General features: G+C 59.1%; 45 protein-coding genes and 2 pseudogenes (1 of these 47 cut by a window edge). 33 read left to right on the forward strand and 14 right to left on the reverse strand.

The genetic code is table 11. The features are described from left to right. The 4 genes from CE491_RS21525 to CE491_RS21540 all read left to right on the forward strand — a co-directional run. On the forward strand, positions 1–488 hold the 3' portion of the coding sequence (locus CE491_RS21525) for a VOC family protein (protein WP_110950363.1). Its footprint begins 454 nt before the window's first position; 488 of the gene's 942 nt are visible here — the last part of the coding sequence; its start codon lies beyond the left edge, outside the window; it ends in the stop codon at positions 486–488. Between the two features lies 1 nt (position 489). Continuing rightward, positions 490–1,371, forward strand: a complete 882-nt coding sequence (locus CE491_RS21530) for a fumarylacetoacetate hydrolase family protein (RefSeq protein WP_110950364.1) — start codon at positions 490–492, stop codon at positions 1,369–1,371. Beyond that, positions 1,368–3,008, forward strand: a complete 1,641-nt coding sequence (locus CE491_RS21535) for an MFS transporter (protein ID WP_267894491.1) — start codon at positions 1,368–1,370, stop codon at positions 3,006–3,008. Before CE491_RS21530 ends, CE491_RS21535 begins: the two co-directional genes overlap by 4 nt. A gap of 78 nt (positions 3,009–3,086) precedes the next feature. After that, positions 3,087–3,905, forward strand: coding sequence for an IclR family transcriptional regulator (locus CE491_RS21540; protein ID WP_110950365.1), 819 nt, complete (start codon positions 3,087–3,089; stop codon positions 3,903–3,905). Positions 3,906–3,939: 34 nt separating this feature from the next. On the opposite strand, the gene CE491_RS21545 is transcribed toward CE491_RS21540, so the two are convergent. Beyond that, positions 3,940–5,130 carry a thiolase family protein gene (locus tag CE491_RS21545; protein WP_110950366.1) on the reverse strand — a complete coding sequence of 397 codons (1,191 nt, stop codon included), beginning with the start codon at positions 5,128–5,130 and terminating at the stop codon, positions 3,940–3,942. Next, complete coding sequence (locus CE491_RS21550; RefSeq protein ID WP_110950367.1) at positions 5,130–5,528, reverse strand: Zn-ribbon domain-containing OB-fold protein; 399 nt, start codon at positions 5,526–5,528, stop codon at positions 5,130–5,132. Before CE491_RS21550 ends, CE491_RS21545 begins: the two co-directional genes overlap by 1 nt. A 149-nt stretch (positions 5,529–5,677) precedes the next feature. Between CE491_RS21550 and CE491_RS21555 the strand changes: the two genes are divergently transcribed. From CE491_RS21555 to CE491_RS21570, 4 genes are all read left to right on the forward strand, one after another. Then, positions 5,678–6,412, forward strand: a complete 735-nt coding sequence (locus CE491_RS21555; protein WP_110950368.1) for an SDR family NAD(P)-dependent oxidoreductase — start codon at positions 5,678–5,680, stop codon at positions 6,410–6,412. Continuing rightward, entirely contained in the window at positions 6,409–7,404 is a 996-nt protein-coding gene (locus CE491_RS21560) for a fumarylacetoacetate hydrolase family protein (protein ID WP_110950369.1), read from the forward strand. The genes CE491_RS21555 and CE491_RS21560 overlap by 4 nt, the downstream gene beginning before the upstream one ends. A 117-nt stretch (positions 7,405–7,521) precedes the next feature. Then, the gene (locus CE491_RS21565; RefSeq protein ID WP_110950370.1) at positions 7,522–8,931 is read left to right on the forward strand and encodes a Rieske 2Fe-2S domain-containing protein; all 1,410 of its coding nucleotides are present in this window, start codon (positions 7,522–7,524) and stop codon (positions 8,929–8,931) included. Between the two features lie 50 nt (positions 8,932–8,981). After that, complete coding sequence (locus CE491_RS21570; RefSeq protein WP_110950371.1) at positions 8,982–9,587, forward strand: aromatic-ring-hydroxylating dioxygenase subunit beta; 606 nt, start codon at positions 8,982–8,984, stop codon at positions 9,585–9,587. Between the two features lie 93 nt (positions 9,588–9,680). Here CE491_RS21570 and CE491_RS21575 read toward each other — a convergent pair whose 3' ends face one another. Next, positions 9,681–10,430 (reverse strand): DUF2889 domain-containing protein, encoded by a 750-nt coding sequence (locus CE491_RS21575; RefSeq protein WP_110950372.1) that lies wholly within the window; start codon positions 10,428–10,430, stop codon positions 9,681–9,683. A gap of 125 nt (positions 10,431–10,555) precedes the next feature. On the opposite strand from CE491_RS21575, the gene CE491_RS21580 reads away from it, so the two are divergent. Then, a complete protein-coding gene (locus tag CE491_RS21580; protein WP_110950373.1) occupies positions 10,556–11,356 on the forward strand; it encodes an SDR family NAD(P)-dependent oxidoreductase in 801 nt (266 codons plus the stop codon). A gap of 42 nt (positions 11,357–11,398) precedes the next feature. On the opposite strand, the gene CE491_RS21585 is transcribed toward CE491_RS21580, so the two are convergent. Next, complete coding sequence (locus CE491_RS21585; protein WP_110950374.1) at positions 11,399–13,039, reverse strand: ATP-dependent acyl-CoA ligase; 1,641 nt, start codon at positions 13,037–13,039, stop codon at positions 11,399–11,401. Between the two features lie 183 nt (positions 13,040–13,222). On the opposite strand from CE491_RS21585, the gene CE491_RS21590 reads away from it, so the two are divergent. The 12 genes from CE491_RS21590 (at position 13,223) to CE491_RS21645 (ending at position 26,123) form a co-directional block, all read left to right on the forward strand. Further along, on the forward strand, positions 13,223–13,972 hold the full coding sequence (locus tag CE491_RS21590; RefSeq protein ID WP_110950375.1) for a TetR/AcrR family transcriptional regulator: 750 nt from the start codon (positions 13,223–13,225) through the stop codon (positions 13,970–13,972). A 355-nt stretch (positions 13,973–14,327) separates the two neighbouring features. Beyond that, positions 14,328–15,407 (forward strand): amidohydrolase family protein, encoded by a 1,080-nt coding sequence (locus CE491_RS21595; protein WP_110950376.1) that lies wholly within the window; start codon positions 14,328–14,330, stop codon positions 15,405–15,407. Continuing rightward, entirely contained in the window at positions 15,407–16,276 is an 870-nt protein-coding gene (locus CE491_RS21600; protein ID WP_110950377.1) for a fumarylacetoacetate hydrolase family protein, read from the forward strand. The genes CE491_RS21595 and CE491_RS21600 overlap by 1 nt, the downstream gene beginning before the upstream one ends. Further along, positions 16,273–17,178, forward strand: coding sequence for a 3-hydroxyacyl-CoA dehydrogenase (locus CE491_RS21605; protein WP_110950378.1), 906 nt, complete (start codon positions 16,273–16,275; stop codon positions 17,176–17,178). The genes CE491_RS21600 and CE491_RS21605 overlap by 4 nt, the downstream gene beginning before the upstream one ends. Continuing rightward, the gene (locus CE491_RS21610; protein WP_110950379.1) at positions 17,175–18,350 is read left to right on the forward strand and encodes a thiolase family protein; all 1,176 of its coding nucleotides are present in this window, start codon (positions 17,175–17,177) and stop codon (positions 18,348–18,350) included. Before CE491_RS21605 ends, CE491_RS21610 begins: the two co-directional genes overlap by 4 nt. Positions 18,351–18,479: 129 nt before the next feature. Then, positions 18,480–19,754 (forward strand): cytochrome P450, encoded by a 1,275-nt coding sequence (locus CE491_RS21615; protein ID WP_110950380.1) that lies wholly within the window; start codon positions 18,480–18,482, stop codon positions 19,752–19,754. A gap of 189 nt (positions 19,755–19,943) precedes the next feature. Next, on the forward strand, positions 19,944–21,251 hold the full coding sequence (locus tag CE491_RS21620) for an amidohydrolase family protein (RefSeq protein WP_110950381.1): 1,308 nt from the start codon (positions 19,944–19,946) through the stop codon (positions 21,249–21,251). Between the two features lie 115 nt (positions 21,252–21,366). Next, the gene (locus CE491_RS21625; protein ID WP_110950382.1) at positions 21,367–22,515 is read left to right on the forward strand and encodes an acyl-CoA dehydrogenase family protein; all 1,149 of its coding nucleotides are present in this window, start codon (positions 21,367–21,369) and stop codon (positions 22,513–22,515) included. Positions 22,516–22,517: 2 nt separating this feature from the next. Beyond that, positions 22,518–23,573: an acyl-CoA dehydrogenase gene (locus CE491_RS21630; protein ID WP_110950383.1), complete on the forward strand. Its 1,056-nt coding sequence runs from the start codon at positions 22,518–22,520 to the stop codon at positions 23,571–23,573. After that, positions 23,570–24,370: a crotonase/enoyl-CoA hydratase family protein gene (locus CE491_RS21635; protein ID WP_110950384.1), complete on the forward strand. Its 801-nt coding sequence runs from the start codon at positions 23,570–23,572 to the stop codon at positions 24,368–24,370. The genes CE491_RS21630 and CE491_RS21635 overlap by 4 nt, the downstream gene beginning before the upstream one ends. 35 nt (positions 24,371–24,405) lie before the next feature. Beyond that, complete coding sequence (locus tag CE491_RS21640; RefSeq protein WP_110950385.1) at positions 24,406–25,530, forward strand: acyl-CoA dehydrogenase family protein; 1,125 nt, start codon at positions 24,406–24,408, stop codon at positions 25,528–25,530. 47 nt (positions 25,531–25,577) lie between these two features. Then, a complete protein-coding gene (locus CE491_RS21645) occupies positions 25,578–26,123 on the forward strand; it encodes a glutathione peroxidase (RefSeq protein ID WP_110950386.1) in 546 nt (181 codons plus the stop codon). Positions 26,124–26,417: 294 nt separating this feature from the next. On the opposite strand, the gene CE491_RS21650 is transcribed toward CE491_RS21645, so the two are convergent. The 5 genes from CE491_RS21650 to CE491_RS21670 form a co-directional block, all read right to left on the reverse strand. Then, a complete protein-coding gene (locus CE491_RS21650; protein ID WP_324881565.1) occupies positions 26,418–27,065 on the reverse strand; it encodes an RBBP9/YdeN family alpha/beta hydrolase in 648 nt (215 codons plus the stop codon). Positions 27,066–27,185: 120 nt separating this feature from the next. Beyond that, entirely contained in the window at positions 27,186–28,046 is an 861-nt protein-coding gene (locus CE491_RS21655) for a sugar phosphate isomerase/epimerase family protein (protein WP_110950388.1), read from the reverse strand. A 197-nt stretch (positions 28,047–28,243) separates the two neighbouring features. After that, entirely contained in the window at positions 28,244–29,662 is a 1,419-nt protein-coding gene (locus tag CE491_RS21660; RefSeq protein ID WP_110950389.1) for an efflux transporter outer membrane subunit, read from the reverse strand. Continuing rightward, complete coding sequence (locus tag CE491_RS21665) at positions 29,659–30,810, reverse strand: HlyD family secretion protein (protein WP_110950390.1); 1,152 nt, start codon at positions 30,808–30,810, stop codon at positions 29,659–29,661. Before CE491_RS21665 ends, CE491_RS21660 begins: the two co-directional genes overlap by 4 nt. 4 nt (positions 30,811–30,814) lie before the next feature. Then, positions 30,815–32,413, reverse strand: a complete 1,599-nt coding sequence (locus tag CE491_RS21670) for an MFS transporter (RefSeq protein ID WP_110950391.1) — start codon at positions 32,411–32,413, stop codon at positions 30,815–30,817. Between the two features lie 193 nt (positions 32,414–32,606). On the opposite strand from CE491_RS21670, the gene CE491_RS21675 reads away from it, so the two are divergent. Next, complete coding sequence (locus tag CE491_RS21675) at positions 32,607–33,248, forward strand: TetR/AcrR family transcriptional regulator (RefSeq protein ID WP_110950392.1); 642 nt, start codon at positions 32,607–32,609, stop codon at positions 33,246–33,248. Between the two features lie 187 nt (positions 33,249–33,435). Here the strand turns inward: CE491_RS21675 and glgP are convergent, their stop codons facing one another. Together glgP and CE491_RS21685 are read right to left on the reverse strand one after the other, a co-directional pair. Beyond that, a complete protein-coding gene (glgP, locus tag CE491_RS21680; RefSeq protein WP_110950393.1) occupies positions 33,436–35,958 on the reverse strand; it encodes an alpha-glucan family phosphorylase in 2,523 nt (840 codons plus the stop codon). A 175-nt stretch (positions 35,959–36,133) separates the two neighbouring features. Next, the gene (locus CE491_RS21685; RefSeq protein ID WP_057023568.1) at positions 36,134–36,778 is read right to left on the reverse strand and encodes a TetR/AcrR family transcriptional regulator; all 645 of its coding nucleotides are present in this window, start codon (positions 36,776–36,778) and stop codon (positions 36,134–36,136) included. 424 nt (positions 36,779–37,202) lie between these two features. Between CE491_RS21685 and CE491_RS21690 the strand changes: the two genes are divergently transcribed. From CE491_RS21690 to CE491_RS21725, 8 genes are all read left to right on the forward strand, one after another. Next, positions 37,203–38,273: an HlyD family secretion protein gene (locus CE491_RS21690; RefSeq protein ID WP_060765597.1), complete on the forward strand. Its 1,071-nt coding sequence runs from the start codon at positions 37,203–37,205 to the stop codon at positions 38,271–38,273. Next, complete coding sequence (gene rbbA / locus CE491_RS21695; protein WP_110950394.1) at positions 38,270–41,026, forward strand: ribosome-associated ATPase/putative transporter RbbA; 2,757 nt, start codon at positions 38,270–38,272, stop codon at positions 41,024–41,026. Before CE491_RS21690 ends, rbbA begins: the two co-directional genes overlap by 4 nt. Position 41,027: 1 nt before the next feature. After that, on the forward strand, positions 41,028–42,152 hold the full coding sequence (locus CE491_RS21700; protein ID WP_110950395.1) for an ABC transporter permease: 1,125 nt from the start codon (positions 41,028–41,030) through the stop codon (positions 42,150–42,152). 112 nt (positions 42,153–42,264) lie between these two features. Further along, the gene (locus CE491_RS21705; protein WP_110950396.1) at positions 42,265–44,154 is read left to right on the forward strand and encodes an esterase/lipase family protein; all 1,890 of its coding nucleotides are present in this window, start codon (positions 42,265–42,267) and stop codon (positions 44,152–44,154) included. A 191-nt stretch (positions 44,155–44,345) separates the two neighbouring features. After that, positions 44,346–45,221, forward strand: coding sequence for an Lnb N-terminal periplasmic domain-containing protein (locus tag CE491_RS21710; protein ID WP_234407647.1), 876 nt, complete (start codon positions 44,346–44,348; stop codon positions 45,219–45,221). Between the two features lie 75 nt (positions 45,222–45,296). Next, positions 45,297–46,334: a zinc-dependent alcohol dehydrogenase family protein gene (locus tag CE491_RS21715; protein ID WP_110950397.1), complete on the forward strand. Its 1,038-nt coding sequence runs from the start codon at positions 45,297–45,299 to the stop codon at positions 46,332–46,334. Between the two features lie 32 nt (positions 46,335–46,366). Further along, positions 46,367–47,599, forward strand: coding sequence for an acetate/propionate family kinase (locus CE491_RS21720; protein WP_234407648.1), 1,233 nt, complete (start codon positions 46,367–46,369; stop codon positions 47,597–47,599). 59 nt (positions 47,600–47,658) lie between these two features. Next, the gene (locus CE491_RS21725; protein ID WP_110950398.1) at positions 47,659–50,154 is read left to right on the forward strand and encodes a phosphoketolase family protein; all 2,496 of its coding nucleotides are present in this window, start codon (positions 47,659–47,661) and stop codon (positions 50,152–50,154) included. 310 nt (positions 50,155–50,464) lie between these two features. Here the strand turns inward: CE491_RS21725 and CE491_RS21730 are convergent, their stop codons facing one another. Together CE491_RS21730 and CE491_RS21735 are read right to left on the reverse strand one after the other, a co-directional pair. After that, a complete protein-coding gene (locus CE491_RS21730; RefSeq protein WP_110950399.1) occupies positions 50,465–51,322 on the reverse strand; it encodes a DUF3618 domain-containing protein in 858 nt (285 codons plus the stop codon). Further along, complete coding sequence (locus tag CE491_RS21735) at positions 51,319–51,738, reverse strand: phage holin family protein (protein WP_110950400.1); 420 nt, start codon at positions 51,736–51,738, stop codon at positions 51,319–51,321. Before CE491_RS21735 ends, CE491_RS21730 begins: the two co-directional genes overlap by 4 nt. A 214-nt stretch (positions 51,739–51,952) precedes the next feature. Between CE491_RS21735 and CE491_RS21740 the strand changes: the two genes are divergently transcribed. After that, positions 51,953–52,438, forward strand: a complete 486-nt coding sequence (locus tag CE491_RS21740; RefSeq protein WP_110950401.1) for a hypothetical protein — start codon at positions 51,953–51,955, stop codon at positions 52,436–52,438. Between the two features lie 440 nt (positions 52,439–52,878). On the opposite strand, the gene CE491_RS31465 is transcribed toward CE491_RS21740, so the two are convergent. Then, positions 52,879–52,965: a small membrane protein YohP gene (locus CE491_RS31465; RefSeq protein ID WP_456107156.1), complete on the reverse strand. Its 87-nt coding sequence runs from the start codon at positions 52,963–52,965 to the stop codon at positions 52,879–52,881. A gap of 521 nt (positions 52,966–53,486) precedes the next feature. Here CE491_RS31465 and CE491_RS21750 point away from each other — a divergent pair. Then, positions 53,487–53,678, forward strand: a pseudogene (locus CE491_RS21750) (transposase domain-containing protein); the annotation flags it as partial. Between the two features lie 12 nt (positions 53,679–53,690). Then, positions 53,691–53,965 (forward strand): annotated as a pseudogene (locus tag CE491_RS31075) (ATP-binding cassette domain-containing protein); the annotation flags it as partial. Between the last annotated feature and the right edge of the window lie 79 nt (positions 53,966–54,044).

Consider the following 54,044-nt stretch of genomic DNA (forward strand, 5'->3'; position numbering starts at 1 on the left):
TCACCCCCGAATACACCGACGAGCTGGAAGACTTCCTGACCCGCATCATGGGGTTCCATTGGTACGGCGCAGGCGCGGGCAAGGGCCGCACCGGTTTCTTCCGCTCCCGGCTCAATCACCACACCAGCCATGACATCGCCTATGGCCACGGCGCCGGGCGCATGGGCGTGCAGCACGTCGGCCTGTTCGTGAACAGCATTCGCGATGTCGGTGAAACCTACGACCTCGTCAAGAAGCGCGAACTGCAGATGATGATGACCCTGGGTCAACATACGCAGGATCCGCACCTGTCGTTCTATCACTTCACGCCGTCGGGTTTCGCCTTCGAAACCATCGCTGAAATCGAACCCTGGCAGGGCGACCCCTTCGAGCTCAATCCTGAGTCCCTCAGCCTGTGGGGGCATGAAATGGTGGGGCCGATTCTCGGGCCAAGCGTCAAGACACCCGAAGAGGTGCTGGATCCCGAATACCTGGCGAGCAAACGCTGATATGCGCCTGATCCGGGTCGAGTATCGCGCCGAGTGTTTCTGGGCGCTGCTCGACGCCGACACGACCTACCTGCAACGGATACGTGGACCGTTTGCCCAGTGGGCGGCCGAATATGCGCTTGCCGGCAGTGCTGCACTGACACTGGACAAGGTCGGTATCGCCCTGGCGCAATGCCGAATCCTGCCTCCGCTCGAGCCGGGGGGGCGGGTATTTGGCGTTGGCCTCAACTACCTCAGTCATCTACAGCGTCTGGGCAGCTCCGCTCCGGAACATCCGCTGGGTTATATCAAGCCGGAATCGGCACTGGTGGGCGCCACCGATGACATCCAGTACCCGGCGCTGACCGCGCAGCTGGATTATGAAGTGGAGCTGGTCGCGGTGGTTGCCCGTCCCTTGGGTGATGAACCGCGGGCCAGTGCCTGCCTGCTGGGCTACACCTGTGGCAACGACATCAGCGCGCGAGACGCCGGCAAACGCATAGGCCGCCTGGATCTGCTGACCCAGAAGGCTATGGACCGCACGACGCCGGTCGGCCCCTGGGTCGTCACCCTTGACGAGTTAGGCAGCGGCCAACCTGAGCTGGACATCGAGCTGACAGTCAATGACGAACGGCGACAGTTCGATAACACCCGGCAGATGCTCTTTCCCATCGACGAGCTGCTCAACTATGTTGACGCGCGGATCACGTTGCAACCGGGTGACCTGTTATTCACCGGCTCGACCCATGGGGTGGGCCTTGAGGACGGCCGCTTCCTGCAGCCCGGCGATCGGGTCCAGGTGCGCATCGAAGGCATCGGCAGATTGAGCAACCGGGTCAGCGAACCCCGCGTTCTCAATCCGTCGCGTGCATTGGGCAGGCTCGGCCAGCCGGTGACGCCGTGAGTGACCTTTCCGGGATTGACCAGGCCGAGCAAGCGGCACCTCACGGCGCACCCCCGTCGGCCTGGGCCCCGTTGCGCAATCGCAGCTTTCGCTGGCTGTGGTGCGGTGGCGCGATGGTCAATCTCGCCATCTGGATGCAGACGGTCGGCGCCGCCTGGATCATGACGCTGCTGTCGAGCTCGCCGCTGATGGTCTCGTTGGTGCAGACAGCCATCGCCTTGCCAGCCTTCCTGTTCGGCCTGCCCGGTGGCGTGATTGCCGATCTGGTCGACCGGCGCAAATGGCTAATGTTGACCCAGAGCATCATGCTGATCGCCGCAGCGGCCTTGAGCGCTTTGTCGATTCTCCAACTGCTGAGTGACTGGTCGCTGCTGCTGTTCACGTTTTTGCTGGGCACTGGCAGCGCCCTCAGTATGTCGGCGTGGATGGTCACCATCGTTTCGGTATTGCCGCGTGACCAGGTTCCGGCGGCGGTTTCCCTGAATGGCATTTCCACCAATGCCGCCCGGGCGCTGGGGCCAGCCATCGCGGGGGCATTGATCGCTTACTGGAATGCCGCTTCGGTGTTCCTGATCATCACGGTGTGCCTGGCGCTGGTCATCTTGCTGGTGGCAACGTTCACGCCGCGTCACACGCCTCAAGGCCTGCCGTCAGAAAGCTTTGCAGCCGGTCTGCGCAGCGGTGTGCGTTATATACGTCACTCCGCCGTTCTGGTCAGCGCGCTGACTCAGGTTTTCGTTTTTACATTGAGCGCCAGCGCACTCTGGGCCCTGCTGCCATTGGTGGCCAAGCATGAGTTGGGCATGGATGCTGGCGGCTACGGGTCGTTGATGGGGTTTCTGGGCGTCGGCGCGGTGATTGGGGCATTCAATCTCACCGCAATGTACCGCCGCTTTGCGCTGCGCGTGCTAATCATGGCAGGCACCACGGGTTTTGCCCTGGCAACACTGGTCGCCGCGCTGTCCCATAGCCGGTTGGCGGTATACGCCATGTTGATGGTCGCCGGAATGTCCTGGATGGCGGTCAATGCAACAATTTCGACAGTGGTGCAGACGTGCGCGGCGAACTGGGTACGCGCCAGGGTCGCGTCGGTGTACCTGCTGATGTTGATGGGGGCGATGGCCATCGGCGGTGGAATCTGGGGCACGGTCGCCGAATGGCTGGGCTTGCAGCAGAGCTTGCTGTTGGCCGCCCTGACGTTGGGGCTGGGCCTTATGCTGACCCGCAACAGCCGCCTGGAATTAGGCAAAGAGGCCGATTACGCCACTGCCATCCCGCCCACGGATCGACTGTTGCTGCCTGAGCAGTTGAATCCCGGGCCCGGTCCGGTCTCGATCGAATTGGCCTACCGGGTTGCGCCGCACGATCGCCTCATCTTTATCGAGATTGCCTACGCCGTCGGCCTGTCCAGACGGCGTAATGGTGCGAAAAACTGGCGGCTGTACCACGACCTTGATGAAAACGGCCATTACGTGGAGCGTTTCATCGTCGAATCCTGGCTGGATTATCTGCGTCAGGAGTCGCGAATCACGAAGGCTGATCAGTTTCTGGAGGCCCGCTTGAGCCGTTTTCGCTGTGATGCACAGTCGAGGCGCTACATCCATCAACCGAATCTCGGCCCCGACGAAAACCCCTGAATGCGTTCGATATTAACTTTTAATACGGTGTCGTTCTCAGGTTAGAATGCCGTTTCATACGATTACCCGGTATTCAAGATGCCTCGTCCCAAGACCGACAGTCCTGCTGCGCAACACCCTGAAACGACGGAAACCACCGACGGCCAAAAGGGCGCGGTCAGCGTCAAGCCGGTCTCCAACGCCATTCGCATTTTGCGTCATTTGAGCCAGGGCGGGACGCCGGAGCGTTCGGTGGATCTGGCGCGGATTCTGGGTATCAATCCAAGCACCTGCTTCAACATCCTGCGCACTTTGGTCATGGAGGACGTGGTCGATTTCAACCCGTTGTCCAAGCGCTATTCCGCAGGGCTGGGCCTTGCGCGACTGGTGGAGCAATTGGTGACGCAAGGTCAGCGCGTGGAGTTCGCCAAACCTTTGCTGCAGGACCTGGCAGCGCGCTTGCGGGTCACCGTGACCTTGTGGCGACGCATGGGCGCCGACCGTATCGTCATCGTCAGCTCTGCCGCCAGCCCGACCGATGTGCGCATCGACATGGCCGAAGGGCAACGCTTGCCGATCCTGATGGGCGCCAGCGGTCGTTTGTTCGCCACGCGCATGGACCTGGACGACGCAACGCTTCAGGACGATTTCGAAACCATACGCTGGGCCCGCCCATTGCCGCTGGAAGTCTATCGCGAGGATGTGGCGCTGGCCGCCGAACGGGGGTGGGCCGTGGATGACGGCTACTTCTCCATCGGCATCCTGGCGATCGCAGCACCAGTCATCTCCCCGTCAGGCAACATAGATTTCACGGTCTCGGCTGTCCTGTTCAGAGGCCAGCGCGATGAAGAGGGCATCGAAGAGATCGGTCGCACCCTGGTGGCTTTTTGCGCAGAGCTGAGCAAGGTGCTGTTTTAAGCACGCTGCCAGCCCTGTTCATTATCAGCCTGCATCAATCCCTGGCCAGTAGCAGGCTGCCCCCCAGAGGGCCACCGCCAGCGGCCACGGCGGCGACACTGTGGGGCCGAGTCTGACGACCGTCGGCGCGCCCCCAGAGTTGCAGGCACGCCTCATGCACATAGCCAAGGCCGTGGGTGCGCCCGCCGGACAGTTGCCCACCATTGGTATTGATCGGCAGTTGGCCGGTCAGCGAAATACGCTTCCCGCCCTCGACGAATGCACCACTTTCCCCGTTCGGGCACAGCCCCAGGGCCTCCAGCCAGATCATGGTCAGGATCGAGAATCCGTCGTAGAGCTGCGCCGAGCCAACGTCGGACGGTGTGTAATCGGTACGCGCCCACATCATGCGACCTACGTCGAATGCCGCCATTTGAGTCAATGAGATCTGATCCCAGGACCATGGCTGATCCAGCGCCGCGCCCATGGCTTCGATGCGGATAGGCTGCTGTCGCGTATCCCGGGCGACGTCCCGGCGAGACAAGACAATGGCGGTGGACGCATCGCAATGCACGTCGCAGTCGAACATGCGCAGTGGCGAGGAGATCATCCTCGAGGCCATGTAATCGTCCATGGTCATGGGCGTGCGATAGATCGCCCTGGGGTTGCGCTGAGCGTTGGCGCGGCAGGTCAGGGCAATCTGCGCCAGTTGTTCCGGCCGTGTACCGTACTCATGGAAATGGCGCTGGGCATACAGTGCCATCAGGTTGATACCCGAATGCACGTTGAACGGGGTGAACCACTGCCAGGCGTGGCTGCTGTCACGTCCCTGGGTCTTGGCGCTCAAGGCCCCCGCCTGCTTGTTGGTCAGCCGGGCCGACGCTTCGGTAATGGTGCGAAACACCAATACATGTCGACACAGGCCTGCAGCGATGGCCATCGCACCGTTGATAACCCCCGACAGGGGTCCGGGGCCTTCGTAACCAGCGCCGAACCAGTTCACGTTCAAGCCCAGGGCGCTCTTCAGCGCACTGGGACCGATCGGCGAGAACGGGTCGCCATTGTTGTTGTCGCCAGGCCAGCAGGCCACGCCGTCGACGTCCTCGCGGGTCAGACCGGCATCGGCGATGGCTTCAAGGCACGCCTCCAGCGTCAGGCGCATGGCCGATTTGCTGGAGGGCCGGCCCACTTCTGACTGACCGATACCGGTAATGGCGACGTCTTTTTCATAGCGATGATCGAACATCATTGATCCTTCCCGAACAGCGGCAACCAGACATCCTCGACGTGTTCAAACCTGACTTGCACGCGCATGCCGATGCTGACCGACAGCGGGTCACAGCCGACGACATTGCTGAGGAAACGCAGCCCCGGCTGCTCGATCAGCTCGATGATTGCCACCACGAACGGAGTTTCGAGCTCGGGCGTCCATTGCTGATAATTCACCGTGAAACTGGCGACCGAGCCCTTGCCGGACACCGCGCGCGGCCTGACGTCGAAACTGGCGCAGCGCGGACAGATGGGCGAGGGCGGGTGAAAGAAGCGCGCGCAGGCATCGCAATGGTGAATCAGCAACTGACCGTGTTCGCCACCTTGCCAGAAGGCACGGTTATCGGCGGTCAGCGCAGGGAGTTTTCTGGGCATGGGTTTGGAAGTCCGGATGGGTTTTTTATTGATTCCAGTCAACGAATGCACAGTATCATCTGTACATATTTTAAAAAAGTGTCTTATATTGTGCCCATGCCTCGCTCACCATTCCACGGTGTGCCCAACAACAATAAGAGGAAATCGCGATGTCCAGTTCTCGCCAGGACCAGGCGCTTGAAGACACACCAATAAAGGCAAAAGTGATTGTCGTCACCGGGGGCTTCGGTGTTCTTGGAAGCGCCCTCGGGCAGCACCTGAGCACCCGTGGTGCGCGGATTGCCCTGCTGGACAGGGCCGAGGCGACACAGGCGAAGGTCAGCGCAAACGGATCGGTGCTGGCTTTGGGCGGCGTCGACCTGACCAGCGTCGAGTCGGCAAACGCAGCCCTTAGGCAAGTGGCCGAGCGTTTCGGCCGCATCGACGGCCTGGTCAATGTCGCGGGTGGTTTCGCATGGGAAACACTGGAGGGCGGAAGCCTGGCGACCTGGGACCACCTCTATCAGATGAACTTGCGCACCGCCGTCGTGGCGTCGCAGGCGGTCCTCGCCCATTTGGTCGCGGCCCAGAGTGGTCGAATCGTCAACGTCAGCGCTCAGGCCAGTGTCAAGGCGGGTATGGGCATGGGCGCATACGCCGCCTCCAAAGCTGGCGTCGCGCGGCTGACCGAAGCGCTGGCAGAGGAACTCAAGGACCGCAGAATCACCGTCAACGCCGTGTTGCCCAGCATCATCGACACGCCGACCAACCGCACCGACATGCCTGACGCGGATTTCAGCCGCTGGGTAAGTCCGACCCAACTGGCGTCGGTCATTGCCTTTCTGCTTTCCGACGACGCGGATGCCGTGACGGGGGCGTGCCTGCCCGTGAGTGGTCGCGTATGAGGCTGGTGACGTTCACGCGAGCCGATGGCATCGAGCGAGCTGGCGCTTTGATCGATAACGATCAACTGGTGGTGGATCTGCAAGCGGCCCACCGCCAGGTCCAGGGTGGGGAAAGTGCCGCGCTGAGCAGTGTCCTTAAGCTGGTCGAAGGTGGCGAGCAGGCGCTGGATCTGGCCCGCACGCTATTGCGCAAGGCGCCGAGCGTCAGCGTTGCGGCGCGTAGCGAGGTCCGGCTGCGTGCCCCGATCCAGCCACCGCCCCAGATGCGCGACTGTTCGTGCTTCGAACTGCACTTGCGTCAGGCTTTTGCGGCGGCCCGGCGGGCCCGCGCCCTGCGTACCGAAGATCCGGAAGCGACCCTGAAGGCGATGAATACCCGCGCCGACGAGCGGGTGATCGAAACCTTCAATCGCCAGCCTATCTATTACAAGTGCAACCGCTTCGCGGTGATCGGCGCCGACGATGAATTCATTTGGCCCGCCTTCAGCAAGGCGTTGGACTTCGAACTGGAGTTCGGCTGTTACATCGGCAAGAAGGGCAAGGACATCACCCGTGACAACGCCGGCGGCCATATCGTCGGTTTTACCATTTTCAATGACATGAGCGCTCGCGACGCGCAGGCCGCCGAGATGCCAGGGATGCTCGGCCCGGCCAAGAGCAAGGACTTCGACACGGCCAATATCATGGGGCCATGTCTGGTGACAGCCGATGAGCTGGGTGATCCCTATGACCTGAACATGGTCGCACGGGTCAACGGTCAGGAGTGGGGCAGGGGCAATACGCGAGACATGCGCTGGCGCTTCGAGGATGTCATTGCCCACGTATCGCGCTCGGAGACGCTTTATCCCGGCGAGTTTCTGGGCTCGGGCACAGTCGGAAACGGTTGCGGCCTGGAACAGTTGCGCTACCTCAAGCCCGGTGACCAGGTAGAGCTGGAGGTCGAAGGCATAGGCGTGCTGCGTACTCAAGTGGGCAACCCGCAACCGACGTAGCACGACGCGCTGGTTGATTTGTCTGCGAGACAAACGACAACGCTATACATATTTTGTGAATCTGTCTTATATTCAACCGGCTCGGAGTAGCCGTGACACCCTGAACTGGAGGCCAACATGCTAACAAGAACAAGCCCCGTACTGTCTGATGGAACCAAAGTCGCAGACCTGATCTATCCATCGACTCGCGAAGTACAGATGCGTGTACTGTCTGATCGCGAAATCTACGAAATCGAAATGGAGAAGATTTTCGGCAAAATCTGGGTTTTGCTGGGCCATGAGTCGGAAATCCCCAATTCCGGCGACTTCATGGTCCGCGACCTGGGTTCGGACTCGGTGATCGTTGCCCGCGACAAGGAAGGCGAGGTCCATGTCACTCTTAACGTCTGCCCTCACCGAGGCATGCGCATCAGCACTGCCGACTGCGGCAACACCCAGATTCACAAGTGCATCTATCACGGCTGGGCGTTTCGTCCCAACGGCGACTTCATCGGCTCGCCGGTCGATCGTGAATGCATGCACGGCAAGATGTTGCCTAAAGAGCAACTGGGTCTGAGAAAGGCCAGGGTCACGCTGTATGGCGGTCTGGTTTTCGCCACCTGGAATGTTGACGGACCGTCGTTCGACGAGTTTCTTGGCGATGCCAAGTGGTATTACGACATGCTGTTCCTGCGCTCGGACAAAGGCATGGAAGTGCTCGGTCCACCGCAGCGCTTCATCGTCAACGCCAACTGGAAGACTGCAGGCGAGCAATCCGCCGCCGATGGCTTCCATACATTGACGTTGCACCGCTGGCTGGGTGAAGTCGGCAACTACGCGAAAAAGGACGAAAACGGCCAGAGCGCCGACCTGAGCCCCGAGATGTATGGCGTGGAAATCAGTTCACCTCATGGCCATGCGCTGCGTTGTATCGACCTGGCGCGCAAGATCAAGCGTCTGACCGGGCTGGACCCCGAATCGCTGACGGTGCAACAGAAACTCCAGGCTTTGCCGCCGGCGGGCATGACCGCCGATATGGTCGAACAACTGGCACGAAACTTAACCGAGGATCAGCTCAAAGTGCTGACGAGCATGCCGCCGCAAGTGGGCGGGATGTTCCCCAATATCCTCTTTGGCTTCGTCTATATTCCTCAGCCGGACGGCACGGTGGTGGGCTCGATGACCCTGCACGCCTATGTACCACAGGGCCCGGACAAACTTGAGTTCGTAAACTGGATCTTCGCCGAGAAAGACGCGTCCCCGGAACTGCGCGAGAAGATGCTCAAGCAGACCATTCAGCTGTTTGGCACCTCCGGCATGGTCGAACAGGACGACTCTGATACCTGGCCGCACATGACACTGGCCGCCAAGGGGGCGATGGGCCGCAAGAGTACGCTCAAATACCAGGCCGTATTCGAAACCGGCGCTCCACAAGGCTGGCCGGGACCCGGAATCGTCAACGAGGGTTTCACCAAGGACGACACTCAATGGCACTGGTGGCTGTACTGGCATGAGCTGATGACCGCACCCGTAGACGAAGGTCAGTAAGTGCAACTGCGAACCGTTATTCAACAACAATAAGATTCGGGTACTCATTCATGTCTGACACTCAATTGGCGGAAAAACCGCGATTCGACGTCCAGCAGCGCGGCGCCGACGATGTTCAACCGGGCTCACCGCTGGGCATAAAGCGTGTGCCTGTCGGCTCGCCGGTCTACAACCAGGTCGTCACGTTTCTGTACGAAGAAGCCACGCTGCTGGACCAGATCCGCTTGCAGGACTGGGCGGCGCGTCTGGCGACGGACCTCATCTACACCGTGCCGTTGCGTCACACCCGCACGGCCGCCGAACTGTCCACGACTATCGTGCGTAGCGTGCAGCACTACCACGATGACTACCGTTCGATCATGGGGCGCATTCTGCGTCTTTCGGGAAAGAGCGCCTGGGCCGAAGACCCGCCTTCGCGCACGCGGCGGCTGGTCACTAACGTCTTCGTCGAGGAAACCGGCAAATCCGACGAGTTCGTCGTCACCAGCTATCTGCTCCTGACCCGGAGTCGATTCAAGGATCACCACGTCGACATCATCAGCGGGGAACGGCGCGATTTACTTCGGGTGGATGGCGACAGCTTCAAGCTCGCCCGCCGTGAAGTCATTCTCGATCAGGCCGTACTGGGCACGCCAAACCTGGCGGTGTTCCTCTAAACGCCAGGCATCAAAACGTTCATTGTGTCGCTCCTTTAGCCTGCTGACCTCGTTCAGCAGGCTTTTTTGTGGCGTTTGCGATGAAGGCCAGGTTCACGAAGTCGCGTGCGTACAATCCCTCAACCAGGCCTGGTCAGTGGAGCACAGCGATTCGTTGCTCGCGATATCCCACGTCGACCCTTTCATACGTAATGCCCGCGGTGCGCGGACCGTTTGCTGGCTGTAGCAACGATCGGTGCTGGAGGCGTGTATCTGGCTGTCCAGATAAAGTGCCTTGCCGATGGAAATCATGGTGCAGCGCCGCAACAACAGTGCCGCTTCGGCGAGCTCCGAGCTGAGGGTATTGAGCGCCCAACGCGCCATGCCTTCGCGGATGTTGACTCCCGTGAACGGTTCCGGCCCTTCGATGATCGCCCCGTTGACTTCCCATTCCAGCAGGGGCTGACCGTTCAACAGCAGGCTTGCACGCGTCCGTCCCGCTACACGCGCTGGAACCTGAATGTCGTAACGACGTAGCTGCACGGGCCGCAACGCTGCGGCGACAGCCAAACCGGCCAGATCCAGAAGATGCGTACATTGATGGCGGGCGTCGGTCTGTCGTGTCACCGAGTGGGCGATGGGTGACAGCGCCATGCCTGCCAGCGCGTGCAGCGGCTCGATCGCTTCGGGGCAAGCGGAGTAGGGGTATCTGAGGGCTTGGCCGGTAACGTGGCTCAGGACGCCGTGTTCATGGCGCAGGCAGACACGGAAATGATGAAAATCGTCTTCCAGTGCGGCGCGCACTTCGCCGCTCTCGGGTTGACCACTGGAAACGATCTCGACACGGCGGCGAAACGTACTCATCCGGCTTATCCTTTTTATTTGGGTGAGCGAGTGTTTTTTATCGGTTTTATTTAGACACTATATCGGATAATGTTCAGCTATGTAGCGACAGAATTCCTCTCGTACAACAACAAAAAGGAGCGGCTATGGGCCTGCTGCGAGATCAAGTTGCGCTGATTACCGGCGCGGGTGGTGGTATCGGACGAGGCGTGGCGTTGAGTTTCGCCAGGCAGGGGGCAGCCGTCGTGGTGGCGGAGCTCGATGAGGTCAGTGGCGCGGCGGTCGCCGAAGAGCTCAAGGCTCTGGGTGCCCAAGCGCTGTTCATCAGGACCGATGTCAGTAACAAAGCGGATATTCAGGCGGCGATCGATGCAGCGGTCAGCCATTTCGGAGGCCTGGATATTCTGGTAAACAATGCTTTTGCGCCAACGCCTAACGTCCTGCTCGAAGAAAAGACTGACGACATGCTCGAGCGCACGCTGAACTCCACGGTCTGGGCTGCCTGGTGGTCGATGAAGGCTGCGTTTCCTCACATGCAGGCTCGTGGAGGCGGCAAGATCATCAATTTCTACTCCATCGACACCGAGATCGGCGCGTGGCTGCACGGCGACTACAACACGGCGAAATCCGCTGTGGTGGGGCTGACGCGCAGTGCCGCTTCGGAATGGGGGCGTTTCAATATTCGCGTCAACGCTATCGCGCCTACCGCGATGGGCGCCACTTTTCACAAGCTGGCGGAAGAGAATCCAGGGTTCGCCGAAATGTCCGCCGGACTGCGCCCCTTGGGGCGTTGCGGCGAACCGGAAGAGGATATCGGCCCGGTGGTGGTGTTTCTGGCATCCGAGATGTCACGTTTCGTCACGGGTGAAACGTTGCACGTGGATGGCGGCTTGCACCTGCCGGGTTACAACTCCAGGCCAAAGCATATCCCCGCCCGGGAATACTGACGGGTCAGGCGACGCGGCGTGACAGACACGCCGCGTCGGCGCTCAGCGTTTCGCGACCTTGATGTCGGTATCGTCCAAGTCCCAGGTGGTGGCAGTTTTCCCTTCATCGCGCAGCAGGTATTTGAGAACCCGGCCCTGTGGATTCTTCGGCAGGCTGCTGCGAAATTCGATGTAGCGGGGCAACGCGTAATACGGGACGGTGTCCGCCGCCCAATGGAACAGCGCTTCTGGCGCCAGTTCGATGTTCTCGTGCAACACCGCGGTGACCTTGACGTCATCCTCACCCTTGTCCGAAGGCACCGCGTGCACCGCCACTTCCGACAGCGCTGGGTGGGTGGCGAACGCCGCCTCCATCTCGAAACTGGAAATGTTCTCGCCACGACGCCGCAGGTAATCCTTCTTGCGGTCGACGAAGTAAAAAAAGCCCTCGTCGTCGAATTTGCCGACATCACCGGTGTGGAACCACATGTTGCGCATCAGTTTGTGGGTGTCCTCCGGACGCCGCCAATAGCCCTGAAACATGATGTCCGGCCGTTGCGGCCTGACCACGATCTCACCCGGCAAGCCGGCCGGAACTTCGTTGTCCTGCTCATCGACGATCCGCACGTCGAAATCCGCAATGCGCTTGCCCGATGACCCCGGCGCTGCATATTCGCCAGCAGCCAGTGAGGTCACCACACAGGCCTCGGTCAACCCGTATCCGTTACCGCCCACCAGCCTGGTGCCGAAGCGCTCACGCCAGATTTTCTTGGTCTCTTCGGTGTAAGGGTTGCCTCGGGCGGTGTGAATCTGCCCGCGACACCGCAGCATGGCGTCGTTATCCGGCGCCTGAGCGAGCAGGCCGCCCATGCCGCCGAGAATCGAGGCGATCGTGGCGCCTGAACGCTCCACTTCCGGCCAGAAATTGGACACGGAAAAACGTGGCAGGATAGCAGCCCGCGCACCCACCAGAATGCTGGCGATGATGCTGACGCACAGCGCATTCATGTGAAACAACGGCAGCGGCGTGATGGTTACATCATTCTCGTTCGCAGGACCTGCTCGCAGCTGCAGCCGGGCAAGGTTGCACATGAAGTTGTAACTGATCATGCAGCCTTTGGAAGGACCGGTAGTGCCGGACGTATAGATCAGACAGGCAAGGTCCGACGGCTGAGGCTTGCGTTCGAATGCCGAATCATCGACGCCGCGATGGGCATCCAGCGGTTCGATCGGGAAAGGGCAGGGAGGCAACGCGTGCGGGTGCCCGCTGGTACCGCGGTACAGCACCCGCTCGACATCCGTCAGCTGACCGGCGATTGCAGTGACGCGAGAAAGATAGTCACTTTCGCAGATCACCAGATGCGTGCCGGTATCGGCGATCTGGTGGCGCAGAAACTCGCCTTTGAGGGCGGTGTTGATAGGCACGCTGACGGCACACAACTTGTTGATGGCCAGCCAGGTCACCACCGCGTCGATATTGTTGTCGAGCATGGTGAGCACGGTGGCGCCGGGTTTGACCCCAAGATCGGCCAATGCGTGGGCCATTCTGTTGGATAATTGGTCAACTTCTCGGTATGTGTACAAGGTTCCGCTGAAATCCAGCAGAACCTTGTCTGGAGCCCGTGCTACTGCTCGATCCAATGCGCAAATTACCGTGTCTCTTTCACCTACCGCCCAGGTTTCGGGGTTTCCAGTGCCACTCATGAATGTTCTCCTCTTTGTGGGCGCATCAGCGAGGTTGCGTCCGAATTTTATTTTGGTGAGAGAATCAGATTCTATGGAAAGATTTATATCTTGTCTCTAGGCAGAAGTTGAACAAATTATCACTTAAATGCTTAATTGCTATGCTACCTTGGCCCATCGAAATGTCTATGAGTCTGTTCCTTTATGCCAAAACCTCAAAAACAACGGGTCGAGTCCGCTGCGCCTAAGGCCGTATCTGCCGCAAAAAAGAAAGCCGTAACTCCTGCAAAGATCGCCCGCGCCAGCAGTAAGGCAGCAGCGCCGGCGAACGCTGGCGGTCACGCGGCAACGTCGCCGGGCAAGGTCAAGCCCAATCGCCGGTCCGAAGAAACCATTGCCAATATTCTGGCTGCCACCGAAGAAGTGGTGTTGCAATCCGGGGCCGACCGCATCTCGATTCTGGATGTCTGCAAGGTCGCGGGGATCTCACGGGGAACGTTCTACCGCTATTTTTCTTCTCAGGAAGACTTGCTCGACACCTTCTCCCGCCATAAGCGCGACAGCTTCCACATCTCGCTGACCACAGCGCTCGGCCAGATTGACGATCCCGAAGCGCGGCTCAATGCCTTGTTCGTTTATCTGGACAATTACCTGGAACAAAGCCGCGCGCGCCGCTTGCTGGTCGTGGCCCCGGATTATGCGCTGGGCTTCTTCAGGCGTATTTTTCACGATTCGATCGTGCGCTTTCAGGACGTGCTCAACATCGTCTTCGACGACTGGGACGAAAAGCTCGGTGTACGTTTGGATCGCGAGTTGTTGTGCGAGATGATTATTCGTTACGTGCTGAGCGAAATTCTCGTGCCGGAAAGCGCAAGCCGACGCTTGTTGCCGGTTCGGGTGAAGAAACTGGCCGCTGCGTTGACCATGGGCTCGACTTCTCGCACCCGACGTTGAATCGCCTATTTAGACACTTTTCAAAAAATCAGAAACCGGTCCCTGTTCTCTCAGTGACCGGTTTTTTTTGCCTTCGATTTGCACACAGGCTGCATATTCCCGGCGAGTTACGTTATGTCAGGTCGCTCGAGGCAGGCGGATGAGGGCTCTGCAACGGGCTTCTCCTGCATGGAATTAAATTAATCTGAACACTATTTTGATTTATGCCCAAATTAATTTTATGCTTCGGTCAGACCGAAGCCGACTGAGTTGACTTGTCCGGCGGCCCGATGGGGCTCAAGGCGCCGTGCTTCGGGAGGTGTAACACCCAGAACAATCACAAAAATCAGAAGTTTCTACGTAGAGGTCCCGGATTATGCTTATCGATCTTCACGCTCATGCCCCTCTTCCTGGCTATTACAACCAGCACCCGCACTGGGGTCCGTTTTTTGAACAATGCGATGACGGCGATATTCGTCTGCGCGTCGGTAAATGGCAGCTGACGCTGGGTTCCCCGGAGCGCAAGGCTGCCGTGCGCGCCGGCCAGGGGCTGAAACTCGAGGAGTACATGGCCAAGTGGGCCGATCCGAAAGTCCGCCTCGCGGGTATGGATGCGGCAGGGCAGAACCTGCAGGTAGTGTCGGTTCCTTCCCATTGCTACATGTACTGGACCGAGGCCGAATACGCTGTCCCTTATGCGCGCACGGTCAATGACACCTTTGCCGAATACTGCTCCGCCGCGCCGGATCGTCTGATGTTCTGGGCCCATGCGCCGCTCAATGCACCTGAAGCGGCCGCCGTGGAACTGCGCCGTGCCTGCACCGAACTCGGTGCCAAGGGGCTTTCGGCTGGCGGTGCGAATTTCGGCGGACTGGAGTTCGACTCGCCGGAGCTGGATGTGGTCTGGAAAACCCTGTGTGACCTGGACCTGCCCATGTTCATTCATGGTTACAACCAGTCGGTCACCTGGGGTGATCGTGCCAATGAAGACCGTTATGAAACCACCGCCATCGTCGGCATGCAGTACGACGAAACACGCTGTTTCTGGAACCTGGTGTGCGGTGGCGTGCTGGACCGCTTCCCGGATCTGAAGGTGTATATCACCCACGGCGGCGGCTATGTGCCGTATCAACTGGGTCGCCTGGCGCAGACCAACAAGAACCTCGACGTCGTGCATAACAAACGTCCTGTTCTTGACTACATGAAGAACTTCTATTTCGACGTCGAACTGCATGAATTGCCGATGCGTCAGGCACTGATTGAAGTCATCGGCGCCGATCAGATGGTTTACGGCAGTAATTTCGGTGGCAGCGATGCAGTGCGCCACGATTTGACCCATGGGTTGAAGCTCAGTGACGCCGACCTGCAGAAAATCCGCTGGCAGAACGCTTGCAAGTTGCTTCACCTGGACCCAGCGAAAATCGGCCAGGTCACACCTGCCAAGGTAGCGGTCTGATGAAACTGGCTCGCTGTTCCTATTTCGAGAGCGGCGTGTTCTGGGCGGTGGTCGATGTCCAGCAGGACATGGTCACCCCCATTGCCGACGACTTCGGCACGTGGGCGCCCAAGGTGGCGCGGGGGGCCGGCATCAGCGCGTTGCGGTTTTCGGGCCCGCCGCTGGCCTTGTCCCAGGTCACGCTGCTACCCCCGATCGAGCCGGTGAACCGGGTTGTGGTCGCAGGGGCTAACTATGCCAAGCATCTGGTCGAGTTCGGTCTCTCGGCGCCGTCGCAGCCGGTCGCGTTTCTCAAGGCTTACGGCGCGCTGATCGGCGCCAATGACCCCATTCGCTTTCCGCCGCTCACGGCCGAGCTGGACCACGAAGTCGAACTGGTGGCGGTGATCGGCAGCAACGAGGTGGACCTTGACGACCCGCTCGCCTGCGTACTCGGTTACACCGTCGGCAACGACGTCAGTGCCCGGGATTTGCAGCGCAGTGGTCCGAAAGGAATCGGCATGGACCTCTTTGCTGCCAAGAGCCAGGACAAAACCACGGGGCTTGGCCCCTGGATCGTGACCAAGGACGAGCTTCCCGCAGGTTCACCCCGCCTGCGCCTGACGCTCAAGGTCAATGGCCAGACCCGCCAGGATGGCAACACGGCCGACATGACCTGGGACGTCGGCGAGCTGATTGCCTTTGTTCAGCAGCGCTCCAGTTTCGCCTGCGGTGATGTGTTGTTTACCGGATCTCCAGCGGGGGTCGGCATGGGTACGGGCGTATTCCTCAATCCCGGAGATGTGGTCGAAGCCAGCATTGAAGGCATTGGCATCTTGCGCAACGTCGTGGGTGAAAAGTCACCCGTCAAATCGAAGGTCTCGGCATGAGTATGGATAAAAACAACAAGGTGGTAGTGGTCGGCGCCGGACTGATGGGCACCGGTATCGCGCACGGTTTTGTCAGCTCCGGATTCCCCACGGTACTGGTCGATACCAGCGCGCAGTCACTGAGTAACGCCCGAGCGGCGATCGAAAACATACTGAAGAGCGGGGTCAGCCTGGGCAAGGTTTCGGCCGAGCAGGCTGAGGCCTCAATGGCCCGGCTCAGTACCGCGGGTGATCTGGGTGAGGCTGCAAGCGGCGCGAACTGGTTGGTGGAAACCGTTTCCGAGCAACTGGCGATCAAGAAAGCCATCGTGGCCCAGGCTGCACCGTTGCTGGCACCTGACGCGATCATCGCGACCAACACCTCGGCATTGAGCGTCACCGAAATTGCAGCCTCGATCGACAGCGCCGAGCGGGTCATCGGCATGCACTTCTTCAATCCGGTGCACAAGATGAAGCTGGTCGAGCTCGTGCGTGGGCTGGCCACCAGCGACGAAACCGTCGCCCGCACCCGCGATCTGTGCGACGCCATGGGCAAAACGTCGATCATCGTCAATGAGTCGCCGGGGCTGACCACCAGCCGAATGTCCGCAATGCTGGGGAACGAGGCCATGTACATGCTGCAGGAAGGCATCGCGAGCGCCGAAGACATCGACACCGCGTTGCGCATGGGTTTCAACCACCCGATGGGGCCACTGGAGCTGGGTGATCTGACGGGCTGGGATACCAGGCTTTCGGTTCTGCGGTATCTGCATCAGACACTGGGCGAGAAATTCCGCCCTTGCCCGTTGATCATCAAGATGGTCGCGGCCGGGCGATTGGGCCGGAAGACCGGGCATGGCGTCTATCGCTATGAGGACAACAAGGCGGTATCAGGCAGCGGCCTGCGAGCGAGCGTGCTATGAAAGAGATTGTGATTGTCGATGCCCTGCGCACGCCTGTCGGTCGCTTTCGCGGCAGCCTGGCAGGGGTGCGTGCCGATCACCTGGGCGCTTTGGTGATCAATGCGTTGGTCGAGCGTAATGACCTGTCTCCGGCGCTCGTCGACGATGTGATTTTCGGTTGCGTCACCCAGATTGGCGAGCAGTCGGCGAACATCGCACGTACTGCGCTGCTAGGCGCTGGCTGGCCAGACAGCATCCCCGGACTGACGCTGGACCGCAAATGCGGGTCGGGGGAAGCGGCAGTGCATGCGGCGGCGGGTTTCATTGCATCGGGGATGGCGCAGATCGTCGTCGCAGGCGGTGCCGAGAACATGAGTCGCGTGCCGATGGGCAGTAACCGCGATCTGCACGGCGAGGCGTTCGGCTGGATGGCCAGTGAACGTTATGAGCTCACCAGCCAGGGCGAAGCCGCCGAACGGATTGTCGATAAATGGAATCTGAGCCGCGAGGCGCTGGACGACTACGCCTTTACCAGCCATGAGCGAGCGGCGAAAGCCAGTGATGCCGGTTATTTCGACAGCCAGCTGTTGCCGGTGCCAGTCCAATCCCTGCGCGAGAAGCAGCTGACGGATCCGGCCACCGCGCTGCTCAGCGACGAAACCATCCGCCGCGACACCTCCCGGGAAAAGCTGGCCACGCTGAAAACCAGCTTTCGCCCGGAGAATGGGCGAATCACCGCTGGCAACTCCTCACAGATATCCGACGGTGCTGCCGCGTTGCTGATCATGGATGGCGAAGTGGCCCGTCGCCACGGACTCAAACCCCGCGCGCGCATCGTCGCCTTTGCGACCGTGGGCACCGATCCGACGCTGATGCTGACCGGCCCCATCGAAGCGACCGCCAAGGTGCTCAAGAAGGCTGGGCTGCAGCTCGATGACATCGACCTGTTCGAGGTCAACGAAGCGTTCGCCTCGGTGCCCCTGGCCTGGATGCATGAGACGGGAGTCAGTCACGACCGTCTGAATGTCAACGGCGGGGCCATTGCGCTGGGGCATCCACTGGGCGCCAGCGGTGCACGGCTGATGACCACACTGCTGAACGAGCTGGAGCGGCGGGGCGCGCGATATGGGCTGCAGGCGATCTGCTGCGCCGGTGGGCTGGGCACTGCGACCATAATCGAGCGTCTGGATTGAGCGGCAGTGTTACGAGTCAGATATATAAATTGTGTTCACGTATTTTCTGATCGCCTAGACTCAACCCGTTGCTGCGCCATTTAGCCTGGTGCATCCGCCAAAAAATGAACAATAAGAAAGGAGATGATCATGTCCGTTCAGGCGCAAAGCAATCTGAACAAGGAATTCGCCAATGTCGCCAGCAATTATCGTGGCAGCGATGTAGACCTGCAGACCGTCTACGCAGAGGCGCGCAGAAACACGCCGATCCTGGAAGGCAATTTCATGGCCGGCCTGGGCGTGCCATCGATTGCGGGCCTGGACCCCAACCGTCCGACCTTTACCTTGTTCAAATACGATGACGTCATGGCCGTGATGCGTGATGCGAAGAACTTCACCAGTGGGTTCATTGCCGAAGGCCTGGGTGCCTTCTTCGACGGGCTGATTCTCACGGCGATGGACGGCGAGGCGCACAAGAACATCCGCAACCTGCTGCAACCGGTGTTCATGCCTGAAACCGTCAATCGCTGGAAGGAAACCAAGATCGACAGGGTGATCCGCGAGGAATACATCAAGCCCCTGGTAGCGGCGAAATCGGCGGACCTGATGGACTTCGGGCTGTACTTCCCCATTCGGGTAATTTACGCGCTGATCGGCTTCCCTGAAGACAAACCCGAGGAAATCGAGCAATACGCCGCATGGGCCCTGGCCATTCTCGCGGGGCCACAGGTGGATCCCGAGAAGGCCGCCGCGGCGCGTGGTGCGGCCATGCACGCGGCCCAGGCCCTGTACGATGTCGTCAAATTGGTGGTAGCTGAGCGCAGGGCAAAGGGCGCGGACAGCGATGACCTGATCAGCCGCCTGATTCGCGCCGAGTACGAAGGGCGATCGCTGGACGATCATGAAATCGCGACCTTTGTCCGATCCTTGTTGCCGGCAGCCAGCGAAACCACGACGCGCACGTTCGGCACGCTGCTGACCCTGCTGCTGGAAAATCCGCAAACCCTGGAACGGGTGCGTAACGACCGCAGCCTGGTCAACAAGGCCATCGACGAGGCGGTGCGGTTCGAGCCGGTCGCCACCTTCAAGGTACGCCAGACAGCGCAGGACACCGTGATCCGCGGCGTGCAAATTCCCAAGGGCGCGATGGTGCAATGCATCGTGTCGTCGGCCAACCGTGACGAAGACGCATTCGAGAATGCCGACAAATTCGACATCGATCGCAAGCCGCGCCCTTCGTTTGGTTTCGGTTTCGGCCCGCACATGTGCATCGGCCAGTTTGTCGCCAAAACCGAAATCAATTGCGCGATCAACGCGATTCTGGACCTGCTGCCCAACATCCGCCTGGATCCCGACAAACCCGCACCACAGATTGTCGGAGCACAGCTGCGTGGCCCTCATGAGGTCCATGTGATCTGGGATTGACGGCAGCCGCAGCGTATCCGCAACCGGTGACCCGTGCCCGCAAAGGCGCGGGTTTTTTATTTTGCGCTGCAAAAAACGGCGTTTTATCTGAATTTATATGAACACAATCAAATAAAGTGTTTAATTACTGACGAGTGTGATCTATGATTCAGGCACAACAACAAACAACCCGTTGAGAAGGGAAGAGCAATGAAAATTGATGATCTGATTCTCGTCAGTGTTGACGACCACGCCATCGAACCACCGAACGCATTCGCCCGTCACATGCCCGCGCGCTTCAAAGGCCGCGAACCTCACGTCGTGAGGACTGGCGATCGCGATGTCTGGGTTTTCGAAGAGCAGGCCACCGGATACATGGGCCTGAACTCTGTGGTTGGACGGCCTAAAGAAGAATATGGCATGGAGCCATTGGGTTACGACCAGATGCGCCGGGGCACCTGGAACATCAAGGACCGTGTCGATGACATGAGTGCCAACGGTGTGCTGGGCTCGTTGTGTTTCCCGACGTTCCCAGGCTTTGCCGGACAGCGCTTCCAGGTTCACGCCGACCGTGATGTGTCCCTTGCCGCGATTCAAGCCTACAACGACTGGCATTTGCATGACTGGTGTAACGCTGCGCCAGGTCGCTTCATCCCGCTGATGCTGGTGCCGTGGTGGGACATGCAGGCCGCCGCCGCAGAAGTCAATCGTATGGCCAGACAGGGCGTGCATGCGCTGTCGCTCTCCGACAACCCGGCAATTCACGGCTACCCGTCGATCCACAGCGATTACTGGGATCCGCTGTGGAAAGCCTGCTCCGACAACAAAGTGGTGATCTGCTGCCATATCGGGACCGGCGTCAAGGCCAATCACGCCTCGGACCTGTCGCCGATCGATGCGTGGATCACCTCCATGCCGATCTCCATTGCCAACTCCGCTGCAGACTGGATCTGGGCGCCGATGTGGAAGAAATTCCCCGACTTGCGCATGGCGCTGTCCGAAGGTAGCATCGGCTGGGTGCCGTATCTGCTGGAGCGGGCGGACTTCACCCATCGCCACCATAAGGCCTGGACCAATGCCAATTTCGGCGACAAGATGCCGAGCGACATCTTCCACAAGCACATCATCACCTGCTTCATCGAAGACAAGTTCGGTCTGCAGAACCTGAGCTTCATGAACGAGGACATGGTGACCTGGGAGAGCGACTACCCGCATTCCGACTGCACCTGGCCGGAGTCGCCGGAAACCGCGTGGGAGGGCCTCCGGCATCTGCCCGACCAGACGATCAACAAGCTGACCCACCTCAACGCGATGCGCGAGTTCTCGTACGATCCGTTCTCCATCCTGGGGCGCGAGAACTGCACGGTTGGCGCGCTGCGCGCGCAGGCCACCCACGTCAAAGTCGAGCCGGCCCTGGGCCTTGGCGGCGCCGACCATGGCCGTGAAGACGGCAAACCGGTGACCTCCGGTGACATCAACGCGATGTTCGAGAAAGCGGACGCGCAAACCGCGCTGTAACGCCGCAACGCTCATCCCGGACAAGCCACGCACTTGTCGGGGATGAGCGAAACGGTTGTGCACGTCATGCGGACGATGCGTTCGCTTTTTGCATGTCCTGTTTTCGAGAACATTCATGGCCATCAATGAATTTACCTACAGCCGGATTCCAGCTGAGGCTGAAGCGCTGCGCGCCGAGGTGCGCCAGTTTCTCGCTCAAACGCTGACCGATTACCCGCCTGCGCTGCGGGCACAGTCGTGGATGGGCTTCGACGCCGGCTTCAGCAAGGCCCTTGGCGCCAAGGGCTGGCTCGGCATGGCGCTTCCCAAGGAGTACGGCGGAACGCAAGCCGGTTTTTTTGCGCGTTATGTCATCAGTGAAGAACTGCTCGCCGCGGGTGCGCCGGTGTCGGCACACTGGATTGCGGATCGACAAAGCGGCCCGCTGATTAACAAGTTCGGCACACATGCCCAACGCGACCGCTACCTGCCCGCCATCTGCCGTGGCGAGAGCTATTTCTGCATTGGCATGAGTGAACCCGGTTCCGGTTCGGACCTGGCGTCCATCCGCTCAACGGCGGTACGGGACGGCGAAGGTTGGCGAGTCAATGGACAGAAAGTCTGGACCACCAACGCCCATCATTCCCACTACATGATTGCCTTGCTGCGCACCGGTGATAAACAGACCGCGCGGCATGAAGGCATGTCGCAGTTCATCGTCGATCTCCGCTTGCCGGGCATCACTGTGCGGCCAATACGCGATCTGGCAGGTGGCGAGCATTTCAATGAGGTGTTCTTTGACGATGTTTATCTTGCCGATGACGCCCTGATCGGCAGCGAGGGGAAGGGTTGGGAGCAGGTCACGGCCGAGCTTGCGTTTGAGCGAAGCGGTCCCGAGCGTTTTCTCAGTTCCATGGCCCTGATCAAGACCATGATCGACGCCATCGGGACTCAGCCCGATGCTCTGCAAGCAGCAGAAATCGGTCGCTTGACCGCAAGGCTGGCAACGTTGCGCAACATGTCGCTGGCCGTCACCGCGCAATTGGCCGAGGGCGCTCATCCGGCCTGGGCCGCTTCGTGCGTCAAGGATTTGGGCAACGCGTTCGAGCAGGAGATTCCCGAGCTCGCGCAGCGACTGCTGGACATCGAGCCCAGACAGCGCGGCGGCAGCGATCACGCACAGGTTCTGGCCTACCTGACGCAAATGGCGCCTTCTTTCTCATTGCGTGGCGGCACCCGCGAGATTCTTCGTGGGATCATCGCCCGTGGCCTGGGGTTGCGATAATCATGCGCGAATTATTTGGATCGACCATCGAGCGCCTGCTGGCCGATGGATCGGACAGTGAAACCGTACTCGCCAGCGAGGGCGGCGTGTGGTCCGCCGCGTTGTGGGAGGCCATCGAAGATTCGGGCTTTACCCTGGCCGCGGCTCCTGAATCACTGGGCGGAGCCGACGCCGGTTGGGCTGACCTGTACGTGATTGCCCGTGCGGCCGGACGCCATGCCGTGCCGTTGCCATTGGCCGAGGCGCTTCTGGGCAACTGGTTATTGGGCCGCTGCGGCCTCGAACCACAGAGCACCGGCCTGAGTTTCGCCGCCAGCGCCCAATTGAGCCTGACCGCCGGCCGGGTGAGCGGCGTGGTACGCGATGTTCCGTGGGGACGTCACGTTCAGTCGGTCGTCGCCGTTGCGGACACCAAGGGCGTCGGGCCAAGCCTTGTAGTACTTGCCCGCGAACGGGCTCAGGCCGTCGAGCAGAGCCTGAACGTGGCTGGCGAACCCAGGGACGCATTGTTTTTCACCGATGCCACCGTGGTGGACAGCGCACCGCTGCCCAATGGGCTCAGCAGCGAGGTTCTGCAGATCGGCGGGGCGTTGATTCGCAGCGCGCAAATCGCCGGTGCCCTGAGCCGGTTACTGGACATGACCAGTGAGTACGCCAGCCAGCGCAATCAGTTCGGCAAGCCGATTGGAGCGTTCCAGGCCATTCAGCAACAACTGGCGGTCTTTGCCGAGCAGACAGCCGCAGCCAACAGCGCGGCAGAAGCAGCGTTCGTGCAATCGGACCGGGCGTTGAATTGGTTTGCGATTGCCGTTGCCAAGGTCTGCGCCGCGGACGCTGCCACCCAGGGCGCCAACATTGCTCACGCCGTCCACGGGGCCATTGGGTTCACCCAGGAATACGCCTTGCAACTGTATACCCGTCGATTGTGGGCCTGGCGGGGCGAGTTCGGCTGCGCGACACGCTGGAGCCAGCAAATAGGTGCGCAGGTTTGCGCCGTGGGCGGGGAAGGGTTCTGGCCCTTGTTGACTCAGGATTGCCTCAGTGGAGCATCGGCATGAGCCCATTTCTGCACATCGAGCGCGACGGATCCATCGTGACCGTGCGCATGAATCATCCAGATACACGCAACGCACTGACGACCCCTGAACAGATAGAGGAATTCGTGCAGCTGTGCGCGGATCTGCGGCGCGACCGCTCGGTACGGGTGATGGTGCTGACCGGCAACGGCAGCGCGTTTTGTGCTGGCGGCAACGTCAAAGACATGCGTGAACGCAGTGGTATCTTTGCAGGCTCGCCTTATGAATTGCGCGACACCTATCGGGACGGCATTCAGCGCATCCCGCTGGCACTCTATGAACTGGACATCCCAGTGATCGCCGCCGTCAACGGCCCGGCCATCGGCGCGGGGCTGGACCTGGCCTGCATGTGCGACATACGCCTGGCCTCGCCAAGCGCGTTGTTCGCCGAGAGTTTCGTGCGCCTGGGCATCGTACCCGGTGACGGTGGCGCCTGGTTACTGCCTCGCATCATCGGCATCCCCAAAGCAAGTCTGATGGCCTTTACCGGCGACACCATCGATGCGACCAAGGCGCTGGATTGGGGCCTTGTGGAGCAGGTCTGCACCCACGAAACCCTGCAATCGGAAGCCCAGGCCCTGGCCCGACGCATTGCCGGCAATCCCGGCCATGCATTGCGCCTGTGCAAGCGGCTGCTGCGCGAAGGCCAGCACATGCGTCTGGACTCGCTCCTGGAGCTGTCTGCGGCCTATCAGTCCATCGCGCATCACACCGCCGACCATGAAGAGGCGGTCGCGGCGTTCGTCGAAAAGCGGCCCGCCAACTTTCAGGACAAATAACCAAACAACAATAAGAGTGGATGGGGAGAACAGTCATGCGCCGTGTGTTTCGTGAAGATCACAACATGTTCCGGGATCAGGCCCGACGCTTCGTCGAGCGGGAAATCGTGCCGCACCTGCATGAGTGGGAGAAAAACGGCATCGTGCCCAAGGAGCTCTGGCTCAAGGCGGGGGAAACCGGCCTGCTGTGTTCGACCGTTCCTGAGCAATACGGTGGCTCGGGCGGCGACTTCGGGCATTCGGCGGTGATGATCGAGGAGCTCGCGCGGGCCAATGCAACGGCGGTAGGGTTCACCACTCATTCGGAGATCGTCACGCCTTACATCGTGGCCTATGGCAGTGAGGAGCAGAAACAGAAGTGGCTGCCACGCATGGTCAGCGGTGAATTGATTGGTGTCATTGCCATGAGCGAGCCCGGCATTGGCAGCGACCTGCGCGCCATGCGAACGTCCCTGCGCCAGGAGGGCGAGGAGTACGTGGTCAATGGCCAGAAGACATTCATCACCAACGGCGGTAACGCAGGGCTGGTGGTGACGGCGACCAAGCTCGATCCAGCGGCCAGGGAGCTGACACTGATCTGCGTCGAAGAGGACCGTCCAGGCTTTTCCAAGGGGCGTCTGCTGGAGAAGATCGGGCTCAAGGGGCAGGACACCTCGGAGCTGTTCTTCGATCAGGTTCGCGTCCCGGTCGGCAACCGGCTGGGCGAGGAGGGCATGGGGTTCAAATACCTGACTCATCAACTGGCCTGGGAACGCTTGATCATTGCCATACGCGCGGCCCAGTCCATCGACACGCTGCTCGAAGAAACCGTTGCCTACACCCGCGAGCGCAAGGTGTTCGGCAAGCCGGTGCTGGATTTTCAGAACACTCGCTTCAAACTCGCCGAAGCCAAAGCCCAGGCGACGATGCTTCGGGTATTTGTCGATGACTGCCTTGAAAAGGTCATGCGTGGGGAACTGACGCCCGACATCGCCGCCATGGCCAAGCTTCTGGGTTCGGAAATGCAAGGCAAGCTGCTGGACGAGTTCCTGCAGTTGCACGGCGGTTACGGGTTCATGAGCGAGTACAAGATCAGCCGGGCCTGGGTCGATGCCCGTGTCGCTCGGATTTATGGCGGCACTTCGGAAATCATGAAAGAAATTATCGGTCGTACGCTTTAAAGTGTGTCGTAGCGTGACATCCGGTAAAACCACTCAAGGAGAAAGGCATGAGTCACTCGCTGTATGACATCCCGCTCAAACAGATCGACGGCACTTCCAGTAACCTGGGCCAGTACCAGGGCAAGGTGCTGTTGGTGGTCAACGTGGCGTCCAAGTGCGGTCTGACGCCGCAATACGAAGGGCTTGAGGCGCTGTATCAGAGCAAGCGCGCCGAGGGCCTGGAGGTCCTGGGCTTTCCGGCGAACAACTTCAAGGAGCAGGAACCCGGCAGCGACAGTGAAATCCAGTCGTTCTGCTCGACCACATACGACGTGCATTTTCCGCTGTTTTCGAAGATCTCCGTCAAAGGCGCAGACAAGCACCCGCTGTACAGCGAATTGACCTCGGCGCAGCCATCGGCCATCGGCGACGGGCCATTCCGCGAGCGCTTGAAAGGTTACGGCATTGAAAGCGGCGACCCGCAGGAAGTGCTGTGGAATTTCGAGAAATTCCTGATCGGTCGCGACGGCAAGGTGATCGGCCGTTTCGCACCTGACGTTGCGGCAGACGACCCGCGTCTGACAGCTGCGATCGACAAGGCGCTGACGGCCTGAGGGAACGGAGGCGAGCGTTCGGCGACTCGCCTCCGTTACGCTGCATCTGGCAGATCCGGCGAGCCTGATGGACATCGTTTCACTGAACGCACGCAGCGTGCCTATATTGGTGTGACTTCAAGATGTTCGTTCGACCTGTGTAAAGCTCAGGCACAGAGAAGCGTCGATCACTGAGCTGTCTATGTATCTCAGATTATTCAACGTACCGATAAGGGCCGTCGATGAATACAACATGGGCGTTGGATGCGTTATTCATCTGGCTTTCCTTGCGAGCAGTGAAGTGAGTTCTTTTCCCTAAGCGTCGTGAACGGTTGAGCCAACATCTGGGATGCGGCTCACAGACATCGCGACGAGCTCTTCCAGCAACGCTCTACCCTGACGCCAATCACCCAGTCCGCTGGCGGCATTGATGTGCCCTTGGGGCCCGATGTTCACCAGGCTACTGCCCCAGGCTGACGCACATCGCTGGCTATAATCCAGATCTGCATAGGGGTCGTTGCTGCTGGCGACAACCGTACTTGGAAATGCAAAACGCTTCAGGCCAAGCGGACTGAATCCTAGTGCGTCGTTTGGAAAAGTGGAGCGGTCGGGGTCTGGTACGGCAACCAGCAAAGCGGCCCTAACCGATGTGCGACTACATTGCGCCCAGTGCGCGACTTGCAGGCAGCCAAGGCTGTGGGCTACCAACACGGTGTCGGGCCCCGCTCGCCTAATGGCGGCCTCCAGATTCTCGACCCACTGTCTACAAACCGGTCGATTCCAGTCTTGCCCCCCAATAAGCTCCATGGAAGCGTCGGTGTGTGCCCATAGCGTCTGCCAGTGACCTGGCCCGGAATTTCCGATGCCTGGGAGGAGCAATATCGAAGATGTCATTTCTGGCCTCTCGGAAAGGGTGTCCGCAGAATATAGCGAATGAAACATCGACCTTGGATCGCAAATCATCCGAAAGAGGCGTCGTCGAGCGATGATTCATCGGACCATTCAGTAGAAAAGCATGGGCGACATCCGCCCCGGGGCAACTGAACGGCGGAGCCGTGAGACCCCGGAATCCGGACCAAGGGCTCAAGTGCCTGACGTTCCCTTTCCAATATCAAATGCCAGGTCGTTGAATTTCAGACTACTCGTCTCAACGGCCTCGGTGATAGTCGAAGCGTCTTTCCAAAGCGAGTCGGGAACGGAGTCCGAGAAAATCTCCAGGACATAGTCTCCATCGTAACCGCACTCAACCACCCGACGCAGTATTGGCAGGAACGCGATCGCACCGTCCCCCAGTGCTCGACGGTCGTGCAGTGATCGGGGACGGCGCCAATCCGCAAGCTGCACGAGAAACAGTTTATCTGCTGAGATCGACGCTATCAGTCCCGGATCCTGCCAACTGTTATAAACGTCCAGGCAGAGACCGAAGCCGTCTCTGTCCACGGTTGCGGCCAATTCCTGGGCTTGGCTGTAGGCAAACAGGATAGAGTTCCTGTTCATCAGCGAAGGACCAAGAGCCTCCAAGGCAATTTTCATTCCTTGCTTTTGAGCGTGGTCGGCGAGGGTGCGGTAATGTTCGACGCACCCGTCCCATACCCGGGATTCATTACCTTGCGGATCTGCGCCGGTATTGGACACCAGAGGCAGGTCTTTCCAATATTGGCTGAACAAGTCTACCGAGGCGATGAGGTTCTCCAGCCGGGCTTCAGGGGATTGCGGTTCAGGTGCCGAAGCAGAGGGAAAGACGGTGAGTGTTCTCGGCTGAATTGAAGTGATACGTACGCCACTCTCCTTGATGTACGCCAACTGGTCGTGAGCCTCGCTGCGGTCAGCGGAGAGTTTCTTCTCCGCAATCTCCAGCGCACAACCGAGTCGCTTGCACAACTGTAAATCTTCTTCGAGGGTCAGTGGAGTGGTAGTGATCTGACTGACAGCCAAGCTTTGCATTACAACCTCTCGGTTTTCGTATACAGGAAGGAAGACCGACTGACAGGGCGGACAGGTCGTTCCTGATAGGGCAAAGGGCAGGGATTTCTCTGACCTCTATTGTTATCTAGGATCAGCAGCCGGCTTTTTAGGTTCACGCGGATGAGGCGAATAGCCGGTTTCGCCCTCAGAACCGGGAATAGCGACGGTGGTCGCTTTCATTCTTTCGCCATTGTCGTGGCCTGGCTCGGATTCACGCCAGGCCAACCTCCACCCAGCGCCTGATACAGCGAAATAACGTTGTTGAGTTGACTCTCTCTTACCTGAATCGCCGCTAACTCGGTGTTGAATAGATTACGCTGGGCATCGAGCACCTCCAGGTAGGAGGAGTAACCACCTTGATAACGATCTTGAGCGATGTCCAATGAACGGCCCAGCGTGTGTATCCGAGTGCGTATCCGTTCGATTTGTTCTTCAAAGCGCTTGACAGCCGACAGCGAGTTTTCCACTTCGCCGAATGCGTTGAGCGCGACAGCGCGATAATTGTAAGCGGCCTGGTCTCGTTGCGCCGTCGCCACCCCAACCTGTGCTTCAAGCCGTCCGGCACTGTAGATTGGGGCCAGTACGCTGGCGCCCAGATCCCACACCTTGACCGGATCGAAGTCCAGAGCGTTGACGTAGAGTCGACCGAGGCCTGCCGAGAGTTGCACTTGAGGCAGGTACTCATCGCGACGTGCCTCCAGGTTGTAATCCGAAGCCGCCACCATAAGCTCCGCTTGCTGGATATCCGGACGGCGCCGTAGCAATTCTGCTGGCAGCATCCCTGGCACTGAAGGAGGGACGACGTTCTGGAACAGGCTGCCGCGGGACACATAGCCCGGCAGCGTTCCTGTCAGCAGGCGGATGGCGTTTTCCTGCTGGCGTATCGATTGTTCCAGTTGCGGAATCATCTGCTGGGCGGATTCATACTCGGACTGCGCCTGGGTCAGTTCCAACTGCGAGGTATAGCCCTCATTGGCGCGGTCCTGAGCGACTATCAGTGCATCGCGGCGCGACGCGGCAGTATCGCGAGTGACCTTGAGCTGGGTGTCCAGCGACAGCAGGGTAATGTAGGCGCGTGCAACCGTGCTCGCGACCGACAGATGAATATTGTCCAGGTCTGTGCGGGTGGCCTGGTATTGCAACTGAGCCGCCTTGTCCAGGTTGCGCAGGCGTCCCCAAAGGTCTAACTCATAGGCCACCTGGATTTCCGGTTGCACCGATCGGGTGTGAGTCACGCCGGTCAGACCAAGGTTACGTGTCGTCTGAGCGCTCAGTGTCCCGTCAAGCGTAGGCAACAGCGCCGAATGAGCCAGGCCGATCTGCTGACGCGCCTCCTCAACGCGTGCAACCGCTGTGAGCACGTCGTTGTTATGCGTCAACGCCTCATCGACCAGTTGGCTCAGGACGGGGTCATTAAAGGCTTGCCACCACTGCGCCGAGACAGGCGCCGGGGCTTGGGTTTGACCTCGCCACTGCGAAGGGGGGAAGACCTTGGATTGCGTTGGCGCAGGTGCCTTGGCGGGTGCGCAACCTGCCAGCGCGACAAGGGTTGCGAGCGCGAGGTGTTGCCACGGGCAGGAGGCTGACCGACTCATGGCGCGCTACCTTCGTCGCCTGCGCTGGCCGTATCGACATGAGCGACGACCGACATTCCGGGCCTGAGGCGCCGGGCCATCGGTTGGTTGGCGTCCAGCTCGATTCTTACGGGAATGCGTTGAGCGACTTTGGTGAAGTTGCCGGTGGCGTTGTCGGGCCGCAAGACGCTGAATTCCGAACCTGTGGCCGGAGCGAACCGCTCGACGCGCCCGCTCAGTCGCGCGCCGTCCAGGGCGTCCACGTCGAGGGTTACGGCTTGCCCCGCCAGCATGCCATTCACTTGGGTTTCCTTGTAATTGGCCACCACCCAAAGCTGTTCGGGCACCAGATACAGCAATTGCGAGCCGGCGCTGACGTATTGTCCAAGACGGACCGAGACCTCGCTGAGCACACCATCACGCGGAGCGCGGATACGAGTGTTTTCCAGATCGATCTGCGCCAGGTGCAGGGCGGCCTGCGCGCTCCTGACGGCAGCCTCCAATACCCCCCGCGAAACCTGGGTGGATTTCACCGTCTCTTTGGCGATGTCGATTGCGGCTCGCGCTTTTTTTACATTGGCGCCCGCAGCACGGGCGGTAGCGCGGATCTGGTCACGTTCGCGGATAGACACCGAACCTCGCGAGGCGAGTTCATTGACCCGCGCTTCGTCGGCTCTGGCACGATCAAACTCGGCCTCCACCGAAAACATCTCCGCCTGCCTGGACGCCAGCGTCGCCTGATCCGACGCCTGGGTTTGCAGCGAGTTTTCCAGATCCGCCTTGCGAGCGTCCAGATCGGCTGCCGCTTGTTCAACCCGCTGCTGATAAATACGGTCGTCGATTTGTATCAGCACCTTTCCCTGCTTGACCACCTCGAAGTCCCGCACGAGCACTTGCGCTACGTAACCATTGACCTGCGGCGCCATGACGGTGATCTGCCCCCGAACATAGGCATTCTCTGTGGTCATCACTGCGCTGTTGAACGGCCAGAACTGCCAGGCATACAGAACCAGGACGATGCCAACGCCCGCCACGCCCGCCATCAACCACAGGGTCGTACGGCTCGGTTTGATGATTTTCGGCGGATCGACCGACGCGCCACCTGCATCGGCTGCATCGCTGGGAGGGGTTGAGGTTTCGAGGTTTTTCGTCGGATCGGTCTGGCTCATAAGGTCACACAACTGCGGAGGAGGGAGTGGCGGGGGGCGGCGGTGTCGCTTTACGCGCAGCACGGGCGGTGTGCACCAATGACCAACACAGGAAACTGATGGTCATCACACCCAGTACCCGGAAGACGTCATTGAATGCCAGTACGTTGGCTTCTCGGGTAGCGGCCTGGCTTAGCTGGGATATGCCCTGCGCATTGCGTAGGGCGGGATCAGGCTGAGTCGCGGCATAGATCTGTCCCTGAATCTGCAGACGCTGCGCGATTACGGAATTGGTGGGGTCGATGTGCGCGTTGATCTGGCTGGAGTGAAACTTTTCCCGCAGGACCTGAAACGAGCCTAAAGCTGCTGGCCCCGCCAGCCCCCCGATACTTTGAGTGAGCGAGAAAAGCACAGCGAAGCTGACCATGTAATGAGGCCCATTCTTCAGCGCACTCATCACGCCTATCAGCAACAAAGGCCCCATGAACATCCCTGCCGCCACCGACAACAGGAATTGACTGAGGAACATATTTTGCGGACGTGTCAGGTTGGTGGCATCGGCATCCATGAAACTGCCCACCGCGACCAGCACGATAGACACCAGAATCTGCGGTACGGCAGCTTTTTCGCTGAACGTCAGGGCGCTGACGAGTATCCCCGCCACAAGCCCTGCAAGCATGACTGCATACAAGGGCTGCAATTGATCGGCTGCCATGCCCAGATTCTGTAACAGGCCAACCGCGCCATAGGTTTGTTCGGAAAGGATGAAGCGCAACATCAGCGCGCCCAAGGCAAAACGTATCGTTTCGAGCGAAGCCAGCCAGCGGGTTTGCAGCAACGGGTTCTTGCGCTGGTGCTCGATCATGACGGCCACGGTCAGCAATACAATGGCCGCGATCAGGGCATAGCCTATCCACGTTTGGGTATTCCACCACTGGACGCGGCCCTGGGTCAGTACCGCAGCAAACAAACCCAGCGCAGGGGCGAGCAGGAAAAAAGTGAGAAAGTCCAGTGGTTCGAAAGCCTTGATCTGCACGCCGGGCGGCAGTTTGAGCGCCACTACGGCGGCCAGGCAGCACAGCGCCAAGCCCGCCTCGAAGACATACAGACGATGCCACTCGCCCATGTCGAGCAAGGCGGGGGAGATCAGCCAGGCGAGCGGCGTGGCCAATTGAGAGATACCGATGCCAAGGACCAGGGCGCTCCCCATTGCAGCCTTTTTAAATGCCTGCAACATGTACATCACGGCCAGGGTGCTGACGGTCGCCCCGGCAAAACCGCTGGCGGCCCTGACGAATACCGCCATGGTGAAGCCGTCGATGAATACATGCGCAACCGTGAGCACGACATAGGCGAGCAGACCAATTTCAGCGAAACGTCGCAGACCAAACTGTTGGCGAAACTTAACCAACAGCAATGCGGTAGAGATGTTCACCATCAGGTAGGCAGCCGGCAACCAGGCCGCTTCGGAGGGGGTCAATCCCAGATGCCCCTGGATATTGGCAAGGTTGGCGCTGATCAGTGCGTTGCCTAATCCCCCTGTAATGCCCAGCAACGTCGCAACAAGCGCATAGGCCAATCGCACGAGCGGGCTGTGATAGGGGGTGGAAGGAGAACCTGGCATCGATGGCCGTTCATGCGCTTCCCATTTTGGCGTCGGTTCAAGGTACTCAGCCAAGCGCAGTAATCTCGATAAACCGTTATGGGCGAAGGTGCCGTTCAGTTTGCGGGATACTAGACGGGTGAGTCGAGTATTAGTTCATTTTACGACGATATCAAATCGGTCATAATGGACGGCCAAATCATGTATCTCTCCCATGACTGACAAGAAACCCTCTTCATCCCGTCCTCCTCAGCAAGCCCGCGGCCGCGAGCGGGTATCGGCGATATTGGACGCTTGCGCCCGTTTGATCCTGCTCGAAGGTGCCGCTCAGGTGACGATGCATGGCATTGCCCGAGAAGCTGGAACATCGATTGGCTCGCTCTATCATTTCTTTTCAGACAAGCAGCGAGTGCTGGAAGCGTTGGGTGAACGCCATATACAGTCGCTGGCGGTCATTACGGACGAATTGATGGCCATCGACGACAGTGTCTGGGTCGACGAAAGCGCAGACGGCGTTATCGCTCGACTGATCGTTCCGATCCTGCGATACACCGAGCAGCATCGGGACCTGGTTTCATTGATCTTTCCGCTCGATGGCACTTATCGTCTGAGTAACCCTGATCTGCGCCTGCGGATCGAAGGCATCTACGCACGGGTGCTTCAGATCCGATTGCCGGATGTGACTGCCGAGGCACGCCAAACTTACGTCCTGGCATTGATAGGGCTGCCCATGGGCGCCTTTCAGATCGCGCAGGAAAATAATGCGTTGTCCAGGCGTATCTTGATTGAAGAGCTTCCGAGAGCCCTGACCGCTTACCTGAAAGCCCTGGAAGGACTTCACAAAGTAACTGGGTAGATGTGCGCCCAAAACATGGGTGTGCCGAATGCCGTCGTGAGTCTGATGTGCGCCGCAATCCCGGAAGGTGGATTGTCCCGTACAGGCATACGGTGAATAGAAGACCATCGGCGGAAACCGTAATCCAATGATTCGTGCTTCGGCCGGGCCTTCTCGGAGAGCTGCAGTACCGCGTTGTTGTCTGGTGTCAGCTTGCCCAGTGAATCCGTTGACTTTCCAATGGCACCGCCAGGCCATATTCGCTGCCGGGAATGATGCGGACAGTGAAGTCTTCTATCTCCCGGTCACCGCGCGTCTCCACAACGTAGAGCCGCGTCTGGGCATGCTCATCGGCCGGTTTGAGCGTCATGTCCAGCACTTGCGCGGGCGCATGACCGCGTTGCTCCGCATACAACTGTACGCATAGAGCATTTACGGGTAGAGCGCCAGTGTCGATTGCCACTTCCACTTTGTACGTCGGTGCCGGCCCGCGGGTGATCCGAGTGTCGAGTATCTTAATCTCGTCCCAATGTTCATCCAGGGACGTGAGTCGATCTCTCAACAGGTTCGCCACGGCACTACGCTCTTTCGTCCGCTCACGGTAGCGGAGGGCGCCTGGCAGATAGTAGCGCTCGGTGTACTCGCGTACCGCCCGGTCGGCGGAGTATTCCTGCACCAGATTGCTCATGCTACTGCGGATGTGCTGGATCCAGCGCCGAGGCAGTCCATCGGCGTCGTGCTCATAGAAGGTCGGAATGATCTCGTTTTCCAGCAGTTGATATAGCTGTTCAGCGTCCCTGGCATCTGCACCCGGATCGGCTTCGGGCTCCTCGCTACCATCGCCAATGGCCCAACCCAGCCCTGGCTCATAGGCTTCTGCCCACCAACCGTCCAGTTGCGACAGGTTCAGACCCCCATTGGCCAGGATCTTCATGCCGCTGGTGCCGCTGGCCTCCCATGGACGCCTTGGGGTGTTAATCCAGACGTCCACACCGCTTACCAGATGCTGTGCCACACGCATATCGTAATCGTCGAGAAAGGCGATGCGCCCCTGGCTGTCGGTGTCGCGAATGAAGGCATGCCATTGAGCGAGCATTGCCTGGCCCTGCAGATCTGCAGGATGCGCCTTGCCTGCTACCAGCAACTGGACCGGCCATCGTGAATGTTGGATCAGATTGAGCAAGCGTTGTGGATCATGCAGCAACAGGTTGGGGCGTTTGTAGGTGGCGAAGCGGCGGGCAAAACCCAAGGTCAGAACATCGGGGTCGAACCACTGCTGACACGCGTCGATCTGTTGCAGCGATGCTCCATGAATCGCTCGCTGACGAGCCAGATGATCACGGCTATAGTCCAGCAACGCACTCCGGGCCCGGCGGCGGATATTCCAGAGGTCCTGATCACTGAAGCTGCTCAGCGCCTGCTCGGCGCTCAGTTCCGGTTCACCCCCGCTGGGTTGTCCCTTATGCCAGTGTTTCCAGGCCTCCAGTGCATCGGCGCCTATCCAGGTCGCCAGATGAATGCCGTTCGTGACATGGCCGATGGGTACCTCCGCCGCTGGCCAGCGCGGATACAGCGGTTCGAAGATGCGTCGGCTGGTGGCGCCATGCAGTTCGCTCACTGCATTGATCGCCCCCGCGGCACGACTGGCAAGCCAAGCCATGTTAAATGGCGAATCAGGCACTCCGGGCTGTTCCTGACCAAGGCTGATCACTCGTGCCACGGGCTGTGCCAGCTCCTGCTGGATGTAATGGCCCAGATACTTTTCGATCAGCGCTGGCGGAAAACGATCAAAGCCGGCGGTGACCGGCGTATGGGTGGTGAACAGGTTGCCTGCACGAGTGGCTGTCAGGGCTACCTCGAAGTCGACATTGTGTTTGCGCTGATAGCTGAGCGCACGCTCCAGCACTGCAAATGCGGCATGGCCATCGTTAAGGTGCAGCACGTCCGGCTCAACGCCAGCGGCCTCCAGCAGACGCCAGCCGCCAATGCCGAGAACCAGTTCCTGGCGCAGACGCATTTCCAGATCGCCGCCATAGAGTTCGCCGGCGATCAAGCGCACTGGCGGCGGATTGGCCGGGTCATTGGTGTCGATCAACAGCAGGCGGTTACGTCCGACATTGACTTGCCATCCACGTAACCAGATGGTCCAACCGGGGAAATGGCAGGCCAGCCGCACCGGGTTTCCGCTGCCATCGAGCAACGGCCTTACGGGCATCTGTCGGGTGTCATTGACCGGGTACAACGCTTGCTGATGTCCCTGGCTGTCGAACTCCTGACGAAAGTAACCGTGCTGCCAGAGCATGCCTACCGCCGTGACCGGCACGCCTAGATCGCTGGCCGCCTTGAGCTGATCCCCGGCAACGTTTCCCAGCCCGCCGGAATAAATGGGCAGCGCATCGCTGAGCATGAACTCCATGGAAAAGTACGCGATGCAGCAGGCTTGTTCTTGCCGATGGCTTTGGTGAAACCAGCCTGGCGTGTTCAATTCGTCGTAGCGGGTCTGCGACAGCGCCTGCAACTGCGCACGAAACGTCGGCTGTCGCAGCAACCCCTCAATGTGATCGTCACTGACACTGGATAGCACCAGGCAAGGATTGCGGCTGAGCAGCCATAGATCATTGTCCATTAGCCGCCAGATCATGTCGTTCAAACTCGACCAGGTAATGCTCAGGTCGAATGCCAGCTCATCCAGGTCCATGCGCAGCTTTTCGATACTTTTTTCCAGCGCCATAAAGCCTCTCCGGTGCGTGTCACTAGCTTGGTAAAGGGCGGTTACGCGTGTTGAACTATTTCTCCTGTCTCACGGCTCGGAAGAACCGAATGCACGCCGTTGCATTGACGGCGTAAACGCCTGAGTGTGTCGCCTGTGATGACCGACGATTAGGTTGCACATGCAGCTTGCGTATTCAAATTTCCCGCTGAAGAAGTGATCTCCATAGCGATTTCATGCCGGGCAAAAAATGTTCAGAACTGAATGCATTACCGTCGAGCTGTCCGACCAAAGAGCGCATCGAAACTGTCAGGGCAATAGCACCGGAGACATTATAGAAAAACAGCTCGGGATCAACGTTTTCAAGAAAGCCATCAGCGATTGCGAGCTCAACGGTTGGCAGCAAGACCTCTTGTGCGGGCCTGATGAGGCGCTCATAGACGTAGTGGAATCTTTCATCCCTCTGGGCGATTTCCTTTATGACGAACATCGACATTTCCGGTGCATCTGCTGAAAAGTCGATCATCTGGTCAATCGCAAGCTGAAGTCGGTCCATGGACGTTCCATCGGCGAATTCGGCGGGACTTCGTGATCGACTCAGTTCCAGGACAAATTTACTTGCTATGTCATCCACGACTGCTTTCCACAGATCCAGCTTTGCGCCATGGCGATGCGCGATCAAGGCCACGTCGACGTCCGCCGCGGTAGCGATACGCCGCAGGCTGGCACCTTCGAAACCGTGCGTTGCAAAGCACGTCAATGCCGCCCGCAGAATGGCATCGGGTTTGACCTCGTCGGCTTTGGGCGGCCTGCCTCGGCGTTTGGTGAGCTCGTTGGGCATTCGGTGGATATACCTGATCTAGACGGATTGGTTGACATGTGCGTCGAAGCGACGCTTTAATCAACGCTCGATGAATTAATTTTCATGGTGGGCTAATCCTAGCACCGGATCGTGGGGGCGTCTCACTATTGAGGGCCCGAAACGAGGCTGACCCGCTGTCGTTTCAGGGGCAGCCAACTCCCGACCTGAATTCGCAGCCACATTCGCTCGTTGCAGCTGGAAACGGATATTGCTCGAGACTTGCGCGTTGCCGTTGCGCGAATCGAACACTTTTGAACTCGCTACGGGATTCAGTGGGCGGACCTATTCCCATGCATTGCAGCCAAGTCGCTTTGTACGCCGCACAAGCGCAGACCAAGCCACTTCGCTATGGCTGCCGAACGCCTGAATTGAACGTAAAGCCCAAGGACTAAGGTCGTTATTCATGAAAGTACCTGGCAATAAGCTGTTAGTGCCCCTGGGCGTCGTCGTTGTGTTGGTTGCAGGCTGGTTTATGTGGAAGGCCTTGAACCCTGTCGGGTTTGGCGATGGGTTTGTCAGCGGGAACGGGCGTATCGAGGCCACCGAAGTGGATGTCTCGGCAAAACTTGCGGGTCGTGTGGATGACATCCTGGTGCAGGAGGGTGACTTCGTCGAACGCGGACAGATGTTGGCAAGCATGCAAATCCAGACGCTTACGGCTCAGCGTGACGAGGCTGTCGCTCAGCATCAGCAGGCGATCAACACCGTGTTGGGCACCAAGGCACAGGTATTGGTACGTCGAAGCGACAAATTGGCTGCCGAGGCGCTGATCGCTCAACGCGAAAGCGAACTTGACGCCATGAAGCGCCGACTGAAACGTTCCGAAATGTTGTCCCGTGAAGGCGCTTTGTCGACTCAGCAATATGACGATGACCGAGCGAACGTACGAAGCGCCGAGGCGACACTGAAGGCGGCTCAGGCTCAGGTGGCAGCGGCTCAAGCCAATATTGAGGCTGCTCAAGCCGAGGTCGTGGGCGCGCAATCGGCGGTGACGGCGAGCCTGGCCACGATTGCTCGAATAGAGGCCGACATCACCGATAGCCAGCTGGTCGCGCCACGCGCCGGGCGCGTTCAGTACCGCGTCGCTCAGCCGGGCGAAGTGTTGGCGGCGGGCGGCAAGGTACTCAACCTGGTCGATCTTTCCGACGTGTACCTGACGTTTTTTCTCCCGGAAAGTGTGGCAGGGCGGGTCGCGCTGGGCAGCGATATCCGCATCATTCTCGATGCCGCACCTCAGTACGTCATACCGGCGAAGGTCTCGTTCGTCGCCAGCGTTGCACAATTCACCCCGAAGACCGTTGAAACGGCCAGCGAACGTCAGAAGCTGATGTTTCGTGTCAAGGCGCAGATCGATCGGGACCTTTTGCTGCGCAACCTCACACAGATCAAGACCGGTCTGCCCGGTGTGGCCTGGGTCAAGCTTGACCCGCAAGCCGACTGGCCAGTTGAACTGGCTGTGAAAGTTTCTAAATGACTGACGAACCCCAAGGCGATCCGTTGCCTGGCGTCGCCAGCGTCAGGGACGTAGTGCTGACCTACGGTAAGACCCAGGCATTAGCCAACATTACTCTGGATATTCCCGCAGGCCGAATGGTCGGGCTCATCGGCCCGGACGGTGTCGGTAAATCCAGCCTTCTGTCGCTTCTGGCGGGAGCCAGGGCGATACAGCAGGGCCAGGTCACCGTGCTGGGCGGCGATATGCGCCAGGTTGCCCATCGCAATCGGGTCTGCCCACGTATTGCCTATATGCCACAGGGATTGGGCAAGAATCTCTACCCGACGCTTTCGGTCGAAGAAAACCTGCAATTTTTCGCCCGCCTGTTTGGCCATGACGCCGCGGAGCGCCGTCGCCGTATTGATGACCTGACCCGCAGCACAGGGTTGTACTCATTCCTCACCCGTCCAGCCGGCAAGTTGTCAGGCGGCATGAAACAGAAGCTGGGCCTGTGCTGCGCGTTGATTCATGACCCTGATCTGCTGATTCTGGACGAACCTACCACCGGCGTGGATCCTCTGGCGCGGGCCCAGTTTTGGGACCTGATCGGTAGCATAAGGCAGCAACGGGCAGGAATGAGCGTCATTGTTGCCACCGCATACATGGATGAGGCGCAGCGCTTTGACTGGCTGGTCGCGATGGACGCCGGCACGGTGTTGGCGACCGGTTCGCCCGAGCAATTGCTGGCCAGTACCCAATCCCGGGATCTGGAAGCGGCGTTTATCGCCTTGCTGCCGGAGGAAAAGCGTCGCGGTCACCAACCGGTGCATATCGAACCGTTGGAGAACGTCGCTGAACCCGAGATCGCTATTGAAGCCCGGGATCTCACCATTCGCTTCGGTGATTTCGTGGCGGTGGATCATGTCAGTTTCCGTATTCGCCGCGGCGAAATCTTTGGTTTTCTTGGCTCCAACGGCTGCGGTAAATCCACCACCATGAAGTTGCTGACGGGGCTGTTGCCGGCCAGTGAGGGCACGGCAAGTCTGTTTGGACGCGAAGTCGACCCCGACGACATCGGTACACGGCGTAGAGTCGGTTATATGTCGCAGGCGTTTTCGCTCTATAGCGAGCTTACCGTTCGGCAAAACCTGGTACTTCACGCGCAGCTGTTCCAAATGCCGGAAGAGCAGATCGGCCCGCGGATCAACGAGCTTGCCGAACGCTTCAGCCTCGGCGAGGTGCTGGGCAGTCTTCCAGAAAGTCTGCCGCTGGGGATCCGCCAGCGCCTGTCTCTGGCGGTTGCGACGGTTCATCGGCCCGAGTTGCTGATTCTCGATGAGCCGACCTCAGGCGTCGACCCGATTGCGCGCGACGGCTTCTGGAACCTGCTGATCGAGCTGTCCCGGCGCGATCGCGTGACCATCTTCATTTCCACCCACTTCATGAACGAGGCTGAACGTTGCGATCGCATTTCGTTAATGCACGCGGGCAAGGTGCTGGTCAGCGATACGCCTGGCAATATCGTTAAGCAGCGTGGAGCCAGCTCACTGGAGCAGGCCTTCATCGCTTACTTGCAAGAGGCAGCAGGCAAGTCGGAAGAAGAGCCGGCGAAGGCCCCTTCACCTGCGGTCAATCTCAAGCCGTCCAATTCCGCGGGTCAGCCGAGTTTCAGCGTCAATCGCATGTTCAGCTACCTGTGGCGCGAAGCATTGGAACTGCAACGTGATCCCGTGCGTGCGACGCTGGCCCTGATAGGGTCACTGGTGTTGATGCTGGTGATGGGTTTCGGTCTGAGTATGGATGTGGAAAACCTCAGTTATGCCGTGCTGGACCATGACCAGACCGAACTGAGCCGCAACTATGCGCTCAACCTTTCCGGCTCGCGGTATTTCAAGGAGATGCTGCCGTTGGCCGACTATCAGGATCTGGACCAGCGCATGCGCAGTTCGAAGATCACGTTGGCCATCGAGATACCGCCAGGTTTCGGGCGCGATCTGCAGAGGGGAGCACCGGTGCAGATTGCGGCGTGGATTGACGGCGCGATGCCGTCCAGGGCCGAGACGATACTGGGCTATGTACAGGGCATGCACCAGACATGGCTGCAGGATCAGGCCTTGCATCGCCTGGGCACAGCGGTTAGCGACAGTTCGTTCAGCATCCAGACCCGGTTTCGCTATAACCCGGATGTCAAAAGCCTGCCCGCCATGGTCCCGGCCATCATTCCGCTGTTGCTGCTTATGCTGCCCGCCATGCTCACGGCGCTGTCGGTCGTCCGGGAAAAAGAGCTGGGCTCGATCATCAATTTATATGTCACGCCGGTGACGCGAACCGAATTCCTGGTGGGTAAGCAGCTGCCGTATGTGGCGCTGGCGATGATCAACTTTCTGCTGATGACATTGATGGCGGTCACGCTGTTCGATGTGCCGGTCAAAGGCAGCTTCATGACTCTGCTGCTGGCCGCGTTGATTTATAACGTCATCGCCACCGGGATCGGCTTGCTGGCCTCGACACTGACCAGCAGCCAGATCGCTGCGATGTTCTTCACCATGATCGGCACCATGATCCCGGCTATCCAGTTCGCCGGACTGCTCAACCCGGTGTCCTCGCTGGAGGGCGCGGCCAGATTCGTGGGTGAAGTCTATCCGGCGACGCACATGCTCAATATCAGTCGCGGCGTATTCGGTAAATCCCTGGGTTTCGATGACCTGCATAACGAGTTCTGGCCGCTGCTGGTCGCCGTGCCGTTGATTCTGATGCTGACGGTTGCCCTGCTCAAGAAACAGGATCGCTGACATGCAGTCGCTCAAGAATGTCTACCGGCTGGGAATCAAGGAGCTGTGGAGCCTGGCCCGGGATCCGACGATGCTGGTGTTGATCATCTACACCTTTACCTTTTCGGTCTACACCGCCGCAACTGCTCAGCCGGACGTGCTGCACATGGCACCCATAGCCATCGTCGATGAAGACCAATCGCCATTATCCGGGCGCATTGCCTCGGCTTTTTTTCCACCGCAGTTCACTACGCCGGTGATGATCTCCCTGGAGCAGGTTGATGCCGGCCTGGACGCAGGTGACTACACGTTCACGCTCACTATCCCGCCAAACTTCCAACGCGATGTGCTGGCGAACCGGGAGACGGAAATCCAACTCAACGTGGATGCGACCCGCATGTCCCAGGCCTTCACTGGCAGCGGTTATATCCAGCAAATGATCAATGGCGAAATCACCGAGTTCGTGCAGCGATACCGCGGGGCTCAGGCCCTGCCTGTGGAGTTGGTCACCCGCATGCGGTTCAATCCTTCTCTTGAACACGCCTGGTTTGGCGCGTTGATGCAGATCATCGACAACGTCACCATGTTGTCCATTGTCCTGACCGGCGCAGCGCTGATTCGTGAGCGTGAACACGGCACCATCGAACATCTGTTGGTCATGCCGGTGACACCTCGGGAAATCATGTTGGCCAAAGTCTGGTCGATGGGCCTGGTGGTACTTACCGCCGCTGCGCTGTCGTTGATATTCATCGTGCAGGGCGTGCTGCATGTGCCGATCGAGGGCTCCATCCTATTGTTCCTGGCCGGGGCCGCGTTGCATCTGTTCGCGACTACGTCCATGGGCATATTTCTGGCGACACTGGCGCGAAGCATGCCTCAGTTCGGCATGTTGATGATTTTGGTACTGCTGCCGCTCCAAATGCTCTCAGGCGGCAGCACGCCACGCGAGAGCATGCCCGAACTCGTCCAGAACATCATGCTGATAGCGCCTACCACCCATTTCGTTGAGCTCAGTCAGGCGATTCTTTATCGCGGGGCAGGGCTGATGGTGGTGTGGCCAACATTCGTGACGTTACTCATCATCGGCTCGGTGTTGTTTGCGATCTCGCTTTCGCGCTTTCGCAAAACGATCAGCCAGATGGCGTGATAGCTACGTTTACCCAAGCAGAGCAGACACTCGGATTGTCGTTTTCACCAGTAAGGGTTTTTTTGTGTCGTTGCATCATTTGAAGGGTTCGGCTCGCGTTTGGCCGGGCGCCATGTTGGTCTTATTCGTGATGGCTATGGGTGGTTGTGCCGGGGTTAAGGTCAACACCATCGATAATCGCGATTATCTCTCGCTTCGGCGTGGCGACGTGCTGACGTCAGGGCAGCTCAGCGCGGCAGCGCGCACCGCTTTGCAAGTTGCTGGTGTCGAAGAAAAACACTGCGACGAGGCCCCACAAGACTGCCGTGAACAGGTGCGTAATAACACTGGCTTGGGTGAGGAACAGCGTCTTGCCACGCTGTCTGAATTGTGGCTACAAGAGGCCCAACATGCACACAGCTCGTTAAGTGCCGAACGGCGTACCGACGCATTTCTGGAAAGCGCGCGTTATGCCTATGCCTATCTGTTCATGACCGCAAGAACACCTAGTCAGAGAGCATTGGAGGATCGTCAGTCTCAGGTCCGCGATTACTACAACTTCTCCGTTCAGCAAGCGCTCAGCGAGTTGTTCGAACGGTATCGGGGGCATCCGCCGAAGGCCGAAGACGACCAGGGGAATTTCCGACTGCGCGCAGGTCGCTGGACGGTGTTCGGGCGAATGGAAAATGTACGTCTGGCTAACGAGCGTTCCTTGCCTCAGGGACTTATTCCGGCCTCATCGCTGTCATTTGCCGGGCTGCGCAATCAGTATCGCCGTGACGGGGTCGGCGCCGAACTGGTGGCGGTCACGGCGAAAAAGGTGGTGAACAGCGACAGTGACGAACAGCCCTGGAGCGAGACGCCTTTTCCGGCCCTGACCGCCGTCGCGCGCTTTCCCGGTCAAACCCTTGAGCAAGTGTTGACCACCGATGAGGTCGAACTGCTGGCCTATGACCCGTACCGGCAGGACGCTGTGAAGCTTGCCGGCAACGAAACGCCGTTGGCGGCTAATTTCACCTCGGGCTATGGTTTGTGGCTTGCGCGCTCCGGGTTTGCCCGCCAGTCATTGCTCACGCTGGTGGGCAAGGGGGAGGTCCTGAAAAAGCCTCATCTATACCTGTTGCAGCCCTACGACCCCGACCGCCATGTCGTGATCATGTTGCACGGCCTGGCAAGCAGTCCCGAGGCGTGGATCAACGTTGCCAATGAAGTGCTCGGTGATGAAAACCTGCGGCGCAATTATCAGGTCTGGCAGTTGTATTATCCGACCAACCTGCCTTTGGCGCTGAACAACGCCACGATCCGTAATGTCATTGAGCAGACGCTGCAGCATTTCGATCCCGATCAAACCGCACGGGCCAGTCACGATGTGGTCCTGGTAGGCCATAGCATGGGCGGTGTTCTGTCCCGTCTTATGGTGTCGACGTCAGGCACGGGGGTAGGGGATGCCTTGCTCTCCAAGTACAAAATGAATGACCAACAATTAGCGGCCGCGCACAGCAACCTCGACCCGTTTTTGCAATTCACCCCTTTGCCGCAGGTCAGCCGCGCGATTTTCGTCGCCGCACCGCACCGAGGGACGCCATTTGCCGAGAACCGCATTTCGCGATGGGCTGCCGGGCTTGTGCAGTTACCGGTGTCGGTGCTTGACCGGTTCAAGCAGCTCGCGCAATTGCTGGTGGTGCCCGGTAGCGCATCGTCTGCGGCCATGGCCCGGCCGCTGAACAGCATCGATAACTTGAGTGACCGCGATCCATTCGTAATGGCGGTTGCAGACCTGCCCATCTCACCAGGAGTGCAATATCACAGCATCATCGGTAACCACACGCCCTCTCTGGCACTGACCCTGTCCGATGACGGTGTGGTGCCCTACAGCAGCAGCCATCTGGCGGGCGCCCAATCGGAAAAGATAGTGCCCTCGGGGCATAGCGTTCAGGATACCCCCGAGGCAATTATCGAGATCCGGCGAATTCTTCAGCAGCATCTTCAAAGCCTGCAAGAGCCGGTGGGGGTTCGAAAATGAGCGTTGCACGCAAGCTTATCGGCATACTGCTGCGCAGCCTGGCGACCGTGGCAGGCGGGGGCTTTCTCGCCTGGGGTACATTAGCGCTGAGTTATCGACTTGCACTGCCGTCGTGGGCCTGTAACGCCTTGATCTTCGTCTGGTGTCTATGCGGCGTCGGTTTGATCGTACTGACGTGGAGCGCACGGCCATTGCGCGCCGTTCTCGGTTACGTCGTACTGCTGGCCAGTATTGGCGTTTGGTGGAGCACGTTCATACCGTCGAACGAGCGCATCTGGGCAGATGACGTTGCGCGAATGACCTCCGGCAAACTCAATGGCAACACGCTCACCATGAGCAATGTGCGCAACTTCGAGTGGCAAACGGATGACAATTACCAGATCCGTTGGGAGGCACGTGAGTACGACCTGGATCACCTGGCTTCGGTGGACCTGATCACTTCGTACTGGGGAATGCCCGCTATCGCTCACATCATGGTGTCGTTCGGTTTCGATGACGGTCGATTTTTGTTATTCAGCGTCGAAACCCGAAAAGAGAAGGGCGAGAGTTATTCTGCGATCGCCGGTTTTTTCAAACAGTATGAAGTCAGCATTCTAGCGACTGACGAACGTGACGCGCTGCGGGTCAGGACCAATGTGCGCGGGGAGGACGATTATCTCTATCGCGTTGCGTTGTCAGCCCCTCAGCGCAAGGCCTTGTTGTTGTCGTACGTTGAACAAACCAATGATTTGCTGAATCACCCGCGCTTCTACAATACCGTGACTGCCAATTGCACCAGCATTGTCTTCGACATGATGAACACCATCGTCGCAGGCTTGCCGATGGACTACCGTTTGCTTCTGACCGGTTACCTGCCGGGCTACGTTTACGATGTTGGAGGCTTGCAGCCAGGTTATTCGCTTCAGGCGTTGCGTGATGCCGGTCGCATCACCGAGCGGGCGAAGTCCGAATCGGACACGGCTTTTCCCTGCGGATCCGAGAGGGCGTGCCGGGTTGGTAACCCTTTGATTTATTCAACGGTCGATGATTTAATCGGTCCGGCCTTTACTTTGCGGGGCAGGGAATAATCAGCGCCTCGAAGAAGGCCACCGGTCCAGCACGTGCGTCCCATACTGATGTCCCATCGGATAAAGGAAGACATTGTGAAAGCCCTCGTCTATCAAGGCCCTGGCGTTAAAGTCTGGACTGACAAACCTACCCCGCTCATCGATAAACCTACTGACGCCATTATTCGCCTGCTGCACACGACGATATGTGGCACTGACTTGCACATTCTCAAGGGCGATGTCCCTGCGGTAACGCCGGGCCGAACGCTTGGCCATGAAGGGGTGGGCATTGTCGAGACGGTAGGTTCGGCCGTACGTAATTTCAAGCCCGGCGACCATGTGCTGATTTCCTGCGTCACCTCTTGTGGCAGTTGTGCCAATTGCCGCCGCCAGATGTATTCCCACTGCGCGGACGGTGGTTGGATTCTTGGCCATATGATCGATGGAACTCAGGCTGAATACGTTCGCATTCCACACGCCGACAACAGTCTTTATCCGATTCCCGCCGGTGCCGATGAGGAAGCCCTGGTGATGCTCAGCGATATCTTGCCGACCGGGTTTGAAATCGGCGTGCTTGCCGGCAAGGTCAAGCCTGGCGACAGCGTGGTGATTGTCGGGGCAGGCCCAGTGGGCATGGCTGCATTGTTGACGGCTCAATTTTATTCACCGGCTACGCTGATCATGGTCGACGGTGATAGCAATCGCCTTGAGGTGGCACAGCGTTTTGGTGCCACCCACGTGATCGACATCAAGACCGACAACGCCATCGAGCGTATCTTTGAATTGACCGATGGCGTCGGTGTGGACGTCGCGATTGAGGCGGTGGGTATTCCGGCTTCGTTCGATACCTGTCAGTCGGTGATCGCGCCCGGCGGCAATATTGCTAATGTTGGGGTACACGGCAAGAGCGTGGAGTTGCACCTGGAGAAGCTATGGATTCAGAACATCAACATCTCCACGGGGCTCGTTAACACCAACACCACGCCGATGCTGATCAAGACCGTGCAAGCCGGCAAGATCGACGCCAGCCAGTTGATCACTCATCGCTTTGCCTTGAATGACATCCTTCAGGCATATGAAATCTTCGGCAATGCCGCCCAGGAGAAAGCGATGAAGGTCATCCTCAGCCAGTAAGACACGCCCACCCAGGATTTCAGGAGCTGCGAATGGCAACCCAGACTTTCCCCGCTGCGATGGGCGGTTCCTTATTGGTGCTCAATGCCGGCTCCTCGAGCTTGAAGTTCTCTCTCTATCACGGTAACCCCGATGAGCAGGGCGAACCACTGGCTCAGGGGCAGGGCAGCCTGGAACGGCGGGAAGAGCAGTGGGTGCTGTCGTTTACCGACAGGTCGGGCAAAGCCGCTGAGGAACGCTGGCCGTTGCCTGCGAAAGATGGCGACGCCCTGGAGCGTTTACTGCCGTGGATCGAAGCTCGCACCGGCGCGCCGTTGGTTGCCGCCGGACATCGCGTGGTGCATGGCGGCCTCCGTCAGGAAGTCGCCGCACTGGTCGATGAGACTTTGCTGATCGAGCTACAGGCGCTCACCCCCATCGCACCGCAGCACCAGCCGCTGTGCCTGGCGCCGATTCGCTTTCTCGCGTCCAAGTACCCTGGATTACCTCAGGTGGCCTGCTTCGACACGGCTTTCCATCACACCCTTGACCCGCTTGAAACTCTTTATGGCTTGCCTCGACGAATGACTGAGGAAGGCGTGCGCCGTTACGGCTTTCATGGGCTTTCCTATGAGTACATCGCTGAAGTGCTCGGCGACTATGACAGTGCTGCTGCTGCGGGACGAACCATTGTCGCGCACCTGGGCAACGGCGCCAGTCTGTGTGCACTGCATAATGGGCGCAGTCGTGCCACCAGCATGGGGTTCACGACGCTGGACGGACTGCTGATGGGCAGCCGACCGGGCCACCTCGACCCTGGCATCTTGTTGTACCTGATGCGCGAGCGCGCAATGTCCGCGCAAGCGCTTGAACACTTGCTGTATCACGAGTGTGGTTTGCTGGGCGTATCAGGCGGCATTGCCAGCGACATGCGGACCCTGTTGGCCAGTGATCAGGTGGCCGCTCGTGAGGCAGTGTCGCTGTACATTCACAACGTGGTCCGGGAAATAGGCAGCTTTGCCGCCGTGCTGGGCGGGCTGGACGCATTGGTCTTCACCGGCGGCATCGGTGAACACGCAGCACCGGTGCGCGCCGCTATCCTGCGCGGGTGTGCCTGGCTGGGGCTCGAACTCGACGAAGAGGCCAATCAAGCATCCGCTTCGCGTCTTTCGCGACCCCACAGCCGGGTCAGGGCCTGGATGATCCCTACCGATGAAGACCGGCTAATCGCCCGGTACACCCTGAAGCTTTTACCGACACCGTTGCTCGACAGCAACCCGGATTGACCGCGAGCCTCTGGCGTTTTGCCGGACGCTTTCCATCGTCATATTTTCGTGGAGTCGCTATGTATACCTTCAATCCAGCGTTTTCCAGCGCCGATGATTCAAACCACGTCAGCCCGATAACGCCCGAGGCGGGCGGTCCACTGGCGCCAGAGTTGCTCGACCGGATGCATCGGTATTGGCAAGCCGCCAATTACTTGTGTGTCGGGCAGATCTACCTCAAGGCCAACCCGTTGTTGCGCGAACCCTTGCAGGCCGAGCACATCAAGCCACGGCTGCTGGGGCACTGGGGAACGTCAGCAGGGCAAAACTTTATCTATGTTCACCTGAACCGGCTGATCAGCGAACAGCGAGTGTCCATGGTGTACATATCGGGGCCGGGCCACGGCGGGCCGACACTCAACGCCTGTGCATGGCTGGAGGGGACTTACAGCGACGTTCATCCGGACATCACCCCGGACGAGCCGGGTATGTTGCGCTTTTTCCGCAGTTTTTCCACGCCCGGCGGGGTCCCCAGTCATTGTGGCCCGCATACGCCCAACTCGTTGCATGAGGGCGGCGAACTCGGCTACTCACTGGTGCATGCATTCGGTGCCGTATTCGATAATCCGGATTTGTGGGTGGCTTGCGTTATTGGCGATGGCGAAGCCGAAACCTGCCCTTTGGAGGGCAGTTGGAAGAGCGTGCGCTTCCTCGACGCTCGCCGCGACGGGGCGGTATTACCCATCCTGCACCTCAATGGCTACAAGATATCCGGGCCTACGGTGGAGGCGCGTACCACCGATGCGGACCTCATCGAGCTGTACCGTGGGCGTGGCTACGAACCCCTGATCGTCGCCGGGGAAGACGTGCCTGGCATGCACCAGCGTTTTGCGGCAGCGCTTGACGCGGCCTATGCAAAGGGCCGGCATATTCAACAGCAGGCCAGAGAGCAGGGCGACACTTCGCCGCAGCGCTGGCCGATGATTATCCTGCGCAGCCCCAAAGGCTGGACGGGCCCGAAAGTCGTTGATGGCCTGCCGGTGGAAGGCACGTTCCGCGCGCATCAGGTGCCTCTGGCCAATGTCGTGCAGAATCCTGACCATCTGGCGCAGTTGGAGGCGTGGATGCGCAGCTACCAGCCGCACACACTGTTTGATGATAAGGGCTGCCTGGTCGCTGATCTGCAGGCGCTGACGCCACCCGCGCCGTTGCGCCTCGGCGCGGTGCCATACGTCAATGGCGGTCGACTGCTCACGGCGCTGGATTTACCTAATTTCGCCGACTACGGCCTACACGTCCCGGGGCCAGGCCAGGTGATCGCCGAGGCGCCTCGCAAGCTGGGCGAGTATTTGCGCGATGTCATTCGTACCAACCCGCATAATTTCCGGATCTTCGGCCCGGACGAGACCAACTCGAACCGCTTGAACGCGGTCTTCGAGGCCACCGATCGAACCGCCGCGGGTCCGTTGCTGGGCATCGACGACCACTTGGCGCGCGACGGCCGAGTCATGGAGGTACTCAGCGAGCATCTGTGCGAAGGTTGGTTGGAAGGCTATTTGCTGACCGGCCGCCACGGCATGTGGTCGACCTACGAAGCCTTTGCGCAAGTGGTCGATTCCATGGTGACGCAACACGCCAAATGGTTGCAGCAGTGCCGCGATTTCGCCTGGCGGCGGCCACTGGCCTCGCTCAACATCCTGCTGACCAGCCATGCGTGGCGCAACGATCACAACGGCTTCAGCCATCAATCGACCGGTTTCGTCGACAACGTCCTGCAACGCCGCTCCGACGTCGTGCGGGTCTATTACCCGCCTGATTCCAACTGTCTGGTCAACGTTTTCGACCATTGTTTGCGCAGTCGCAATTACGTGAACGTCGTCACCTGCGGCAAGCAGCCGGATTTCCAGTGGCTGAATTTCGATCAGGCTCTCAAGCACTGCTCGCAGGGCGCATCGATTTGGGATTTCGCCACCAATGACGGCGCGGCGGAGCCGGATATCGTGCTGGCCTGCGCCGGAGATGTGCCAACGACAGAAGCGGTAGCGGCCTCGTGGCTATTGCAGAAGCACGTACCCGGTATTCGCGTTCGTTTAGTCAACGTGGTCGATTTGAGCATTCTGGCCAGTCCCGACGATCGCCCGCACGGCATGGACCATGTTTCATTCGAAGCGCTGTTCACCCGCGAAGTGCCGGTGATGTTTGCCTTCCACGGTTCAACCTGGGTGATTCATTCCATGGTGCACGGGCGGACGAATGAAGCGCGCTTTCACGTGCGGGGTTTCTCTGATCGCGGGACCACTACAACGCCGTTCGATATGGTCGTGCTGAACAATATGAGTCGTTATCAGCTTGCAATCGATGCGTTGTCACACGTCCCCCGGCTGCGGTCCAGCAGCCTGGATGCGATGAGTTATTTTGAAGACCAGTTGCGCCGCCACCACACTTATATCCGCGAGCATTTCGAAGACATGCCCGAGATCCGCAACTGGCATTGGACCGACGACCTCACGCAACCGCAATCTCCACCGCCGTTAGCCAGAGGTCAGGCCCGTGGGCAGACTTTCACTGATGCGTAGACCCCAAATGCTGCGCCGGGCCTCGACCAGGTACACCCGTCCCGCACGAGCCTCACCGTCTTGCCCCCTATCCAACGGGCAAGACAGAATATCCATCAAGGATTGAGGCGAGGCATCGCTTCAGTGCTTGCTACCGCGCAACATCCGGATCTTGCTGGGTTCCCGGTGCCGCCAATAGCGGTGCTTGATGACTGGTAAAGACCGCTCAGAAACAAGAGGTGCACAGGCGGCTCCGGCTAGCCGTTAGCGCGTATGTCGATTGTCGATGGGGGGCTCAAGCCCCCATCTGGGTCGCGCCAGCGACTGTCTCCTAAGCGTCAATGTTGATATCCGGTTCCTTGCCTGCGGGCTTGGAGCTTTTGAGATCGTCTACCACACCTTTGCCCACGTCCGAGACTGCTTCCCACGTTTTATCCATCGTCGCTTTGGCTTGGTTGGTCAGCTTGTCGCTTGTCTGGCCAAAAATCTTGTTCTCCTGGTGAGTGGACGGGAAAGCAGCGCCGATAGCCGCGCCCAACGCGATGCCAATCGCCGCCAATGCCAACGGCTGCTTTTTGAGCATGTATTCAACAGTGCCCTGGAGATTGCGCCCTTGACGAAGCAGCGCGTCCTGCGTCTTGTCCGACGCCGCCTTCAGTTTCTCGCTGGCCTGGAAAGCACCAGCGGCCGTGCCCTGTTTTATGCCGTCGATTTTTTCACTGCCGGCTTCTGCCAGATGAGACGCCCGGTCTCCCATGTCATGGGCTGCCTGGCGGACATGATCCTTAGCACCTGTCAGTGAATCATTCAGAGATTGCGCCGCACTGCTGACCTTCTCACCGAAATGGCTGAACATCGAAGGCTCTGTACTGCCAGGTTTCTGATTCTGCCCGAGCATCAGCCAAGTCACGCCAACGGTGGCAAGCAGCACCGGCACAGGATTGTTTTTTACCGAGGTTCCAAGGTTGTTGAAGAACTCACCTCCGTTGCCTTTTGTGAAAGCCAAGGCCTGATCGAACAACTGACCAGGGGACAGCTTGTTCTCCAAAGCGTCCACGATGTTCTCGATATTCGCTCGTCGAGCATCGATGTCCCGTTCCAGCATGTCCGGGCTTTTAGGCACTTCGAGGTCAGGCACGGCGTCATGTTCGAACTGCTCTTTTGTCGCGAAGCTGCTATCGGTGCTCATGAGACTTTCCTCTTGATGGCGTCTTTGTCCTTGTTAAGGGAATGTAGGGTGCGTTCCGGTGCGAGTTGGGATGGCTCCAGATGTTTCTTGCCGGATTGCACCATCACAAAGCCGATGATCATCGCGACGGCTCCGACGATCAGCGCTGCCAACCAGGGCGAGACAACCAGGGCCAATGCATAGACCGCTGCCATCAGCAGGATCACCAATCCCGCGAGCATGATGACAGCACCACCTGCCACAGCCGCCGTGGCGGCTTTCGCGGCTTCAACCGAGGTTCTGATTTCAGCCTTCGCCAGTGCCAGCTCTTCACTGATAAGAGCAGGTACTTCATGTGCCAGTTGACGTACAAGCCCCACGAGAGAGGGGTCGCCTTCCTGCGGCGAGCGAGGAGGGACATCTGGATTGATAGCCATCACAGTTCTCCTTGGGTGGCCGGTTTACCGGGGAATGCTGAGCTTGGTGTATCGGAGGATGAAAAGTTGTCCTGCGCTGGGCTAAAGCTACCCAGCTCCGCACCCGACTGGCGAATTCCGGCGCTTGCGTCGCTATCGCTCGGGAGCGGCTCAGTCGAACGGAGCGTTCCCGTCTCTGTCTGCTGACCAGAGTTGCGCGAATGACGTCGTCCTCATGTATCGGGCGAACGGCGGGCTCCTCATCAGCAGCTATGCGCGGATCGAAATCTTCACCGTCAGCCTCGGCAGGACTCGCGGGGGACGCACCTGCACCTGCCTCGGAGATATCTGGCGCACTCGCGCGAAGGAACCGCGACAACCCGAAACCCAATGCAATGCTGCCCGTTATAAAAAGGGCAGGATTGTCCCGGGCCAGGCGTCCCACTTGCTGGAGCAGTTCATCAGCGCTTTTACCCCTCAAGCTCCCGGCGAAGTTCCCGAGGCCGTCTGCCACGTCAGTGATGTAATGCGAAAGCCCAAGAGTGTCTTTGTCCTGCAGCTCCTCGGCTGCTGTAGTAGCACTTCGAGCCAGATTTTCTATCTGATCAGCGGCGCTCTCACGATACTGTTCCAGATGTTCAGTGCTTTGCTCACGCGCCGTCTCGAAAAGAGCTTTGGCGTCATCTTGCAAACTATGAAGCGCATCGTTTGGAGGCGCTGAACGCTGTTGGGCGTCTGCGCTGCTTTCATTGAATGTGGGCATTTCCGTCACCATCCTTTATGAAGAGATACCCGCTGCGCCTGGAATGTCCGCCGCAGTACGCATCTCGCGCGTCAGGAAATCTGTACGCTGTAGAAGGTGGAACCAGCGCCCGAACGAGTAGTTCTAGGGGTTAGACGGACGGCTATCCGCAGATCCGAAGAGGAGGGCAACGCTTGCGAAATGCATCTGATTGGAAGGTCTATTCCCTGAAATACGATTCGCTTGGAAGGTCAGTGATAGAAAGACCTGAAGGTCCGTCGGCGATCTCAAGTCCAGGCCTCGGACAGAGAATTTGCGTCATGGGGGAGCGAGGGGGAGCAGGATGGGATACCGGCGTGCTATTAAAACCGCGAGATCGGAAGCATGAAAGTGCATCCGACCTCAGCGATGTGTCGGGTTCAGAAAATGAACTTGAACAGTGCAATGACTACGATCAAGCCGATCAGGAAGATGACACCGACTGTACCGCCGAGAAACTTCAACATAAATTTTACTCACTTCGATGGATGTAATGTCCTAGACCTTTCACGAGACATCTTGGTTCGGAAAATTTGATCCGCGAGAAAAGGCTGTCCTTCGTTCATCAGCAGTCAGCAATTACAGCTTTGCAATTCGCCCGTCGCTTCTGACACCGTTGCGTGCGTTGTCTCCATGTCTATGGGCCGTCCTGAAGAGAAGGGAAACAGAGGGGAAGCGATGGGGGCGCATCGACGGTCTGATGTCCAACGGCTCAATGCGGGGGATTTCGAAGCGCTTAAGCTCGCTAACAGCTTCCAGCGGGGATCTCAGCATCGCCTCAGTGATGACGATTTGGCGCTCGCCCGTAGCGACCAGGGAGGGCACCCATCAATCCTCCAGCCACAAGCAGGGGGCAAATGCTGTGCCGCTCGGTAAGCGTAACCGTCCGGCAAAGTCACCTACCCCATCCCCGCCATAAGGGCGATGTTCTCCACCTAAAATATGCGGACACCATCGTCCTTAACGCTGGAGTTCGGAAGGTGACTTGGCCGGACGCTTACGAAGCGGCAAACGGGCGGCGGCGATCATGAGCCTGATCCAGTCGGCACGCATGAATGGGCATGATCCGTATGCCTATCTCAACGATGTGCTGATGCGACTGCCGACGCAGCGGTCGAGTGAGATCGATCAGTTGCTGCCTTATAGGTGGACAGCTAGCCCTCCAATGCTAGAGGTTTAAACATCGCTTCTGGGTGATGTGATCAGCCTGATCGGCTCCTCAGGATCCGGGAAAAGTACTTTTTACGCTGCATCAATCATCTGGAACAGCCATCGGCGGGGCGGATCATCATCAATTCGCAGGAGCTGCTGACCCGCAAAAATTCGAGGGGCGACTTGTGTGCTGTCGACGCCCGTCAATTACAAGTCCTTCGCACCCAGCTATCGATGGTGTTTCAACACTTCAATCTGTGGAGCCACATGACGGTACTGGAAAACCTCATCGAGTGCCCGATGAGTGTACTGGGCTGTTGGCGCTGATTGAAAACTGACCCACCCTGCCGATTGAAAATTGACCCAGGGCAGATTGCCGATTTGTCATCAGCAA

Origin of the sequence: Pseudomonas bohemica, assembly GCF_002934685.1 — a bacterium.
Taxonomy (GTDB): Bacteria; Pseudomonadota; Gammaproteobacteria; order Pseudomonadales; family Pseudomonadaceae; genus Aquipseudomonas; species Aquipseudomonas bohemica.

Bases quoted from the DNA above. Each gene is read 5' to 3' on its own strand.
- CE491_RS21645 (WP_110950386.1), top strand. From the start codon at position 25,578: ATGAGTCACTCGCTGTATGACATCCCGCTCAAACAGATCGACGGCACT.
- CE491_RS21580 (WP_110950373.1), top strand. From the start codon at position 10,556: ATGGGCCTGCTGCGAGATCAAGTTGCGCTGATTACCGGCGCGGGTGGT.
- CE491_RS21635 (WP_110950384.1), top strand. From the start codon at position 23,570: ATGAGCCCATTTCTGCACATCGAGCGCGACGGATCCATCGTGACCGTG.
- CE491_RS21740 (WP_110950401.1), top strand. From the start codon at position 51,953: ATGTATCGGGCGAACGGCGGGCTCCTCATCAGCAGCTATGCGCGGATC.
- CE491_RS21570 (WP_110950371.1), top strand. From the start codon at position 8,982: ATGTCTGACACTCAATTGGCGGAAAAACCGCGATTCGACGTCCAGCAG.
- CE491_RS21600 (WP_110950377.1), top strand. From the start codon at position 15,407: ATGAAACTGGCTCGCTGTTCCTATTTCGAGAGCGGCGTGTTCTGGGCG.
- CE491_RS21730 (WP_110950399.1), bottom strand. From the start codon at position 51,322: ATGAGCACCGATAGCAGCTTCGCGACAAAAGAGCAGTTCGAACATGAC.
- rbbA (WP_110950394.1), top strand. From the start codon at position 38,270: ATGACTGACGAACCCCAAGGCGATCCGTTGCCTGGCGTCGCCAGCGTC.
- CE491_RS21630 (WP_110950383.1), top strand. From the start codon at position 22,518: ATGCGCGAATTATTTGGATCGACCATCGAGCGCCTGCTGGCCGATGGA.
- CE491_RS21660 (WP_110950389.1), bottom strand. From the start codon at position 29,662: ATGAGTCGGTCAGCCTCCTGCCCGTGGCAACACCTCGCGCTCGCAACC.
- CE491_RS21735 (WP_110950400.1), bottom strand. From the start codon at position 51,738: ATGGCTATCAATCCAGATGTCCCTCCTCGCTCGCCGCAGGAAGGCGAC.
- CE491_RS21705 (WP_110950396.1), top strand. From the start codon at position 42,265: ATGTTGGTCTTATTCGTGATGGCTATGGGTGGTTGTGCCGGGGTTAAG.
- CE491_RS21640 (WP_110950385.1), top strand. From the start codon at position 24,406: ATGCGCCGTGTGTTTCGTGAAGATCACAACATGTTCCGGGATCAGGCC.
- CE491_RS21610 (WP_110950379.1), top strand. From the start codon at position 17,175: ATGAAAGAGATTGTGATTGTCGATGCCCTGCGCACGCCTGTCGGTCGC.
- CE491_RS21575 (WP_110950372.1), bottom strand. From the start codon at position 10,430: ATGAGTACGTTTCGCCGCCGTGTCGAGATCGTTTCCAGTGGTCAACCC.
- CE491_RS21650 (WP_324881565.1), bottom strand. From the start codon at position 27,065: ATGATTTGCGATCCAAGGTCGATGTTTCATTCGCTATATTCTGCGGAC.
- CE491_RS21720 (WP_234407648.1), top strand. From the start codon at position 46,367: ATGGCAACCCAGACTTTCCCCGCTGCGATGGGCGGTTCCTTATTGGTG.
- CE491_RS21605 (WP_110950378.1), top strand. From the start codon at position 16,273: ATGAGTATGGATAAAAACAACAAGGTGGTAGTGGTCGGCGCCGGACTG.
- CE491_RS21690 (WP_060765597.1), top strand. From the start codon at position 37,203: ATGAAAGTACCTGGCAATAAGCTGTTAGTGCCCCTGGGCGTCGTCGTT.
- CE491_RS21585 (WP_110950374.1), bottom strand. From the start codon at position 13,039: ATGAGTGGCACTGGAAACCCCGAAACCTGGGCGGTAGGTGAAAGAGAC.
- CE491_RS21675 (WP_110950392.1), top strand. From the start codon at position 32,607: ATGACTGACAAGAAACCCTCTTCATCCCGTCCTCCTCAGCAAGCCCGC.
- CE491_RS21725 (WP_110950398.1), top strand. From the start codon at position 47,659: ATGTATACCTTCAATCCAGCGTTTTCCAGCGCCGATGATTCAAACCAC.
- CE491_RS21550 (WP_110950367.1), bottom strand. From the start codon at position 5,528: ATGCCCAGAAAACTCCCTGCGCTGACCGCCGATAACCGTGCCTTCTGG.
- CE491_RS21545 (WP_110950366.1), bottom strand. From the start codon at position 5,130: ATGTTCGATCATCGCTATGAAAAAGACGTCGCCATTACCGGTATCGGT.
- CE491_RS21670 (WP_110950391.1), bottom strand. From the start codon at position 32,413: ATGCCAGGTTCTCCTTCCACCCCCTATCACAGCCCGCTCGTGCGATTG.
- CE491_RS21595 (WP_110950376.1), top strand. From the start codon at position 14,328: ATGCTTATCGATCTTCACGCTCATGCCCCTCTTCCTGGCTATTACAAC.
- CE491_RS21615 (WP_110950380.1), top strand. From the start codon at position 18,480: ATGTCCGTTCAGGCGCAAAGCAATCTGAACAAGGAATTCGCCAATGTC.
- CE491_RS21555 (WP_110950368.1), top strand. From the start codon at position 5,678: ATGTCCAGTTCTCGCCAGGACCAGGCGCTTGAAGACACACCAATAAAG.
- CE491_RS21590 (WP_110950375.1), top strand. From the start codon at position 13,223: ATGCCAAAACCTCAAAAACAACGGGTCGAGTCCGCTGCGCCTAAGGCC.
- CE491_RS21700 (WP_110950395.1), top strand. From the start codon at position 41,028: ATGCAGTCGCTCAAGAATGTCTACCGGCTGGGAATCAAGGAGCTGTGG.
- CE491_RS21655 (WP_110950388.1), bottom strand. From the start codon at position 28,046: ATGCAAAGCTTGGCTGTCAGTCAGATCACTACCACTCCACTGACCCTC.
- CE491_RS21560 (WP_110950369.1), top strand. From the start codon at position 6,409: ATGAGGCTGGTGACGTTCACGCGAGCCGATGGCATCGAGCGAGCTGGC.
- CE491_RS21625 (WP_110950382.1), top strand. From the start codon at position 21,367: ATGGCCATCAATGAATTTACCTACAGCCGGATTCCAGCTGAGGCTGAA.
- CE491_RS21540 (WP_110950365.1), top strand. From the start codon at position 3,087: ATGCCTCGTCCCAAGACCGACAGTCCTGCTGCGCAACACCCTGAAACG.
- CE491_RS21530 (WP_110950364.1), top strand. From the start codon at position 490: ATGCGCCTGATCCGGGTCGAGTATCGCGCCGAGTGTTTCTGGGCGCTG.
- CE491_RS31465 (WP_456107156.1), bottom strand. From the start codon at position 52,965: ATGTTGAAGTTTCTCGGCGGTACAGTCGGTGTCATCTTCCTGATCGGC.
- CE491_RS21685 (WP_057023568.1), bottom strand. From the start codon at position 36,778: ATGCCCAACGAGCTCACCAAACGCCGAGGCAGGCCGCCCAAAGCCGAC.
- CE491_RS21565 (WP_110950370.1), top strand. From the start codon at position 7,522: ATGCTAACAAGAACAAGCCCCGTACTGTCTGATGGAACCAAAGTCGCA.
- CE491_RS21620 (WP_110950381.1), top strand. From the start codon at position 19,944: ATGAAAATTGATGATCTGATTCTCGTCAGTGTTGACGACCACGCCATC.
- glgP (WP_110950393.1), bottom strand. From the start codon at position 35,958: ATGGCGCTGGAAAAAAGTATCGAAAAGCTGCGCATGGACCTGGATGAG.
- CE491_RS21665 (WP_110950390.1), bottom strand. From the start codon at position 30,810: ATGAGCCAGACCGATCCGACGAAAAACCTCGAAACCTCAACCCCTCCC.